The organism is Rhodothermales bacterium (genome assembly GCA_041391505.1).
Taxonomy (GTDB): Bacteria; Bacteroidota; Rhodothermia; order Rhodothermales; family JAHQVL01; genus JAWKNW01.
This window is the reverse complement of record JAWKNW010000005.1, coordinates 230,686-272,810: the sequence shown is the minus strand read 5'-3', so window position 1 is coordinate 272,810 and position 42,125 is coordinate 230,686. Positions and strand designations below refer to the sequence as shown.

Genomic DNA, 42,125 nt, shown 5'->3' with positions numbered 1-42,125 from the left:
ATGCACGCGAGCGACCGCTATCTGGAGGGCGGGACGCTCGACGACCTGCGCCGGCTTGAGGCCGACCCGCACACCGGCTATGCCGGCCTGCTCCAGCACGGCGTCATCGGGCAGGGGATGAACGACTACGACCGCATCTTCAGCATCCTCCGCGACGCGGGCTTCGGGGGCTGGATTTCGATCGAGGACGGGCAGGACCCCGTCGTGGGCATGGACCATCTGCGGGAGTCGGCGGCCTTCCTCCGCACGAAGATGCACGCGCACGGGCTGCGCTGAAACATAACCGGCGTATCGGATGCGCGAGGCGTTGCGGTTCAGCCGGAAATTTGGTAATAAGTAGCGCGCCGCCGTCGCCTCCGACGAAGGGCCCGATTACAAGGACAGGACTTATGAAGCATTCACTACCCAACATCATCTCTTCCCAGGAATACGACGTCTGCATCGTCGGATCAGGCGCCGGCGGCGGCATGGCGGCCAAAGTGCTGGCGGAGGCCGGCGCGAAAGTGGTCGTGCTCGAAGCCGGCCCGACCTGGTACTCGGAATCCGACGGCGCCATGTTCAAATGGAACTACGAGTCGATGCGCCGCGGCGCCGCGACGCCGGAGCGCCACTTCGGCGAGTTCGACGCCTGCCTCGGCGGGTGGTCGCTCGACGGCGAACCCTATACCCACGCCCCCGGCACGGAATGGAAGTGGTTTCGCGGCCGCATGCTCGGCGGCCGGACGCACCACTGGGGCCGCATCTCCCTGCGCTTCGGGCCCAACGACTTCAAGGGCCGCAGCATCGACGGCGAGGGCGACGACTGGCCGATCGGCTACGACGACATCAAGCCCTACTACGACAAGGTCGACCAGCTCGTCGGGCTCTTCGGCACCAACGAGGGCCTCTACAACGAGCCGGACGGCATCTTCCTGCCCCCGCCGAAGCCGCGCTGTTACGAGTTGCTCGTCAAGAAGACCTGCGACACCATCAACATCCCGGTCATCCCGTCGCGCCTGTCGATTCTTACGCGGCCCCACAACGGCCGCGCGGCCTGCCACTACTGCTCGCAGTGCGGTCGCGGTTGCGCCACGAACTCCAACTTCTCCTCGCCCTCCGTGCTCCTGCGGCCGGCGCTGGCCTCCGGCAACCTCGAGATCATCCCGCACGCGATGGCGCGCGAGGTGACGACGAACGGCGAAGGCCTGGCGACCGGCGTCTCCTACGTGAATACACAGGACATGCAGGAATACCAGGTCAAGGCCCGCGTGGTGGTCCTCGCCGCGAGCGCGTGCGAGTCCGCCCGCCTGCTGCTCAACTCGAAATCCCCGCAGCACCCGAACGGGCTCTCGAACTCCAGCGATGCCGTCGGGCGGTACATCACCGACTCCACCGGCACGAGCATCGCGGGCATCATCCCGCAGCTGATCAACCAGAAGCCCCACAACGAAGACGGCGTGGGCGGTATGCACGTGTACATCCCGTGGTGGCTGGACAACAAGAAGCTCGACTTCCAGCGCGGCTACCACTTCGAGATCTGGGGGGGCCGGCGGATGCCCGGCGCCGGCTTCATGGGGGGCATCGACCACTATAACGGCGTCGACTACGCGCTCGGCATGCGCCGGCCGCGCGGCGGCGGCGGCTACGGCGAACAGCTCAAGAACGACTACCGCAGCCTCTACGGCGCGATCGTCGGCTTCTCGGGACGCGGCGAGATGATAGCCCGGAAGGAAAACCGCTGCACCATCGATCCGCAGGTCGTCGACAAATTCGGCATCCCCGTGCTCAAGTTTGACGTCCGGTTCAGCGACCAGGAATACCTGCAGGTCAAGCACATGCAGGAGACCGCCCGCGAGATCATCCATGCGATGGGTGGCACGCCGATCACCCCGATGCCGACGAAGGAAGAAGGCTACGGCATCCTGGCGCCGGGGCAGATCATCCACGAGGTAGGCGCCACCCGCATGGGCAGCGACCCGCGCAGCTCGGTGCTGAACGCGCATTGCCAGGCTCACGAGGCGAAAAACGTCTTCGTCGCGGACGCCGGCCCCTTCACGTCTCAGGCGCACAAGAATACGACCTGGACGATCCTCGCGCTCGCCTGGCGCACGGCGGATTACATCGTCGATCAACGGAAAAAAGGAAATCTGTAACGGTACGCCCTATGAATCGCAGAGAATCGCTCAAACTCCTGGCGGCGGCGCCCGTCACTGCAGGATTTTCCTGGACCGAACACGATGCCTCCGTCGCCTCCGAAAAGGTGGGCCAGATCAAGGATCGGTCGGCCTTCGCGCCGGCGTTCTTCACCGAACACGAATGGCGCACGGTCAAACTCCTGGCCGACCTCATCATCCCGAAAGACGACCGCTCCGGCAGCGCGACGGACGCCGGCGTGCCGGAGTACATGGATTTCATGATGATCGACAGCCCGAACCGCCAGACGCCGATGCGCGGCGGCCTCGCCTGGATCGATGTCCAGTGCCGGAAACGGTACGGCGCGCCGTTCGCCGACTGCACCGCCGCGCAGCAGACCGCGCTGCTGGACGACATCGCCTACCCCGAGTCCGCGCCGGAAGGCGTCGAACACGGCGTCGCGTTTTTCACCAGCTTCCGGGACCTCACGGCGTCCGGGTTCTGGTCGAGCAAGATGGGCGTCGAGGACCTGCAGTACATGGGCAACACGTTCGTGCCCGAGTGGACGGGCTGCCCCTCCGAAGTGCTCAACGATCTGGGGGTGCGCTATGAGGATTAAACGTGCGATGCTCCTGCTGATCGGCCTGGTTACGATCAACCTGGGTTGCGCCGGCCAGGCCGCGCTGTTCAACGGCAAGGACCTGACGGGCTGGACGATCTACGGCACCGAGCGATGGTATGTCGAAAACGGCGAACTGATCTGCGAAAGCGGGCCCGATGCGCAGTACGGATACCTCGCGACGGACGATTTCTACAAGGACTTCGACCTGACGCTGGAATTCCGCCAGGAGGCGGACGGCAACAGCGGGGTCTTTTTCCGATCGACGATCGAGGGCACAAAAATCACCGGATGGCAGGTGGAAGTCGCCCCGCCCGGGCACGACACCGGCGGCGTCTACGAATCGTACGGACGAGGCTGGCTGATCAAGCCCGATCCCGCCAAGGACAGCGCGCTCAAGATGGGCGAGTGGAATCAGATGCGGATCCGGGTCGTGGGCGATCACGTCCAGAGCTGGCTCAACGGGACCCCGATGGTCGATTTCTCCGATGAAAAGATCGGCCAGGCCAACGGATCGATCGCGCTGCAGATCCACGACGGCGGCGGCATCAAGGTGCGCTGGCGCAACCTCAAGGTCGAGCGCATCGGCTGACGGGATCCAGGCGCACGACTGCCGCAGTTGCGGTTGAGCGGGCGGTTCAGCATCTTACGATGCCGCCCACCGCGTGCGCGTCACCATGCATCCGACCGAAGCACCCATCTTTCCCGGCGACACGACGCCGGCCCTCAAGGCCGTGCGCTCGCGTCATGCGCAGGCCCACGGCACGTACATCGATCGCGAGCCGCCGCCGGATGCCGCCCCGCTGACCCTCGTAGCCACCTGCTCGCGGGATGCCGAACGGCGCTGGCGCCGGCTTTCCCGGATGCTGGATCGGCTCGCCCGTCCCTACATGCGCTTCGGACGCCGGAGGCTGTCGAGTTATAACGCGATGGGGTATGCCGGCATCGCCAGCGGGACCGTCCTCGCCGGCGCGCTGGGTGTCACCCGCGGGTTGCCTCCAGGCATGCTGTTCGCCGTCTGGCTGGCCATCGTCGCCGCCTCCGCCTCCCAGATCGTCGCCACCGCCCTGCTCACCGGGCGGGACCGGCTCGTCTTCCTCCGTTTTCTGCTCGGCGGCCTCGCCGCCACCCTGATCGTCGCCGGCCTGCGCGGCGCGCCGGCGCTTCCCTATCTCGACATCGTCATCGTCGGTTTCGGCATCCTGCAGGCCATGGGCCGGGTGGGCTGTTTCATGGCCGGCTGCTGCCACGGGCGCGCCGCCTCCTGGGGGGTAGCGTATGGCGCCCGCCACCGGGCATCCGGGCTGCCGGCGGCGCTCCGGGGGATCCGTTTCCTGCCGACGCAACTCATCGAGAGCGCCTGGATCGCGGGATGGACCCTCGTCGCCGCCTCGCTCGTCTACGCCGGCGCGCCGGCGGGGTATGCGACCGCCGTCTACATCGCCTTTTACGCGTTGGGACGTTTTGGGGTGGAGTATATCCGGGGGGATGCGTACCGGCTGGCGCACGCGGGCATCACGGAGGCGCAAGGAATCCTGCTGGCGCTGACGGTATCGGTCGGCGGCGCGATCCTTGCCGGCTGGATGCCGGCCCCGCGCGGCCTGCTGGCGGTCCTTGCGCTGCCCGCCCTGCTGCTCGCACTGCAGGCGCTGCGCCCGCGGCATGCCCTCGCCGCGCCGCGCGACCTGCTCGACATCGCCCGCGCACTCGATACGCTCGAAGCCGGAGCGGCCATCCCCCCGCGCAACCCCGGCGCCGTACATGTCGCGCGCACGGCGGCGGGGCTTTTGATCTCCCGCGAAGCCCTGGCTGACGGGTTTTCCGTGCTGTACACGCTATCTCATTCGGATGGCGCACTTACCGACCGCACCGCGGCGCGACGCTGCGACACCATTTTTCGCCTGCGGCCGGGCTTTGATCACGCCATGCTTTATAAAGCGGGCGCGAACCTGTATCATATGGCATGCGCCCCGGCCGCTGCCCCATCCTCACCCTCTCCCCACTCGAATCATCGCCTAGGAGACCCCAATGAATCATGATCTGGAAGCCTGTCGCGCGACACTCAAACGCCGGTGCGACGACCTGTTGGCCCATCCGAACGTGGTCGCGGCCGGCGTCGGCTACAAGGTTACGAACGGCCAGCGCACCGGCACCCTGAGCATCGTCTGCTCGGTATCGAAAAAGGTCGACGCCAGCTCGCTCGCCCCGGAAGATCGCATCCCGAGAGCGGTGGACGACATCCCCACCGACGTGATCGAAACCGGCATCATCCGGGCACTGGCCGACCGCACGACGCGGTATCGCCCCGCGCCCGGCGGATCCAGCATCGGCCATATCGACATCACCGCCGGCACGCTCGGCTGCCTGGTGCGCAAGAACGGCCAGACGTTCATCCTGTCGAACAACCACGTGCTGGCGAACAGCAACGCCGCCGTCGTCGGCGACCCCATCCTGCAGCCCGGCCCGTTCGATGGCGGCCGGTTCCCGCAGGACCAGATCGCCACGCTGGCGGAGTTCATCCCGATCTCGTTCCCCGGCGCCCCTCCGCCCGACCCCGGCAATGGCGGCGGCGGTGGAGGCGGCAATGGCGGCGGCTCGTGTAATGGAGGATCGTGCATCGGCGGCGCCGCGTCCGTCGTCAACGGGTTCTCCAAGATGTTCGGCAGCCGCAACCGCGTCCAGGTAGTGCGGGGATCCGGCGCCGGCGCCACCGTGCATGCGGCCGGCGACAACCTCGTCGACTGCGCGCTGGCCCGCCCGCTGAACGCGGCGGACGTGACCAACGACATCCTCGACATCGGCGCCATCCAGGGCCAGGCGTCCGGCACGCTCGGCATGGCCGTCAAGAAAAGCGGCCGGACCACCGAGTTCACGAACGGCGAAATCATCCAGATCGACGTCGTCTCCAGCGTCTCCTACGGCGCCGGCCTCGTGGCCCGGTTTGTCGACCAGCTCATGGCCGGCGCGATGAGCCAGGGCGGCGACAGCGGCTCGGCCGTCCTCGACGCCAACAACCGCATCGTGGGGCTGCTCTTCGCCGGCAGCTCGACCACGACCATCATCAACCGGATCGAGAACGTCTTCTCGGCGCTGGGTGTGACGCTCTGATCCGCGCTCCTCATCACCATGCTCCCGCAGGATCATGTCCATTCAAGATGCGAAACGCAAACACCAGGACGCCTTGATGGCCATACCGGGCGTCGTGACCCTGGGCATCGGCCTGACGACCGACCACGTGCCGGCCATCATGGTTGGCGTAACCGACCTGAGTGCGCCGGCCGTGAAACAGGTGCCCAAAAAGCTCGAAGGCCACCCGGTGTTCATCTTTGAAGCCGGCCGGGTGCAGGCGCAATAGGCGGTTCAAGGATAAAGGATCGAGGTTTAAGGAATGTACGCCACTGTCCCTTGAACATTGATCCTTGATCCTTAAACTTCGCACCCTACCGCTCGCCCGAGGTCGAATCCGGGGGCGGGCCGTGGCGGCCGTCGGTGTCGCCGGGGCGTTTGGGACCGCGCCGGCGGGGGCCGTCGGGCGCGTAGGGGGGTGGCATGTCCCCTTTGCCACGGCGCCGGCGGAATTCTTCGCGCTCGCGGGCCATCATGTCGCGGAGCTGGCTTTTCTGCTCATCCGTCAGAATCGTATCCAGCTCGGCCCGGAGCGAGTCGAACAGCACCCGGTGCTGCTGAAACATGTCGCGGCGCAGGACCATCTGGCGGAATTCCACGTGTTCGATCGCCTGCCGGATACGCTCCCGCTGCGCATCGTCGGTCGGCTGGATGCCTCGTTCCAGGAACGCCTGCACCCCCCCTTCCATGCGCAGCGCCTCCAGCTCGTCGAGCCGGTTGTTCATGATCGCGCTGGTGGCCAGCGCGCCGATCGCCATCCCGACCACGAGCGTGCCGAGGATGATGAGGATCGAGGTGGTGCGAGTCGTCATGGCGTGACAGCGGTTTGGGCGGCATAGACGGTTTGGGCGGCATAGACGTCCAGGTCGTACACCGAGGCGGCCGAGACGGGCGGCAGGGCCAGTACGGCCTCGGCCGTCGAGCTCTCCGTCGCAAACGACTGCGAGAGCCGGACATTGTAGCCGGCGAGCAGCACGGCGATGAGCACGCCGGCTAGGGCCACGGGGCGAAACACCTGCCCCAGCCAGAGCGCGAGGTCATCCGCGAGTGCGGGACGCGCGCCGGGCTGTAGACGGGCCAGGACCCGGTCCGCGAGATAGGGGTTGCCGGCCGCCTGCGCCTCGGCCTCCATCGCCTGCCGCATATCCTGCCGCATGACGTGCAACGCCTCGACCTCCGCGCGGAGCGTGCCGGACTGATTCAGCGCGTCCTCGAAGCCCCGCCGTTCGGACTCGGAAAGCCGGCCGTCGAGCCAGCGCAGGGTGATATCCAGTTGCCGTTTATCCATCGTCATCGTGCATCGTGCAGGAGTCCCTGCAACGCATGCTTTAATGTAGAAGTGGCGCGGCTCAATCGCGAGAGCACCGTGCCATACGCTATCTGCAGCATGTCCGCCGTCTCCTCGGTGGAATAGCCTTCGAGCAGCCGGAGAACGACCACCGCCTTGTGCTTGTCCGGCAGCGTCGCGATGGCGCGGTGGACCAGCGCGGCTCGTTCGGTGTGTTCGATCCCCCGGGCGTCCTCCGAAACCGGTTCGGGCAGGGGGTGTCGTTCGTCGTCGCGGCTGGTGAAGCGGAGCTGCCAGCGCTTGCGCCGGCGCAAGGCATCCAGCGAGCGGTTCACGGCGATCCGTTTCAGGTACGTCGTCAGGCTCGCGTCGCCGCGATACCGATCCAGCGACTCGTAGAACCGGACAAACACGTCCTGCACCACGTCGTCGACTTCCTCCGTCCGGCCGATCATCGAGACCACCGTGAACGTCACGTGGTCCTGGTGGCGCCCGATGAGGTCGCGAAACGCGCGTCGGTCGCCGGCTCGCAGCCGGTCGATCAACTCCTGTTCAGGCACGTCCGCCTGGGGACGACGTGGCGTTTCTGCTTGCAAACCGGTATATGTTGATTCAACGGTGGTCATCGGACGGCCGGCAAGGCCGGCGACCGGGTCGCGCGCCGAATCGCGCGACCCGGCCACCTTGAGCTCGGGGATCAAACGGAACACCCACACCTCGTGATCCGCCGCGCTCGATTCGTTCAGCGGCCCTTGCCACGCCGGTGGGCCGCACGGGGCCCGGCGTCGGGGCGAGCCTCGAAAAGGAGGGCGCGATGGAGGGCGATCGTTTCGCGCTGGGCGTCGGTGTAGATCCCGTCCACCGCGGTGCGATGGCGGTCGCGCAGCGCATCGAAGGCTTCCCTCGCCGCGTCGCGGTCGCCGGCGGCGTGCGAGGCCCGGAGCGCCTCCATCTCTTTCCGTTGCGTCTCGCGCAGGGCAGCGAGCTGTTCCTGCTGTTCAGGGGTCAGCCCCAGCGCCTCCACCATGGCGGCCGTCGCCTCCTCGCGCATCGCCGGGTCCAATCGGGGTCCGTCGCCCGATCGGGCGCCTCGCGGCCCTTCCGGGCGCATCGCGCCGGCGGGGGGACGCATGCCTTCGGGCAGGATCGGCGCGAGCGTCGCGCTCAGCGCATCGCGGAGCACCCGGGCCTGTTCGCGGAAGGCGGCTTCATCGATATCGCCGGCCTTGCGCTGTTGCATCAAGGTCTGCATCGCCGTGTGGTGCGCCTCCATGGCTTCGCGCACGGCCGCGCGCTGCTCATCCGTCAGGGCGGACAGCGCCGAGGAATCGCGCAGGCCCCCGCGCTGTCTGCGGCCGGTCATGGGCCGGTCGCCGGCGCCGGGCCGTTGCGCCCGAGCCAGCAGCTGTTCCTTTTGATCGGCGTTCAAGGTTTGCTGCAGTGCCGCCGCCGCACGCCACAGCGCGCCCGGCTCGCGATCGTCGACCCGGCTCAGCGCCGGCGCGAGCGCCTCGACCTGCCGCGCAGCGAGGCGCAGTTCGCCGGCCAGACGGTTCGCTGTGGCGCCCTGCACCTCCGGCGACGCCTGGTCCATCGTGTTCGACACCGAATCGCATGCGGCGACGCCGATGCCCAGGGCCAGAACGAGCATCAGCCGGATGCCCGGGATGGATGGTATGCCAGCACGTTTCATAACAGTCACCTCACAGTCAGGGATACAAGCGGATGTTGCCATCCTGGAATTACACCCATAGACGACCGCATCGCCGCCGCATTCCATCGCACCGGTTTTTTCGATTTCCTGCGCTGGCCCGTATTAAATGGCGGAAAGCGAGTATCTTCCGCTCACCTTCCTGGAACCCTCCGCAGCGGAACCGACCTTCCCACCGAGATGCACCGCCTCGCCCTGCTCAGTATCGTCCTCGCCGCCTGCGCGCACCCCGCCGACCCGCCGGCTCCACCGCTCCGTTTCCTCGACCTCAGCGGCGACACGGCGCGGCAGACTGTCGTGGATCGGGACCCGGATCACTATCTGGGACACCCCACGACCGTACTCCTCGAAGACGGCCGCACGATGCTGGCCGTGTTTCCGGAGGGGCACGGAAAAGGCGCCATCGCCCTGAAGCGCAGCGAGGATGGGGGCCGGACGTGGAGTGAGCGGCTCCCCGTGCCGGCGAACTGGGCGACATCGCAGGAGACGCCGACCATCCATCGCGTCGTCGATGCCGCCGGCGTCCGGCGTCTGATCGTCTTCTCCGGGCTCTATCCCATCCGGATGGCCGTGTCCGACGACGACGGTCGCAGCTGGACCCCTCTCGAGCCCATCGGCGACTTCGGGGGCATCGTCGCCATGTCCTCACTCGAACGACTCGCCGACGGCCGCTACATGGCGCTTTTCCACGATGACGGCCGTTTCATCGCCGGCGGCGGCGTAGCCGATACGTTCGTCGTCTATAAAACCCTCTCCTCGGACGGTGGGCTCACGTGGAGCCGGCCGGAAGCCATCGTGAGCGACTCGCGCGCTCATCTGTGCGAGCCCGGGCTCATCCGTTCGCCGGACGGCCGCGAAATCGCGGTGCTGCTGCGCGAGAACAGCCGGCAGTTTCGCTCCTTCATCACCTTTTCCCGGGACGAGGGCGCGACCTGGACGCCGCCCGTCGAGCTGCCGGCGTCCCTCACCGGCGACCGGCATGTGGCGCGGTACGCGACGGACGGGCGCCTCGTGATCACCTTCCGCGACCAACTCAAAAAGGGCCCCACCTGGGGCGACTGGGTCGCGTGGGTCGGCACCTACGACGACCTGGCCGCCGGCCGCGACGGGCAGTACCGCGTCCGCCTGATGGACAATCACCGCGATGCCGACTGCTGCTACCCGGGGCTCGAACGCCTCGGCGACGGCACCTTCGTCACCACCACGTACGGACACTGGACGCCCGACGCCCCGCCCTACGTGGTAAGCATCCACCTAACCCTCGACGAACTCGATGAACTGGCCCAACGGCTTTAAGCGACTCATCCCCGCCGCGTACACCCCCTTTCACGACGACGGAACGCTCCACCTCGACGCCATCCCCGCGCTGGCCGACCTCTACCGCGCCGGCGGCATCGATGCGACCTTCATCGGCGGGACGACGGGCGAATTCGCCTCGATGACGACCGAAGAGCGGCTCCTGCTCGCCGAAGGCTGGATGGCGGCGGCCCGGGACGACATCCAGGTGCTGGTCCATGCCGGCCACACCTGCCAGCAGGACGCCGTCCGGATCGCGGCCCACGCCCGGGAGATCGGCGCCGCCGGCGTATCGGCCCTGGCGCCCTACTACTTTGTCGCGCAGGGACCCGAGGCGCTTGCGGCGTTTCTCGAACCCGTCGCCCGCGCGGCCGACCCGGTGCCCTTCTATTATTACGAGATCCCGTCGATGACCGGCTTCCGCCACGCGCCGGACCGCGTTTTCGAGCTGCTGCTCGAACGCATCCCGAACTTCGCGGGGTTGAAGTATTCGAGCCCGGATCTCGTCCGTTTCCAGCGCTGCCGGCCGGCAGCCGGCGCAGACCTCGACCGCTATTTCGGATCCGACGAGATGCTGCTGGCGGCCGTCGCCGTCGGCGCCACCGGCGCTATCGGCAGCACCTACAACTACAGCGCCCCCCTGTATGCGCGGATGCTGTCCGCCTATGCCGCGGGCGAAACGAATGAAGCAAGACGACTTCAACGCACGTCGGTGGACCTCGTCGACGTCCTCGTGCGCTTCGGCGGCCTGTCCGCCGGCAAGGCGCTGATGGCGTTACTGGGCGCCCCGTGCGGCCCCGTGCGCCCCCCACTTCGACCGCTGGCGCACGCAGAGACGCGCGCGCTCTACGAAGCCCTGTCCGGCTTCGAAGGATTCATCCGCCCCCTCCAGTTTCCAGCCGGATACCTTCCATGACACCCGCGCATCGCCAACAGCTTTACGAAACCTATCAACGTGGACTCCTCGATGACACGCTGCCGTTCTGGATCCGGCACGGCGTCGACCGGGAAGCCGGCGGTTTCCTGATCGCACTGGATCGGGACGGCACGGTGCTCGACACCGACAAGGGGATGTGGCCCCAGGGACGGTTTACCTGGCTGCTGTCCACCCTCTACCATACCGTCGAGCAACGCAGCGAATGGCTGGATCTCGCCGCGCATGGCGTCGACTTCATCCGGCGGCACGGCTTCGATACCGACGGGCGCATGTTTTTTCAGGTGACGCGCGACGGCCGGCCCCTGCGCAAGCGGCGGTACGTCTTCACCGAGGCGTTCGCGAGCATGGCGATGGCGGCGTACGGACGCGCCGCCGGCGACGGACGCGCCGCCGACGACGCCGTCGCGCTGTTCGAACGATTCATCCATTACGCCAACACCCCCGGCGCCCTGCCGCCCAAAGGGTATCCCGAAACCCGGCAGGCGAAAAGCATCGGCATCCCGATGATCACGATCAACCTCGCGCAAACGCTGCGGGACACGATCGACGCCCCGGGCTGCGACGCCCACATCGATCGGTGCATCGAAGAGATCCGGCGCGACTTCATGAAGCCCGATCAGCGGGTCGTGCTGGAGACGGTCGGGCCGCAGGGTGAATTCATCGACCACTTCGACGGACGTACGCTCAACCCCGGTCATGCCATCGAAGCCGCCTGGTTTATCCTCCACGAGGCCCGGCATCGCGGGGGCGACGCCGCACTCACCCGCATCGGGCTCGATATCCTCGACTGGATGTGGGAACGCGGCTGGGACGCCGAATACGGTGGCATCCTGTATTTCCGCGATCTGAATGACGGCCCCGTTCAGGAGTACTGGCACGACATGAAGTTCTGGTGGCCGCACAACGAAGCCATCATCGCCACGTTGCTCGCCTACGAGATGACCGGCGACGAGCGGTATGCCCGCTGGCACCGCCTGGTGCACGACTGGTCGTACACCCACTTCCCCGACCCCGAGCACGGCGAATGGTACGGGTATCTGCACCGCGACGGAAGGCTCTCGGTGCGCCTGAAGGGCAATCTGTGGAAAGGCCCCTTCCATCTGCCCCGGATGCAATGGTATTGCGCCCAGTTGTTGAAGCCAATTTCATGATGAGCGGCCGGAACAAGCCGTCACCATTTTAATACATGTCATTACATGTAACCAACCTGCACCATAAACCTCATGATCGAACTGCTTTCGCAGCCCTGGCCCTGGTATGTGGCCGGCCCCATCATCGGCCTGATGGTGCCGACGCTCCTGCTGTTGACCGGCAAGTCGTTCGGCGTATCGTCGAGTCTGCGCCACCTGTGCGCCGCGATCGCGCCCGGAAAAAATGCCTACCTGCGGTACGACTGGAAGAAAGACGGCCTCTGGAATCTCCTCTTCGTCGCCGGCATCGCGCTGGGCGGTTTGCTGGCCGGATTATGGCTGGCCAACCCGAACCCCATCGCCATCTCCGAGGCGACGCACGCCGACCTGCAGGCGCTGGGCATTCGCGATTTTAACGGCATGGCGCCGGCGGACCTGTTTTCGTGGGACGCGCTGGGTACCCTGCCGGGGTTTGTCATCCTGGTGATCGGCGGCTTTCTGGTGGGTTTTGGCGCCCGCTATGCCGGCGGGTGCACGTCCGGCCACGCGATCATGGGCATTGCCTCGATGCAAAAAGCCTCGATCTACGCCACGATCGGGTTTTTTATCGGCGGCATCGTCGTGACCTACCTCGTCTATCCCCTCCTCTTTAGCTAACGCTCCTTTTCCAGCCTTTACATCCAGCTTCCATGACCACCACTACAGCACCACTGGCCAGGGAAACCCGAACCTTCTACGGTCACCGTCCCGTCGATGTCATCCTCTATCTGATTCTGGGCGTGGCGTTTGGCGTCATTCTGACCAAATCAGAGGTGATTTCCTGGTTCAGGATCCAAGAAATGTTTCGGTTTCAGGGCTTCCACATGTATGGCGTGATCGGGAGCGCGCTGGTCGTCGCCTCGATCTCCCTTGCCTTGATAAAGCGGGGGCGTTTTAAGACGATACTTGGTGACGACATCCAGATCGAACAGAAACCCTACGACCGAGGCATCAATCAGTGGGCCGGCGGGATCCTCTTCGGGTTCGGCTGGGCGCTCACCGGCGCATGCCCGGGTCCGTTGTATGCGCTCGTCGGCAACGGGTTGACCGTAATCGCCATCCCCCTGCTGGCCGCCGCGGCCGGCGCGTGGGCCTATGGCGCCCTGCGTCCCTACTTGCCGCACTAGGGATGGCGGGATGTTGGATGTTGATTATGGGATGCAGGATGTTGGATGCAAGATGTTGGATGCAGGATGTTGGATGCAGGATGTTGGATGCAAGATGTTGGATGCAGGATGTTGATTATGAGATGCAAGATGTTGGATGCAGGATCTAACTGATCGTTCAGTAAGCATCACCAGTTGTCCCGCATCCCACATCTAGCATCCCGCATCCTGCATCCCGCATCCTGCATCCTGCATCCCGCATCCTGCATCTAGCATCCCGCATCCCGCATCTAGCCCCCCCATCCCCCAGCCTAGCCTGCAGGCCTAACACCATGCCGAATGTACGCACGCTCATGCCGGCCCTTGCCTGGATGCCCGCCTACCGACGGGAAGACCTGGGTGGCGACCTGGCGGCCGGCGTCACGGTCGGGGTCATGCTCATTCCCCAGGGGATGGCCTATGCCCTGATCGCGGGGCTCCCGCCGATTTACGGACTGTATGCGGCGCTGGTGCCGCTGGTGGTGTATGCGCTGTTCGGCACGTCCCGTCAGCTGGCGGTGGGTCCGGTGGCGATGGTGTCGCTGCTGGTGGCGGCCGGCGTGTCGCCCCTGGCCGACGGCGATCCGGCGCGACATGTAGCGCTTGCGCTGATGCTCGCCTTCATGGTCGGCGCGTTCCAGTTCACGCTGGGGGTGGCGCGGTTCGGGTTCCTGTCCGACTTCCTCTCCCATTCCGTCCTCACCGGCTTTACGGGCGCCGCGGCGCTCATCATCGGACTGAGCCAGCTCAAGCATTTGCTCGGTGTTAGCCTGCCGAAGTCCAGCAACATCTTTTTCATCCTCGGCGCGGCGTGGCAGCAGGCGGGAGCGATTCATCCAGCGACGCTCGCGATCGGGTTGAGCGGCATCGCGCTGGTCTACACCCTGAAGCGCCTCAAACCGCGCTGGCCGGCCGGGTTGCTCGCCGTGTTGTTCAGTACGGTCGCCGTGTGGGCGCTGAAACTGGCGCCGGCCGGCGTCCGCATCGTGGGTGAGATTCCGGGTGGATTGCCCGGATTCGCGCTGCCCGTGTTTTCTGCCGCGACCTTCGAGGCGCTGCTGCCCACGGCGCTGACCATCACCCTGATCGGGTTTACGGAATCGATCGCCGTCGCCAAGGTCTACGCCGCGAAAAACCGGTACCAGGTCGACGCCAACCAGGAGCTTGTGGGCCTGGGACTGGCCAATCTCGTCGGGAGCCTGTTCATGGCCTATCCGACGACCGGTGGGTTTTCGCGCACCGCCGTCAATGCGCAGGCCGGCGCGCGCACGAACCTCGCCGCCCTCATCAGCGCCGGCGTCATCGGCCTGACGCTGCTCTTCCTGACGCCGCTCTTTTACTACATGCCCCAGGCCATCCTGGCGGCCATCGTCATGGTTGCCGTGTTCGGCCTGATCGACGTCAAAGAGGCTCGTTTTCTATGGCGGAGCGACCGCAGGGATTTTGTCCTGATGGCGATCACGTTTGCCGCCACGCTCTGGCTCGGGATCGAGGAAGGCATCCTGGTGGGCGTCGTCAGCTCGCTGGCGATGGTGCTGCAGCAAAGCAGCAAACCGCATGTCGCCGTGATGGGCCGGATCCCCAACACCGACGTGTTCAGAAATGTCCTGCGCCATCCCAACGCCATCGTGCACCGCGGGGTGCTCATCTTCAGAATGGATGCGAGCCTGTATTTCCTGAACGCCGGCTATCTCCGGGAGCGGGTCAACGCCCTGGTCGCCGCCGACCAGGCGCTCCACACGCTCATCCTGGATGCGTATCCGGTCAACAAGATCGACGCGAGCGGTTTGCATGTGCTCCGGGAGGTCCTGGAGAGCCTCCGGCACCGCAAGGTCCGGCTCGTCATGAGCGGCGTGAAGGGGCCGGTCATGGACAAGCTCAAGGCGTCCGGCCTCGCGGAGGAAATCGGCGCCGAGAACTTTTTCATGGAGTTGCCCGAGGCCGTCGGCACGATCTGCCCCGAAACCCAACCGGCCGCCCAGGCCCTGTCCCAGTTCGTCAACTGACATGAAGATTCGTCTGCTCGACGATAGCATCCGGCTGCGGCTTCGCCAGGGCGAGCTGGACCGCCTGCAACGCCAGGGCCGCATCGAAGGCGCCACCCGGTTCGGGCCGGCGCCGGACGCCGCCTGGCGATGCCTCCTCGTGCGCGATGCCGGCGCCTCGCCGCTGTCCGTCTCCTTCGAGGCCGGCCTCCTCACGATCGGACTCGATCCCTCCGTGCTGGATGCACTCGCCACCACCGATCGCGTGGGCGTGGAGCATGCCGTGGCGCTCGGCGAGGCCGGCGTGCTCACGGTCTGCGTGGAAAAGGATTTCAAGTGCCTGTCGCCGCGCGAGGAAGACGCCGATGCATACCCCCACCCCGATTCGACTACCGGTCATCAGTGCTAGCTCCCGGCCCCTATCGCCCCTGGAACCATTTTTCTGGCCACTTGTTATGACAGGTATGCTCCAATAAACCAGGCAAGACACGTCCGGTGCGTCGGACGGCGTTGCGCCCACTACAAGAAGAAGCGTATGTTCTTTCGACAGATCTTCGAACCCAATCTGGCCCAGTACAGCTACCTGATCGGATGCCAGCGCACCGGTGAAGCCATCGTGATCGACCCGATGCGCGACATCGACCGATACATCGACGTGGCCGCCTCCGAGGACCTTCGCATCGTCGCCATCGCGGAGACGCATATTCACGCCGACTACCTGTCCGGCGCCCGCGAGTTCGCGGAGCGTCTTGGCGTGGCGCTGTACCTCTCGGACGAGGGCGACGCCAACTGGAAATATGTCTGGGCCCGGGAGGGTTCGTACGATTTCCGGCCGATGAAGCACAAGGACCGGTTCAAGATCGGCAACATCCAGTTCGAGGTGGTGCACACCGCCGGCCATACGCCGGAGCATATCAGCTTCCTGATCACGGATCTCGGCGGCGGCGCCAACGAGCCGATGGGCATGGCGACGGGCGACTTTGTTTTTGTGGGCGACCTCGGCCGTCCCGACCTGCTCGAATCGGCCGCCGGCCAGGCCGGCGCCATGGAGCCTTCCGCGCGGCGGCTCTACGCCTCGGTCCAGGAATTCCTCGACCTTCCCGACTACCTCCAGATCTGGCCGGGTCACGGCGCCGGCAGCGCCTGCGGCAAGGCCCTCGGCGCCGTACCGGAATCGACGGTAGGCTACGAACGCCGTTTCAACGCCTCCATCCTGGCGGCGCAGGAGGGCGAGAACGTGTTCGTGGAGCGTATCCTCGACGGCCAGCCCGAACCGCCGATGTATTTCGCGCGGATGAAACACGAAAACAAGACCGGCCCCCGCGTGCTGGGCGCCCTTCCGCACCCGAAGCCCGTTTCCGCCGGCGACCTCGCGGCGCTGTCGGGCCGGGACGACGTCGTCGTGCTCGATACCCGCGCCGACTCGAACGCCTTCATGAAAGGCCATCTCGCCGGTTCGCTGTATGCGCCGATGGGCAAGACGCTGAACACGATCGCCGGCTCGTACGTCCAACCCGAGCAGGCCATCTATCTGATCGTCGATGCGGTGGACGATGTGCGCGAAGCCGTACTGAACCTGATCCGCATCGGGCTCGACCACATCGTCGGCTATGCGCCGGCGTCCGAGCTCGCGGCGCTCGACCTGGCGTCGACGCCGATCATCGACACGCGGTCCCTCGAAACGGCGCGGCAGCGCCCGGGGGCGAAAGTGCTCGACGTTCGCCGGCTGGCGGAGTTCGAGGAGGGCCACGTGCCCGGCGCGATCAATATCGCACATACGCGCCTGCTCCTCCGCAGCGGGGAGTTGGAAAATACCGGCACCTACCTCGTGCACTGCCGCAGCGGCGCGCGCGCCGCAGCCGCGACATCGCTGCTCGACCGGCTCGGCTACGATGTCGTCTATGTCGACGGCATGTATGCGGACTGGGCCTCGCACCACAAGGAAGAAAAAGGCAAACCGGTCGAGGTGCTTTAACCATGCGGGTGGAGGCCTCGTCGCCATGCCACCCTCTTTTTTTAGATCCCCGGTTCAGGCCGGGGACGGCCCCTAACTCGCGATCCCGCCATGCGCCTCCCTGACCTGGAGTCACATCGTATCCTGCGCGGCATGGCGACCTATGCGAGGCGGAATCTGTCCGGCGACCTCACGGCGGGGCTGACGGTGGGCATCATGCTGATCCCGCAGGGGATGGCGTATGCGCTGCTCGGGGGGATGCCGCCTATTTACGGGCTCTACGCCTCACTCGTCCCGCTCTTCGTTTACGCCCTCGCCGGCAGCTCGCGCCACCTCGCGGCGGGCACCGTGGCCATCGACAGCCTCATCATGGTCTTCGCCCTGAGCGCGATGGCGGAGACCGGGACGGACCGGTATGTGGAACTGGCGCTGATGTTCGCCTTCATGGTCGGCGTCATCCACCTCATCCTGGCGGCGGGGCGGCTCGGGTTTCTGATCAACCTGCTGTCGCGGCCGGCTATCCTCGGGTTTATCTCCGCGGCCGCCGCGATGATCGGCTTCAGCCAGCTGTCCAATATCCTGGGGCTCGAACTGAGGCGGAGCCAGTACATCTACGACATCCTGTACGACGCCGCGCGCCACATCCGGGAGACGCACATGCTGTCGCTCCTGATCGGGTTGTGCGGCGCCTTCCTGCTCATCATTCTGCACAGGTGGCGCAAGATCCCCACGGCGCTGCTGGTCGTGGTCGCCGCCACGATCCTGACCTGGGCGCTCCGGCTGGACCGCTACGGCGTGGCGATCGTCGGGTCGATCCCGGTCGGGCTGCCCCACTTCGCGCTGCCCGTCGTGGACTGGGTCGCCTTCAAGACGCTGGCGCCGACGGCTCTGATGCTGGCGCTGATCCAGTTTACCAACGTCGGATCGCTCGGCAAGGCCTTCGCGGCGCGGCACAACTACACGATCAAGCCGAACCAGGAATTGTTCGCGCTGGGGCTGGCGAACATCGCCGGCAGCTTCTTCCAGAGTTACCCCATCTCGGGCAGCTTTAGCCGGACGGCGGTCAACGAGCAGTCTGGCGGCAAAACCCGGGCCTCGAACGCCGTGGCGGCTTCCCTCATCGTGCTGACGCTGCTGGTGCTGACCCCGCTCCTCTACTACCTGCCCATCCCCATCCTGGCGTCCATCATCATGGTGGCGGCCTTCGGGATGATCAACGTGAAGGAGCTTCGTCATCTCTACCGGATGAAGCGCACCGACGGGCACCTGGCAGTGATGACGTTTCTGGTGACGCTCGTTTTCGGGCTGGAGCCCGGCATCCTGGTGGGCATCGCGGCGTCAGTCGTCGCCATCATGTACCGCATCAGCCGGCCCAACTTCGCCATCCTCGGCCACCTCCCCGGCACGCGTTCGTTCCGCGACGTGGACCTCTATCCGGAGGCGACCGAGATCGAGGGCATCCTCATCCTCCGCGTCGACGCCTCGTTTTCGTATGCGAACGCCGACTTCCTGAAAGATCTCATCCTCTCCAAGTGCGATCCCGCGTCGCACCGGATCCGGGCCGTCGTGATCGACGCAAGCTCGGTCAACGACCTCGACACGACCGCCGTTTCGGCGCTCTTCAGCATCCTGGAAAACCTGAGCCGGCACGAGATCGAGATGTACTTCACGGGACTCCACGGATCGGTGGAAGGCGTGCTCCAGCGCTCCGGACTGGCCGATCGCATCGGTCGGGATCATATCCTCCTCAGCCCCTATCGGGCCGTGCGCCGCATCCAGGGTTTACCGGAAAACGAGCCGTACGGGATCGGGGCGGAGGAGCCGGCGGCGACGTTGACCGACTGATCGCCGCAAGATGGCGAGGCGCCACATTGAGGCCCGCGTCGACGGACGATCGTGCCGGCTACCCCCCCTGCTCCAGTTGCCGCGCGCCCGAGGCCAGCGCATCGATGAGCCGGGAGGTGCCGCGGAGGCGTTCGACCCACGGCGTGACGGCGTCGGCAACGCCCTGCGTCGGGTAGGCTTCCGAGATGGCTTCCAGCGCGAAGCGCTGGCTGTCGACCAGATACCGGAGCGCATCGAGCAGCGCGTTCAGCCGGTCGTAGGAAACGGCCGAACGAAACAGGTTGGTCATGATCTGGCCGCGATCGCCGAACCCGATCGGGGCGCCCAGCGTGCGGCCCAGCCGGCCGATGTCGTCCCGCGCCACAAAAAGGCCGGACCAGACCGGGCGGGTGACATAGACCGCGATGTCCTTGAGGGTGGTTTCGGGACGCGCCATGAGGTCCGGCGCCTCGGGCCGGGCCTGCGCCGCCGGGGAGACGGGCGGCAGCGCGGCATGATGATCCAGCACCACCTCCAGCAGCATGTCGGCCAGCACGGCGTAGCGGTCGTCTTCCTGCCGGCGCAGCGAGAGGAGAAAGATGGGCATCCAGTGGAGGACGTGGTCGGTCATAAACGCCTGCAGACGCTCGCCCCAGCGGTCCGCCGCCGGCTGGGCCCCGGCCTTCAGCGCTTCGGCCCTGAAGGCGCTGAGGCGGCTCATGAACGCCAGCTCGACGGCCACATGGTCGGGCGCCGGCGCATCGGCGGGCGGCGTGAACCCCGACGCGGCGTAGTGATCGAGCGCCTCCGTCGAGACGCGGCCGCCGAGCTGCCCCTCGGCCTCGAGGTACACACTCGCGAAGGGCAGCACATTGAAGCCGATAAAACGCTGGTACCGCGCGGCCTCCTCGTCTTCGTTGAACGCCGCGTCGGCGTCCTGCCAGAAGAGCCCGCGCATATCCTGCCAGAGGGCCTCGTCAACGGCACCGGACAGCCATCGCCCCAGGACGTCGTACGCCAGGCTCCTCGCCCGTTCCATCGCATCTGCATTCATGAAACCTCACCGGATGGATCCACCGGACGGGGATCCGTCCCCGTCGGGAGAAAAGGCCGGCAGCCCGACGCGCGCCGGGCTGCCGTCCCCTCGGCGTCAATCTAACGAATAGATGGACGTGATGACAGTCTCACGGCAGGTCAGTAGCGGTTGCCGGCGGCGACGCCCCGCGGGGCGATGGCTTCCAGCGCGGCCAGGTCGGCCGCCGTCAGCGTGACGGACAGCGCCCCGATGTTCTGTTCGAGATACGTCCGCCTCTTGGTGCCGGGAATCGGCACGATATCGTCGCCCTGCGCGAGTACCCAGGCGATCGCCAGCTGGGCCGGCGTGCATCCCTTGCCGGCGGCCATCGCCGTGATCGCCTCGGAGAGCGCCTGGTTCTTCCGGAAGTTTTCGTCCTGGAAACGGGGGTTCAGCCGGCGCCAGTCGCCTTCCGGGAGGTCGTCCGCCGTGGCAAAACGGCCGGTGAGAAAACCGCGGCCGAGCGGACTGTAGGCCACGAACGTGATCCCCAGTTCACGCACGGTATCGAGCACCGGACCTTCCGTCACGTCGCGGCTCCAGAGCGAGTACTCCGTTTGCAGCGCCGAGATGGGATGCACCGCATGCGCGCGACGGATGGTGTCCGGATCCGCCTCGGAGAGCCCGAGGTAGCGGACCTTGCCGGCGCGGACGAGGTCCGCCATGGCGCCGACGGTATCCTCGATCGGCGTATTCCGGTCCACCCGGTGCTGATAGTAGAGGTCGATATGGTCGGTGCCCAGTCGTTTCAGCGAGGCATCGCAGCACATCCGCACGTAATCGGGCCGGCCGCTGATGCCCAGCCATTCGCCTTTCGGGCCGCGAATATTGCCGAACTTGGTGGCCACGAAGGCGTCGTCGCGCCGGCCGGCGATGGCGCGGCCCAGCAGCTCCTCGTTGACGAACGGCCCGTACATGTCGGCCGTGTCGAGCAGGTTGACGCCCAGGTCGAGCGCCCGGTGGATGGTCGCGACGGACTCGGCCTCATCCCGCCCCTCGTAAAACTCCGACATGCCCATGCAGCCGAGGCCGAGGGCGGAGATGTCCGCGTGGCTATGCCCGAGCCGGCGTCGCGGCACGGGGATCTGATCCTGTTTCATGGTGCAGGTGGTCTTCGGTTGATACAATGCGATGGCATGCATAATACCGGATTCAACCGTGGAACTACAGATCTATTTCTCCATATATCTTGCCTGATTCTACACCATGCCGGACAATCAAAACGCACACCGGACTGACCGGAGAGGCATCACACGATGGAACGAGCCGCCGAACTGGCCGGCCTGATCGCCCGCCGGGTATCCCGCGACGGCAGGACGGCATCGCCCATCCAGGGCGTATCGCTCTACCGGGCCAGCCGGCCGACCTCCATCGAGGCCGCGGTGTACGAGCCGGCGCTCATCCTGGTGGCGCAGGGCCGGAAGCAATCTTACCTGGCAGGCAAGGAATACACGTACGACGCCCAGCGCTACCTCATTCTCTCCGCGACGCTTCCGGTGCACTCGCAGGTCCGCCTCGCCTCCCCCGAATCGCCGTTTCTTTCGCTGGCCGTGGCGCTCGAGCCGGCGGCGCTGGGGCGGCTGCTCCTCGAGATGGACGAGCGCGCCGAGGCGCCGGGGCCGCTCCAGACCGGCATCTGCGCCTCCACGGCGCCGGATGTGCTGTTCGATGCCGCCATCCGACTGGTCCGCGCCATGGAGCAACCGACGGACAGCCGAATCCTGGGGCCATTGTGTATCCAGGAGATCCTGTACCATGTGCTGAACGGGCCGCAGGGCTCGTTCCTTCGCACCATCGCCCACCGCCAGGGGCCCAGGCACCGCATCACGCACGTGCTCAACCTGATCCACACCTCCTATGCCGACGCGCTGGATGTGCCGTCGCTGGCCGAAGCCGCCGGCATGAGCGTCTCGTCGTTCCACAACGCCTTCAAGGAGGTGACCTCGCACGCGCCGCTGCAATATGTGAAGGCCATCCGCCTTCACCGGGCGCGCACGCTTATGGTGCACGAAGGCGCCGGCGTGGGAGAGGCGGCGTACCATGTCGGTTATGCGAGCGTATCCCAATTCAGCCGCGAGTTTCGCCGCTTCTTCGGGCGTCCCCCGTCGGAAGAGCTGGCCCGGCTGCGGGCCGAAAGCGAAGCCTACGCCACGGAGGCCTGACGTTCGACGCCCGCGCCACCCCGGTGTGCGGAGCGCTACGGGGTCGTATCTTGGGGGGTCGTATCTTGGGGGATCGTATCTTGGAGCGTCGTATCCTGGGCATGGCCATCGGCCCCCAACCCTCCTTCCTACCGTCAACCCCATAGAATCCCGCATGCGCACCGCCATCCGTCTCGTCCTCGCGTCCGTCGCCCTGTGTGCGGCCGTCATGCCGGCGCCCGCCCAGCTGCGCGGCCCCGGCAGCCAGCCCGTCGAGCCCTTTCGTGTGATCGGCAACATCTACTACGTAGGAGCCGCCGGCATCTCGGCGCATATCATCGACACGCCGGACGGCCTGATCCTCCTGGACACGGGGTCGAAGGAGATGCAGGCCGGCCTCCGCGCCAACATCGAAAAACTGGGCTTCGCGCTGACCGACATCAAGATCATCCTTTCCAGCCACGCGCACTGGGACCATGTCGAAGGGCATGCGGACATGCAGCAACGGACCGGCGCCCGGGTCATGGCCCTCGGCGAAGACGCGGCGGCGATTTCCAGCGGCATCGACAATTCGGCGCTCGGCGGCGACGGCTGGACGCCCGTCAAGGTCGACCGCCTGCTCGAAGACGGCGACACCGTGAGCCTCGGCGGCGTCGTGATGACGGCGCACTGGACCCCCGGCCACACCAAAGGCTGCACGACCTGGACGATGCCGGTGCTGGAAGACGGCAAAACCTACACGGTGGTGTTCGTGGGCGGCACCAGCATCAATCCCGGGGTCCAACTCCTCGGCAACACGCGCTACCCGAAAATCGCCGAGGGCTACGCCCGCACGTTCACCACGCTGAAGTCGATCGACGCCGACGTCTTCCTGGCGCAGCACCCCGAGATGTACGACATGGCCGGCAAGCGGCAACGGCAGCAGGCCGGCGCCACCGAAAACCCGTTCATCGACCGGGTCGGATTTCAGCGCTTCGTGGCCGGGCAGGAAAAGCTGTACCTGGATCAGCTGGCGGAGGAACAGGGCCGGCAGTGAGGGTGGCACCGCCCTGCCCCGCCGTCGATGGCTCGACGTCAGGCCACGCCCCTCATCCTCCATGTCACGACCGATCCTGGACCACTACCGGCCCAACCTGCAACCTGCCAACCTGAAACCTGCCGACCTGAAACCTGCCAACCCGCCCGTCACGCGCGGCCTTTCAGCATGCCGTGCCAGTAGATCTGGGGTAAGCCGTAGGCTTTGAGCGCATACATGCTGTAGCGTTCCTTCGACTGATCGAAAGCGAAGGTTTCGGTCGGCTTCTTGTCGTAGTCGAACTCGGCCAGGATGAGGCTCCCGTAGCCGGTCACGAGCGGGCAGGACGTATACCCGTCGTACAGGTGCGAGGGCGTGCGGTGGTGCATGACGGCGAGGAGGTTGTCCGCCAGCGCCGGCGCCTGTTTGCGGATCGCCGCGCCGGTCTTGGACGTCGGCAGGCTGCTGCAATCCCCCAGTGAAAACACGTTGGGATACGCGACGTGCTGCATCGTCCCCTTGTCGACGTTCACCCAGCCGCCCTCGTTGCCGAGGCCGCTTGTCTTGAGGACGTCGGGAGCGCTCATCGGCGGGGTGACGTGGAGCATCTCGTAGCCCATCGTCACGAGTTCGCCGGTGTCCATCCGCTTGAAGACGGCCTGCTTCTGATCGGGTTTGATCTCGACGAGGTCGTGTTTGTAGCGTGCGCTGATGTGCCGGCGTGCGATGACCGCGTTGAGCGCCGGCACGTAATGCGGGACATGGAAGATGCCGTCGGCGGCGCTGGCGAACACGACATCGACCTTGTCGCGCACGCCCTGGCGCTGGAAGTAGTCCTCCGCCAGATAACAGATTTTCTGCGGAGCGCCGCCGCACTTGATCGGGGTGGATGGCTGGGTGAAGATGGCCGTTCCCTTCTTCATCGCCTGCATGGTCGCCCAGGTGGAGCCGACGGTCTGATAGGAGTAGTTGCTGCAGACGCCGGTGCCCGGCTTGCCGATGGACTCGGCCAGACCGGGAATCTTGTTCCAGTCGAGCTGGATGCCCAGGGCCACGATCAGATAGTCGTACGTGAGGGCGCCGGCCTGTTCGAGCTGTACCGTGTTGTGCTCCGCATCGAAGCCGGCGATCCGATCCTGGATCCATGTAGCGCCGGGAGGGATGACATCCGCCTGATCCCGCTCGGAGACCTCTTTCTGGAAAACGCCCCCTCCGACCAGCGTCCAGATCGGCTGGTAGTAGTGTTTGGAAGACGGCTCGACGATCGCGATGTCCAGCCCGGGTTGTTTGGTCAACAGGTGGGCGGCCACCGTGATGCCGGCGGTGCCGCCGCCGGCGATGACGATCTGGTGGTGTTTCATGATGCCTGATCCTCGGTTCGATTGACTATGCGGAGTGGTTGTATCGTGGATGGCGATGTCCGTAACAAGGCTTGCGGGGCGCCGTCAATCCCCCAGTTCCCGGCCGAAGCGGCCGGCGAAGGCGAGCAGGAAGCCCATCGCGCGCTGCACGTCGGGATCCTTCATGCGGCGCAGCGCGGCCATGAGCCCGACGCGCTCGGCCGGCGCCTGCTGACTCGCGACGAGCGACTTGCCCAGGGCTCCAACGACCCGAAGCGCTTCCGGCGACAGCACGTCTTCGAGCGCCGCCGTGGCGGCGGGATCGGATAGCCGTTTCCCCAGCGTCAACAGGCTCCCGATACGCTCCGGCAAGTCCACCCCCTCGATGGACGCGTGCTGGATGCGCTCGTCGGCGATATCGGTCACCATCGCGACCATGCCGGGGACCTGGCCGGCGAGGCCGAGCATCTCTTCCAGCATCCGGACGACATCCGGGCGGGAAAGCAGTTCGGCGAGATGCAGGGCGTTGCGGAGCCGTTCGTCGAGATCGACGCCGCCATCGGCCGCCTTTCGGATGGCGTCATCCGCCATATCGGTCACCATCGCCGTCATGGCCGGGGCCTGCCGGACGAGGTCGCTCAGGGTTGCGACCGTTGCCTCGAGCGCATCGATCCGATCCAGCAGCCGGTTCATGGCGGCGAGGACGACCGGCTCATCGAAGCGCTTTTGCAGCGCCTCGGCGCCATGCTGTGGGTGTAGCTCCATCATGGTTCTCGGATTACGTTGAGCGGTTCAGGCTTTCTCGAGCGCGTCGATGCGGGCCTCGAGCCGCGCGAGCTGATCGCGCATGTCGAGCAACAGGCTCAGGATGTAAATGTGCGTCTTCTTAGCGTCGATGCCGACGACGCTTTCCTCGCTGCCGATTTGCGACGCAATGCGGTTGTAGCGATCACTGGATACGCGGATATCGTCCATGGTAGTGGTCATCTGGTGGTCGAGACGGTGGAGGGCGCCGATGCGCCGTTGCCGTGGGACGCCGGCGGATGGGCGGGCAACACGTAAGCCTCCCGCACCGGCTTGAGCGGACGGTTCAGCCAGTACGGCCGGCGCAACCCGTCGGGGCTGTGATCCATGGCGGATCGGGTCATCGCGACCCATTCGCGGTAGACCTGCATCGAGCGCTGGGTGTCGACGAACACGTCGCCGTGCCGGTCGCCGGCGTCGGCCTTGCGCACGTTCACGGCCTTTTGATGCCAGCAGTGCGCGCCGCTGATCGGGTCGGGATGGACGCCATGCGTGAGGTTCTGGTGCACGCCCACATCTTCCCACCAGATGCGGCTCGTGTCGGGATCGAACGACCGCCACGCCGTCGCGCCGTGCAGCACGTGCAGCGACTGACCGCCCTGCCCGTCGGCCCCCAGCTCGACGAGGTTGGAGGCCCCTCGGCTGACGCCCTCCGCTTCCTTGAGACGCCAGCGACCCAGGTGGTGGCTCATCGCGATGATGCCCGGCTTGATGCCCTCGGTGATCCACACGCGATCGACGAAATACCCGATCTCGGTTTCGACGCGGACCAGTTCGTTGGTGGCGACGCCGAGCCGGCGGGCGTCCTCCGGATGCATCCACACCGGATTTTTGTGGCTCAGTTCATAGAGCCACTTGGCGTTGGCGCTGCGGGTATGGATGAGGGTGGGAAGGCGGAACGTGGGCAGCAGCAGCATCTCCCCTTTCGCGCGGTCGATGTTTTCCGGGTGGACGTGGCTTTTGATCGACCAGGGCAGGGTGTACTCTTTTTCCGGCCATCCCCACGCATGCAGCGTCGGGCTGAAAAATTCGAGCTTGCGGCTCGGCGTGTTGAAGCCCGCCCGCGCCACGCCGTCCACATCCACCCCGACGACGCCGCCATCCTTCACCACGCGGCCGGCGTCGTCCGTGCGGGCGCCGGCGGCGTCGACGGACTTCTCGTAGGGGACGTAGTTTTCCTTCTTGACCTCGAAGGCCCCGAAACGCCGCATGTATTCGAGCGGCGTCAACCCTTCGGCGGCGGCGGCCTCGGGAAGACCCGGCACGCTGTTCTCGAACATCCACTGGTAGTACTCGTCCACCGTGATGATCTGCCCCGGCCGGTACGGGCTCTCGAAGTAGGGCCGGATGCCCAGCGCGCCGTCGGCGTCCATGTGCGCGGAGAGCTGGATCCAGAACTCGTTTTCCTCCCAGACTTCTCCGGGGTTGGCCTCGTAGGTGAACTGCACCTTTTTGCCGAGGCGTTCCATCGCCACGCGCTGCACGGGCTGCCGGAAGGAGAGCCACTGGCCGGCATGCGTCTCCTGGCTGACGAGGTCGTGCCGCTCGCCGGCGTGGCCCATGGGCAGCACGTAGTCGGCAAACCAGGCGGACTCGTTCCAGGTCGGCGTCAGCGCGACGTGGCATTTCATCTTCTGCTCGTCCTTCAACGCCTTCATCCACATAAACCCGTCGGGGTTGATCCACATCGGGTTGTAGACGCGGGTGAAGTAGACGTCGATCTCACCGCGCTCCTCCTCGAGAAAATGCGGCAGCAGGAAGCTCATTTCGTAGAACGCCAGCGGCCATTCCACGGGCAGATGCAGTTCGTTCCACGCGTTGTTCGGCGGAGCTGATTTGAAGGGTTTGGGGACGAACTTATTCCAGGTGTTGAGGGCGGTCCCGCCTTTCGTGCCGACGCTGCCCGTGAGCACGTTGAGAAAGAAGAGCGTCCGCGCCACCTGCCACCCGCCGAGGTTGCCGATGGCGGCGCTTCGCCAGACGTGCGCGGCCAGCCGGCCCTGGCAGTCGGCGACGTAGGCGGCCGTCTGCCGGATGCGGTCTTCCGGCACCTGCGACTCGGCAGCGGCGCGCTCGAAGGTGAACTCGGCGTAGAGCGCCTTCAGAAGCCGGTCAAATGAAGCGAAGGTCGGCGTCTCGTCAGGCTGCCAATCCAGGCCGGGCTCGGGGTGGGCGGTGAAATGCGCGAGCGTCTCTTCCCAGTTGACCCAGCGCCGCACGAATTCGCGATCGTACAGATCGTTCTGGATCAGGTGATTGGCGATGGCGAGGAGGATGGACGCCTCGCTGCCCGGCCACGAAGGCAGCCAGACATCGCTTTTCGACGCCGTGTTGCTGAGCCGCGGGTCGAAGGTGATCAGCTTCGCGCCGTTCTCCTTCCCTTCGATGATGCGCTGCGCGTGCGGGTTGAAATAGTGCCCGGTCTCCAGGTGGCTCGAGATGAGGAGGATGACCCGCGCGTGGGCGTAGTCCGGGCTGGGCCGGTCGCCGGCGGACCAGAAGAAGTAGCCGGCGCGCGCACCCGCCGAGCAGATGTTCGTGTGGCTGTTGTGCCCGTCCACCCCCCAGGCCTGGATGCACCGGTTGGTGTACCCGTCTTCGCCCGGCCGGCCGACGTGGTACATGATGCCGTCGCGCCGCTTGAGCCGGCTCTCCCGCATCTTGTCGCCGATCTCCTGGAGCGCCTGCTCCCACGAGATCCGTTTCCACTTGCCTTCCCCGCGCTCCCCGACACGCTTGAGCGGATAGAGAATCCGCTCGGGGTCGTAGGTTTGATTCAGCGTGGCCGGCCCTTTCGCGCAGTTGCGGCCCCGGCTGCCCGGGTGCCGGGGATTCCCCTCGAACTTGCGGATGCCCAGCGTCTCCCGGTCCACATACGCAAGCAGACCGCACCCGCTCTCGCAGTTGAAACACGTCGTCGGCACCAGCATGTACCGGCGCGCCACTTTCTCCGGCCAGTATTTGCCGTCCCATTCGACCCAGTCGTCCCACCGTTCCACCGGGGGATACTGGCTCATCCGGCCGTCCGGATGGAGGACCGTGGTCATCTCCGCCGGCGGGATGGAAACGGGCCGGGCGGTGGTCGGACTGAACGCCGGAAGTCCGAACCCATCCTCGCGGGGCGGGTCAACCGGATTCCGCTCGCGGTTGAGCAGGCGCGAGAAGAAGGTTTCGAGACGATTCGAGCGGTTTGTCATAAATAATCACACAGCTTGTCAGCCAGACCGAACGCCCGCGCACGCGGGCGGTGGCGGAACGGCCTCCCCGAGCCCGGCTCGGCATCATGCATAGCGCGGTCTCTCCTCGATGGCACAACCCAGCAGGCCAGCGGATCGAGCGGACATCGCGTCAACTATTCGGCACCTCCTGCGGGGCCATCACAAAAGCATATTCATATAGATACAGCCCGACCAGCGCGGCGAGGCCGGCGATGGCGGCGGGTACAGCGGCGCCGGTGGCGAGGAGGGCCAGCGGGAGCCCATGCCCCAGCGCGAGGCTGCCCCACCGGAAGTGGGTCTTGTAGCGGCCGCTGTGGATGGCGTGCGCGGCCCGGGCCGCGGCTTCGGAGGCGTGCGACATCGCCATCTCACCCAGCCCGATCACCAGCAGATCGGCGATGAGGGCGACGGCAAACGCCATGCGGCTCAGCGCGATCAGATCGCCGGGCAGCCCGGCCACGAGATCCAGGGCGAGGAGCGCGCCGGCGCCGGCGAAGACGGCCTGCACGATCAGGTGTATCGGGAGCAGCGCGCTCTGCCACAGGTCACGGCCCTCGGCCTGACCAAAGAGAAACGCGGTGTAGACGGCCGCCCCCACCGCCAGCGCGGCCACCGGCCACAGGACGATCCCCCGCATGACCGCGACGGCATCCGCCGGCAGCCATCCCAGCCAGACCGCCGTCTCGGCCATCCACCACGCGCCGGTCAGCGTCGAAAATCCGATCAGCAGAAAGGCGCCGCGGGTAAGCCAGCTGCGCCACTGCGGCCGGAAAAGGATCCGAAGAAACCGCTCGGGCCGCTCCAGGTCGAGCACGAGAAAACCCGTCGTGATCATGGTAAAGACCAGCGCGGCGAGACCACTCCAGACAAACGCCGGCGCATCGAAGGTCAGCCAGCCGAGCCCGAGCCCGACCGTAAGCAGCAGCATGATCCCGCTCGCGATGCCCTTCGTCACCAGATAGGCCGGCACGGGCCAGTGCCAGGGAATCTTGTGCTGGGCGTTGTAGGCCACCTGAACCATCTGCTCGGCCATCCGGCCGTCGCCGATGAGGATGGGGCCGGCGTCCGGAAGCCCCTGGGGCTGCGGGCTGCGCAGCGTCTCGCCGGGGTGCCCGGCGGAAGCCGGACGTGAAGGGGCGACGCGGGGCGCGGCGTGTGCGGCGCCGTCGCCTTCGTGCAGCGGAAGGACATCGGCCCAGGCGAACGTGGCCGGCGTGCGGTCGACCGCCGTGGGGGTCAGGTTGACCTCGTCGCCGTTCACATAAAACAATTTGGGCGAGGTGCCCTGCTCGGGTTTGCGGACCGTCACCTGGTATTCGGCGAGCATCCGGCTGATTTCGGAGGACGGCTCATCCATGTCGCCGGCGATGATCGCGTGTTCGGGGCACACGACAACGCACGCCGGCTCGAGCCCGACGTCGACCCGATGGCCGCAATAATGGCACTTGGCGGCGGTGCCGGACGACGGGTCGATGTGGATCGCATCGTACGGGCAGGCCTGCAGACAGGCCTTGCACCCGATGCACTGGTTGGCGTCGAATTCGACGATGCCGTCCTCGCGCTGATACATCGCCCCCACCGGGCAAATGCGGGCGCAGGGCGGATTCGCACAATGGTTGCAGCGCGTGACCTGGAAATGCCGGCGGACGTTCGGAAATTGCCCCTTCTCCACGCTCTTCACCCACGTCCGGCTCACGCCGACGGGGACGTCGTTCTCGCTCTTGCAGGCCGTCGAGCACGCATGACATCCGATACAGCGGTCGTTGCGAATCAAAAACCCGTAGTTCATGCGGCGTGGTGAAACGAATGAATGGATCGGCACATGGCGGACGACGAATATACATGTAATAACAAGTGGTGTCAAGCCGGGTTCCTGGGGGGATCGGGTGCCTGTTTTAAAAGATCCCCGCCTCTCGACCAAGTCCAGATCTCGCCCTATCTTGCCCGCCGCATCCCGTATCCCGCATCCCGTACCCTGCATCCCGTATCCCGCATCCTGCATCCTGTATCCTGCATCCTGTATCCTGCATCCCGCATCCCGTATCCCGAATCCCGCATCCAACCCCCAACATCCCATGAGCCGCTTCCACGTCCAGATCGCCAATGCCCCCTGCTCCTGGGGCGTCATCGAAAACACCGCCGGCGAGCGCTCCGGCTACCGGGCCGTCATCGAGGAGATGCACGAGACGGGGTATGCCGGCACGGAGCTGGGCGACTGGGGCTTCATGCCCACCGATCCGGCGCGGCTCGCCGCCGAGTTGCAGGCGTTGTCGCTGGACCTGCTCGGCTCGTGGGTGAGCGTGCGCCTCTACGACGCCGCCTACCACGCCCGGGGCGTCGAGCAGGCGGTGATGACCGCGAAATTGCTCGCGGCCGTGGGCGGGCCGAACGCGTTTATCATCGTGGGCGACGACCACAGCACGGTGCCGGTGCGCACCCAGCAAGCGGGACGGATTCGCCCGCAGGATGCCCTCGACGAGCGCGGCTGGGATGTTTATACCGCTGGTATCGAGCGCGTCGCGCGGGCCGTGCGCGAGGAGACCGGGCTGCGGACCATCATCCACCACCACGGCGCCACCTACGTCGAGACCCCGGATGAAATCGTCACCTTCCTGGACCGGACGGACCCCTCCCTCGTCGGCCTCTGCTTCGACACCGGCCACTACGCGCTGGGCGGGGGCGACCCCGTCGAGGGCCTGCGCCGGCATGCGGATCGCATCCTCCACGTCCATTTCAAGGACTTCGACCCGGACGTCGTCTCCGCCGCCGCGGTGAAGGGATGGGACTACCAGGCCATGATCGGCCAGGGCGTCTTCCCGGAACTCGGCCAGGGATCGGTGGATTTCTCCGCCGTCCTGCGCATGCTGGAGGCGCTGGAGTACAGCGGCTGGATCGTGGTCGAGCAAGACGTCCTCCCCGGCATGGGCACCCCCAAGGAAAGCGCGGCGCGAAACCGCGATTACCTGCACGCGCTGGGGATCTGAGGCTGGGTTCAAGGTCTTAGGTTCAAGATTCAAGGGCGGATGTCCGCCCTGAACGACTGAGCCAGACCGTGCCATCGACGGAGCGCCATCCAGCGATTCCTCTCAACATTACGCATTCCTTAAACCTTAACCATCAGACCTTACACCGTGAGCCATCCCCTACGCATCGGCCTCATCGGCGCCGGCCGCATCGGCCGGATACATGCTGAAACGATTGTCAACCGGATCCCGGGCGCCCGGCTGGTGTCCGTGGCGGATCTTCATGTGGAAGCCGCCGCGGAGCTGGCGGCGCATTACGGGGTCGAGGCCGTGCATGCCAATGCGCATGCGGTGATCGACGACCCGAATGTCGACGCCGTGGCGATCTGCTCGTCGAGCGATACGCACGCCGCCTACATCGAGGCGGCGGCGGAAGCCGGCAAGCACATCTTCTGCGAAAAGCCCATCGCGATCGACATCGCGAGCATCGACCGCGCGCTGGCCACCGTCGCCCGCTGCGGCGTCAAGCTTCAGATCGGTTTTCAGCGGCGGTTCGACCCGAGCTTCGGGCATGCCCGGCGGCTGATCGCGAGCGGCGCCTACGGCGAACCCCGCGTGCTGCGCATCACCAGCCGCGACCCGGGCCCTCCCCCGATCGCCTATCTCGCGGCCTCCGGCGGCATCTTCTTCGACATGACGATCCACGACTTCGACATGGCGCGTTTCCTGATCGGGTCCGAGGTGGTGGATGTCTTCGCCGTAGGCGGCGTGATGGTCGATCCCGCGATCGGCGAGCTGGCCGGCGACATCGATACGGCCGTCGTTACGCTCCGGTTTGCGAACGGTGCGATCTGCACGATCGACAACTGCCGGCAATCGGCCTACGGCTACGATCAGCGAGTCGAGTGGTTCGGTTCGAAGGGCCGCGTCGCCGTCGAGAACCATACGCCGGACGCCGTCGTCCATGCCGACGCCGACGGCGTACACGCCGCGAAGCCGCTCCATTTCTTCCTGGAACGCTACATGGAAGCCTACCGGGTCGAGATGGAAGCGTTCGTCGAAGCCATCCTCAACGACGCCCCCGTGCCGGTGTCCGGCCACGACGGCCGCATGCCGGCGGTGATCGGCAAGGCTGCCTGGCTCTCGTACCGGGAAGGACGCGTCGTGCGGATCGCCGAAGTCGACCCGGCATGAGTTAGCGGACCACGATGAGCTTGCGCACCAGGCTCCCCCGTTCGGCCGTGACGCGGACGACGTACAGGCCGCTGCGCCAGCCGGCCACATCGACGCCGACCCGCTGGACGCCGGCGGCGCGGCGTTCGTCCAGCACCACGGCCTGCCGACGCCCCAGGGCATCGTATACCTCGACCCGCACGTCGGATTCGGACGGCAGCCCGAACGTCAACTCGGCGCGGCCGGATGCCGGGTTGGGATATGGCGGATCGAAGACAAACGCCGCCGGAACCGGCTCCTCGACGAGGATGACCCGCTCCGCCGTCGCGGCCAGCCCCTGCGCGTCCGTGACGGACAGCCGCGCGGTGTACGTGCCGGCCTGCCCGTACGTGTAAGTCGCCGTCTCACCGACGGCATCGGTGCCGGGCTGTCCGTCCAGGTCCCAGGCATAGGACAGGTCGCCGGCGAAATCCGGGTCGAACGATCCGGCCGCCAGGAAGGTGACGGTCAGCGGCGCCGGCCCCGTCGCGCCGGTCGCGGTGAGCCGGGCGATGGGCGGACGGTTTCCGAGCGCGTTGTATTCCAGGCGGGAGAGCGTGGCGTCCGGGCCACCGCCCCAGAAGATGTTGCCCCACTCGAGGAGATATAGCGCGCCGTCGGGGCCGATCTCGAGGTCGATCGGGCTCGATACGGGCACGTTGTCCGCGAAGGGCAGGATGGCGAGGATGTCGCCGGCGGCATCCATCCGCACTTCCTTGATCCAGTTGCGCGACCATTCATAGATCAGCAGCGCACCGTCGTAATACCGCGGCAGAGCCAGGTTCGAGCGCTCGCCGTTTCCATTTCCAATAACGGGCCCCGCCATGGCGGTCCGCCCTCCTCCTTCCCCGCTGACGGACGCAAATGCGGCATCCGGACCGTACGGGTACCAGATCCACGCCGGCTGCGCCGGCGGCAGCGTCCGCGCGCCGGTGTTGTTGGGAGACAGGTTGCCCGGCGCCGCGCAATCGAACGGCCCGCCCAGTGCGCCGGTCTCGAAGTCGTAGTCGCTGTAAGGCCGGTTGTCGGCGATGCAGAACGGCCACCCGAAGTTGCCGGCCCCTCGCGCCTGGTTCCACTCGTCGTACCCCTGAGGTCCGCGCGCGGGGTTCGGCTCGCCGGCGTCCGGACCGACATCGCCCCAGTAGAGCCAGCCCGTATCGGCATCCACCGAAATCCGGAACGGGTTGCGCATGCCCATCGCGTAGATCTCCGGCCGGCCGGTCGTGTCGTCGGGTGCGAAGAGGTTGCCGTCCGGGATCGTGTAGCCGCCGTCGGGCGTCGGGCGGATGCGCAGCACCTTGCCCCGGAGGTCGTTCGTATTGCCGGCCGATCGGCGCGCGTCCCAGGCGGCCCGGTCCGGGCGCCCGTCGAGGGGAGCGAAGCCGTTGGATGCGAACGGATTGGTGTTGTCGCCCACCGAGATGTACAGCGAGCCATCGGGACCGAACGTCAGGGAACCGGCCGAGTGGCAGCATTCGGCACGCTGTGTCGGGATGGTCAGCAGGATGCGCTCCGAGCCGGCGTCGAAGGCCGTGCCGGTCCACGTAAACCGCGACACGCGCTGGATTTCGTCCGGGCCCGCCGGCGAATAGAACAGATAGATCCAGCCGTTCTCGGCGAAAGCAGGATCCAGCGTGATCCCGAGCAGCCCATCCTCCTGCACGGTCGACACGTCCAGCTGAGCGACGACCGATGTCGATGCCGCCACGGGATCGTACCGTTTGAGCCGGCCGGGCCGTTCGATAAAAAAGACCGCGCCGTCAGGCGCCACGGCCAGCTCCATCGGGGAATCGACCGAGGCATCCAGCACGCGCTTGATCATCCGGCCCCGCTGGGTCGGCCCGCAGTCGCCCCCGACGACGCCGGCGGCATACTGGAGTCCGCCGCGGAGGTGCTCCAGAAACGCCGGCTCGGCAAACGCCTCGGGCGTGTGCCCGCCGCCCGTGTACCAGGATCGCCCGCCCTGAAACGTCTGGCACCACGCGATGGGGTGATCGTAGCCCATCGACCCGCCGGCGTACGAATCTTCCTGGAGCATGGCCAGCACATGGACGTCGCCGCGGGGATTGATCTGATAGTTGTACCATTCGTCGGTGCGGCTCCATCGGTCCGGCAGGCCGCTCGTCGACGGATGGGTGCGGTCCGCGACGACGATTTCGCCGGCCTGGATGTCCGGATGGCTCGCGAAATAGGCCCCCACGAGCGCGCCGTACCAGGGCCAGTCGTACTCCGTATCCGCTGCCGCATGGATGCCGGCGAAGCCGCCGCCGGCGCGGATATACCGCTCGAAGGCCTCCTGCTGCGCTGCGTCCAGCACGTCCCCGGTCGTATTCAGAAACACGACCGCGTCGAACGTGGCCAGGCTGTCGTCGATAAAGTATCCGGGATCTTCCGTCGCCGTCATCGACCACGCCTGCGCGTCCGCCATGCTCTGCAACGCCGCCAGCCCGGCAGGAATGGACTCATGCCTGAAGCCCGTGGTGCGGGAGAAGACCAGGTAACGGGTCTGCGCCGGCGCAGCCTGGGTCAGGGCGAGGCCGACGAGCAGAAGCAGGGGGATGTGCGCACGCGGCATGGGCAGGCCACAAAGAAGAGGGTTTACTGCGAGCTGCGAAACACCGGGGCGAATTCGCGTAGCGGCATGCCCGAGCCGCGGGCGGCCCCGCCGCGTCGGGCGACCTCGATCTCGTAGGTCACGCGGTCCGTGCGGTAGTAGCGTCGCTGGACATAGACCGGCTTGTCTCCGGTCGTCATCGACAGGCGCTCGATCAGGAACACCGCCCGACCGACCGGCACGCCGAGCTGGCCGGCGACGATCTCGTCCGCATTCACCGCATCGAGCCGGTACCTGCCGCGCAGGACCGGGACCTCGTAGTCTTCCTCGAGGATGCGGTAGATCGTTTCGTGCTGCAGATCGTAGCCGTGGAGCAGCTGGCCGTAAAAAACCGGAAGCCACGTCTGGTCGAACGCGATGGGCAGGTCGTCGCCGAGGCGGAGGCGATCCAGCCGGCACACCTTGACGCGGGGCTCGACGTTCAGGGCGACCTGTACGAATCCGGGCGGCTCGACCTGGTCGAAGTGCACGACGCGGGACGAGGCCTCCAGGCCGGCCTGCGCCATGTCCTCCACGAAGTCCGTCAGCTTCACCATGCCCTGGAGCAAACGAGCGTCCTTTACGAAAGCGCCGAGACCCTGTCGCCGGTAGATGAGTCCCTCGCTCTCCAGCGTCTGCAGCGCGCGCCGTACCGTGATCCGGCTTACATCGAACTGCTGCCCCAGCTGGTTTTCGGATGGGAGTTGATCGTCAACGCCGAACTCCCCTTTTTCGATCTGCTGACGCAGCCAGTCGCTGATTTGCTCGTGCCGTGGACGTCCTGATTGAAGCATAATGTGCCGTACGAATGACCGCCAAATCGGGGTCGTGCGCCGGCGCGTTGCGGTCCATGCCGGCGTTCAACCTCGGGTTGAAGGTAAGATACGGCGTCTGGCCCTGACGGTTCACCCATTTTTATTTTCTTCGTATGCCGGGGCCTCGCTTCGTATATTGGGACTTCCGGTCCACGCTCACCCCGCACCCTGAAGCCATGGACGCTCTGGATCCGGATTTCACGCGCCACCGCGTCGAAATCCCCCCGATGTTCCACGCCTCTTCCACCGGCGCCCCCTTCCACGCCTGCGTCGTCTGCCATGCGCCGCTCCGCGCCTACGGCACGCATTACGTCATCGAAAAAGCCATCCGGCGCTACCCCGAGTTCGACATGGAGGATACCGTGTTCGAATACGCCATGTGCCTCGCGTGCTACGAGCAGATGCAGCAGGCCATGTCCGAGGAGTCGCTCCGCCGGGTGCAGGATTATTTCCTGAACCGGGTCGATCTCGACGCCCGCCGCCAGGCCCTGTTCGCCGGCGACTCCACCGATCCGGCCAACTGGATCTCGCACTGTCTCGTCACCGGCGCGCCCCGCGAGTCGTTCACCGAGTACCAGATCTTCTGCCAGTGCGACGGCGGGGACCTGCTCTTCACGCACCTCCCGTACCTGATCGGCGGCCCCACCATCGACGAGGTGGCCCAGCTCCTGTCGAACAAAACCCTCGGCGAAATCGACGGGTTCATGGATCGCCATTTCGGCCTGCCGCCGGAGCTGCGCAAAAAACTGATGGATCGCCCGCTGGTCATGGTGTGAGCGCGGATCCAGGAAGGGGTTGCTCGCCGTGACAAGATCTGCTATCCTGATTCCACCTGACGTTCACACCCACACCCCCATACTCCCACACCCGATACCCCCGCACCCTCCTATGCCCGAACCGCTCCGTTTCATAACCCGCGAAGATGTCCAGGTCGTGGACGAGGCCCGAGGATTGCATCACTGGCTGAGCCGGCCGGGGTTGACCGAGGCGAAGGAACTCCTGATGGTGCGCGTGGCGATGCCTCCGGGGCAGGCGCACAAATTCCACCGGCACCCCTCGATGGAGGAGATCATCTACATCGTCTCCGGCGTGGCGGAGCAGTGGGTGGAGGAGGAATTCCGGATCCTCGAAGCCGGCGAGATGGCGCACATCCCCGTCAATGTCGTCCACGCCACCTACAACGCCGGCGACGAACCCCTCGTCTTTCTCGCCATCCTCTCGCCGGCGATCGCCGAAGAACCGACGATGGTTGACGTCTGGCACGAAGAACCGTGGTGTTCGCTGAAGCCCCCCACCGCATGACGGATCCGCTGCATCGCCGCGCCTTCCTGAAACGGCTCGGGGTGACCGTCGGCCTTACGGGCCTCGCGCCACTCGGCCGGCTCTACAGCCGCGAGATGGCCGCGGAGGTCGCCGTGATCGGCGGCGGGACGGGAGGCTGCGCGGCCGCGCTGGCGGCGCTGCGAAGCGGGCGAACCGTGATCATGACCGAGGAGACCGACTGGATCGGCGGCCAGCTCACCCAGCAGGCCGTGCCGCCGGACGAGCATCCCTGGATCGAGCAATTCGGTCGCACCCGGGCCTATCAGACCTATCGGGACAACGTGCGGCGGTATTACCGCGACTTTTACCCGCTCTCGGGCGAGGCGTACGCCGCGGACACCCTCAACCCCGGCCGCTGCGCGGTATCCGCCCTGTGCCACGAACCCGCCGCCGCGGTGTCGGTCCTGGAAGGGATGCTTGCGCCGTATGTGAGCGCCGGCCGGCTCCGGCTCCTGCTGGATGTCGAACCCGTGCGCGCGGACGTCGATGGCGACCGCATCCGGTCCGTCACCGTGCTCCATCCGGCGACCGGCGTCGAAACCACGATCGTGGCCCCCTACTTCCTCGACGCCACCGAACGGGGAGACCTCCTCCCGCTCAGCGGAACCGACTATGTGACCGGCGCGGAGTCCCGCTCGCAAACCGGCGAGCCGCACGCACCGGCCGGGGCCCAACCCGGCAACATCCAGGCGATGACGTGGTGTTTCGCGCTCGACTACCGCGCCGGCGAAGATCACAGGATCGACCGTCCGGACACCTATGCCTTCTGGCGCGACTATGTGCCGGCGCTGACGCCGGCGTGGACCGGGCCGCTCCTCAGCCTGTCGTATTCAAACCCGATCACGCTCGAGCCGCGCACCCTGGGGTTCGACCCGCGACCCGGCGCCGAGACCCGCCTCTTTAATCTCTGGACCTACCGCCAGCTCCTCGCCCCCGAAACGCTGCGTCCCGGCGCCCTGGCCTCCGGGATCTCGCTCGTCAACTGGCCGCAGAACGATTACCTGCCCGGGCATCTCATCGACGTGACGCCCGAAGAAAAAGACCGCCACCTGGCCGGCGCGATGGCGCTGAGCCGCTCCCTCGTCTACTGGCTGCAAACCGAAGCGCCGCGCGAGGACGGGGGGATGGGATGGCCCGGACTCCGGCTCCGGGGCGACGTGTGCGGCACCGAGCACGGGCTCGCCAAACGCCCCTACATCCGTGAGTCGCGACGGATCGTGGCCGAGTTCACCGTGAAAGAGCAGCATGTGGGCCTGGAAGCCCGGATGGCCGAGACCGGTTTGCCGGCCGGCGAGGTGACGGCCGCCTCGTTCCCGGATTCGGTGGGCGTGGGCAGTTACCGGATCGACCTGCATCCCTCCACCGGAGGAGACAACTACATCGACATCAGCTCGCTGCCGTTCGAGATCCCGCTCGGCGCCCTGCTGCCGGTGCGGATGGAAAACCTGCTGCCGGCGTGCAAAAATCTGGGCGTCACCCACATCACGAACGGCTGCTATCGGCTGCACCCCGTCGAATGGAACATCGGCGAGTCCGCGGGGATGCTGGCGGCGTTCTGCCTGGATACCGGCGCCGCGCCGCGGCAGGTCCGCGCGGACGCCGGCCGGCTGGCCGACTTCCAGCGCCGGCTGATGGGTGACGGAGTCGCCATCCAGTGGCCGGCGCCGATGGCGGTGGCGCGGTGAATCACGCCATCTTTTTCAGATACGCCGCCGAGTCCGCCAGCACCTCGGGTGCCATCTCGACATAGACGTTTTTGAGTCCGCCCACTTTTGCGGCCTCGAAGAAATCCTTCCAGTCGACCATCCCGGATCCGATCGCGACCTGCGACTCCTTCGCCGGCGACCAGTCCGACAGGTGCGCCGAGACAAAGCGGCCCGGATGCTTCCGGAAATAGTCGGCCGCCTTGTACCCGATGTTGACGACGGCCACCTGGAACTGGAGCTTGACGAGGTCGGGGTCGAGGCGTTCGAGCAGCACATCGTAGATCAGCGTGCCGTCGATCTTCTCGAACTCGCCGTGGTGGTTGTGGAAGCCGAGCTGCAGGCCGGCCTGCTTCGTCTTCTCGCCGATCAGGTTCATGGTGTCGGCTGCCTTCTTCCAGTCGTCCATCGTTGCTTCTTTCGGCAGACCGAAGCTGGAGACGACCATCTGCGTGTAGCCCATGTCTTTCGCGAACGCGATCCGTTCCGGCAGGCTGTCGCGGAGCTCACGGAAGTTGTAGTGGCTGCTCTCGCAGTGGAACCCCTCCCCTTCCAGTATCGCTCGCAGCTCTTTTCCCGAGTATTTCAGCAGCGCGCCAAAGCCGGCCTTGTCATAACTCGGCGGCGAGCACAGCTCCAGCCCGTTATACCCCTGGGCCGCCATGGATTTCAGCATCCCCATGAAGTTGCTGCCGATCTGGTCGCGCACGACCCAGGTCTGAAAGGCAATCCGACCTCCGGGGATGGCCGAAGCGATCTGGGCGCGGAGCAGCTGGGGCGTAAAAAGTGAGGCGGCGGCGAGGCCGGCGGTGTGCTGAAGGAAGCGGCGTCGGGTAGTACGCATGATCGGGCCTGCGGTATGGGGTTGCGGTGGGTGGGCCCAAAAATATCACCAGAAAAGCGCTTACTAGCAAGGGGTAGGCGCACAACGCCCCAACATCTTTGCCCGAAGCGCGTACCAGCGGCACATCAACCAGCCAGCGATACGACTATGGATATCACCCAGGACCAGCGCGACGCCATCGCCACCGCCTGCCTCATGGCCGCTTTCGCCGACGGGCAGCAACACGACGCCGAGCGGACTCGAATCAAGGAGATCTTCGATAGCCTCGGCGCCGGCTTCTCGCCGTCCCTCTACACCCGCGTCGTCCTCGGCCAGGTGGATCTCGACGCGGCGGCCGCGACGCTCGACACGCCGGCGCTGCGAACCCTCGCCTACGAGATGGCCGTCGGCGTCTGTGACGCGGACGGCGCCACCACCGCCGGCGAAAAAGCCTTCCTCGAACGCCTCCGCGCGGCCCTGGGGCTCGACACCGCGTCCTCGCGCGCTATCCTCGCGCAGGGCGACGCCCTCGCGACCCTCCCGCTCGACGGCCCCGACCCGATCCCCGAATCGCCGGGTACCGAGGCGGCCGGCGCGCTCCAGGAGGACCCGATCCTCGATCCGCTCATCCTCAAATACGCCGTCATCAACGGGGGCCTCGAACTGCTCCCCCAGTCCCTCGCCTCCATGGCCATCATCCCGCTGCAGATGAAGCTCGTGTACAGCATCGGGCAGCACTACGGCTATACGCTCGACCAGGGACACATCCGCGAGCTGCTGGCGACGGTTGGGGTTGGCATGACGTCGCAGGTCGTCGAGAACTTCGCGCGGAAGATCGTGGGCGGCGTCCTGAAAGGCACGCTGGGGAAGATGGCGGGCCGCGTGGGCAGCGCGGCGACCGGCGCGGCAGTGACGTTTGCCTCGACCTATGCGGTGGGGCAGGCGGCCAAGTCCTACTACGCCGCCGGCCGCAAGCTGGAGCCGGAGACGCTGAAACGCCTCTTTGCCGAGCATGTCGAGCGCGGCAAGGCGCTGTTTGCGGCCAACCAGCCGGCGGTCGAAGCCAGCGCCCGCACGACGGACGTCGGGGCGCTGCTGGCCATGGTGCGAGGTTAGCCGATAAATTCGCCGGCATGCGCGTCTGCGACGAATTCAGGCCATAGACCGTCTCCCGCCGGCCGCGCCGGCATGTCGCTCACGACACAGACCCATGGGACTTCGCGCGCGCATCCTGCTCCCCAGACCGCTCACTGAAAAACATATCGAAATCCTCGAGCAGGGGCTCCGTAAAATTAGCACGGACTTCGAGCCCGGCCTGTTCGACGAAGAGGGATGGGACTTCTCCCTCGCCAACGGGTACCCGATCCGCATCCGGTACCGCGGACCGGCACGCCGGCTCTACATGAGCTTCTACACCAACGAAACGCTCATCGACGACCACGAGGCGGAGGTGATCGGGGCCTGCTTCGGCTGGAAGCCAACCTACGCCTTCACTGTCGGCAGCTATGAAACCGAGGCGAGCGACCACCACCTCATCGGCGGACTCACGCTCATCCTCGCCGAAAAACTGCGCGGCCTGGTCGATTACTGCGGCTTCCTGACGCCCGGCCGCCTGACGGAGTCCCAGCGCGAAAAGATCCAGAACCTGCAGCGCATGCGCGGCCGGCTCTGCACCGTCAACGGCTACTTCCAGTACCACGTCTCCGATCCCCTCTTCCTCCGATCCTGGCTCCAGCACCCTGGATTTATGATGATTTAACCTCCATCAATCATCCACCGCCTGCCCGACCAGGAGCTGAAACTTCCAGCCGGTTTCGTCGGTCGTCGGGCCCTGGGTCTGTTTCATCAGGATGCCGACGAGTTCCTCTTGCGGGTCGGCGAAATACTGGGTGTTGAAATACCCGCCCCAGGTAAACGTGCCGGCGCTCCCC

General features: G+C 66.2%; 40 protein-coding genes (1 of these 40 running past the window's edge). 25 read left to right on the top strand and 15 right to left on the bottom strand.

Annotated features, from left to right (window positions below; all coding sequences use genetic code 11):
- The 7 genes from R2834_07885 to R2834_07855 all read left to right on the top strand — a co-directional run.
- A partial coding sequence (locus R2834_07885; GenBank protein ID MEZ4700232.1) for a hypothetical protein occupies positions 1-276 on the top strand: 276 nt, incomplete at its 5' end.
- Between the two features lie 113 nt (positions 277-389).
- Positions 390-2,132 carry a GMC family oxidoreductase gene (locus R2834_07880; protein MEZ4700231.1) on the top strand — a complete coding sequence of 581 codons (1,743 nt, stop codon included), beginning with the start codon at positions 390-392 and terminating at the stop codon, positions 2,130-2,132.
- An 11-nt stretch (positions 2,133-2,143) separates the two neighbouring features.
- Positions 2,144-2,731: a gluconate 2-dehydrogenase subunit 3 family protein gene (locus R2834_07875; GenBank protein ID MEZ4700230.1), complete on the top strand. Its 588-nt coding sequence runs from the start codon at positions 2,144-2,146 to the stop codon at positions 2,729-2,731.
- Positions 2,721-3,323, top strand: coding sequence for a DUF1080 domain-containing protein (locus R2834_07870; protein MEZ4700229.1), 603 nt, complete (start codon positions 2,721-2,723; stop codon positions 3,321-3,323). Before R2834_07875 ends, R2834_07870 begins: the two co-directional genes overlap by 11 nt.
- Before the next feature lie 85 nt (positions 3,324-3,408).
- A complete protein-coding gene (locus R2834_07865) occupies positions 3,409-4,770 on the top strand; it encodes a prolipoprotein diacylglyceryl transferase (GenBank protein ID MEZ4700228.1) in 1,362 nt (453 codons plus the stop codon).
- Positions 4,760-5,839, top strand: a complete 1,080-nt coding sequence (locus tag R2834_07860) for a hypothetical protein (protein MEZ4700227.1) — start codon at positions 4,760-4,762, stop codon at positions 5,837-5,839. Before R2834_07865 ends, R2834_07860 begins: the two co-directional genes overlap by 11 nt.
- A gap of 34 nt (positions 5,840-5,873) precedes the next feature.
- Positions 5,874-6,086 carry a hypothetical protein gene (locus R2834_07855; protein MEZ4700226.1) on the top strand — a complete coding sequence of 71 codons (213 nt, stop codon included), beginning with the start codon at positions 5,874-5,876 and terminating at the stop codon, positions 6,084-6,086.
- A gap of 85 nt (positions 6,087-6,171) precedes the next feature.
- On the opposite strand, the gene R2834_07850 is transcribed toward R2834_07855, so the two are convergent.
- From R2834_07850 to R2834_07835, 4 genes are all read right to left on the bottom strand, one after another.
- Positions 6,172-6,669: a hypothetical protein gene (locus R2834_07850; protein ID MEZ4700225.1), complete on the bottom strand. Its 498-nt coding sequence runs from the start codon at positions 6,667-6,669 to the stop codon at positions 6,172-6,174.
- Complete coding sequence (locus tag R2834_07845) at positions 6,666-7,151, bottom strand: hypothetical protein (GenBank protein MEZ4700224.1); 486 nt, start codon at positions 7,149-7,151, stop codon at positions 6,666-6,668. Before R2834_07845 ends, R2834_07850 begins: the two co-directional genes overlap by 4 nt.
- Positions 7,148-7,741 (bottom strand): sigma-70 family RNA polymerase sigma factor, encoded by a 594-nt coding sequence (locus R2834_07840; protein MEZ4700223.1) that lies wholly within the window; start codon positions 7,739-7,741, stop codon positions 7,148-7,150. Before R2834_07840 ends, R2834_07845 begins: the two co-directional genes overlap by 4 nt.
- A 146-nt stretch (positions 7,742-7,887) precedes the next feature.
- Positions 7,888-8,838: a Spy/CpxP family protein refolding chaperone gene (locus R2834_07835; protein MEZ4700222.1), complete on the bottom strand. Its 951-nt coding sequence runs from the start codon at positions 8,836-8,838 to the stop codon at positions 7,888-7,890.
- Positions 8,839-9,036: 198 nt separating this feature from the next.
- Here R2834_07835 and R2834_07830 point away from each other — a divergent pair, with 198 nt between their 5' ends.
- From R2834_07830 to sulP, 9 genes are all read left to right on the top strand, one after another.
- A complete protein-coding gene (locus tag R2834_07830) occupies positions 9,037-10,152 on the top strand; it encodes a sialidase family protein (GenBank protein ID MEZ4700221.1) in 1,116 nt (371 codons plus the stop codon).
- Positions 10,130-11,068, top strand: coding sequence for a dihydrodipicolinate synthase family protein (locus R2834_07825; GenBank protein ID MEZ4700220.1), 939 nt, complete (start codon positions 10,130-10,132; stop codon positions 11,066-11,068). Before R2834_07830 ends, R2834_07825 begins: the two co-directional genes overlap by 23 nt.
- Positions 11,065-12,240: an AGE family epimerase/isomerase gene (locus tag R2834_07820; protein ID MEZ4700219.1), complete on the top strand. Its 1,176-nt coding sequence runs from the start codon at positions 11,065-11,067 to the stop codon at positions 12,238-12,240. Before R2834_07825 ends, R2834_07820 begins: the two co-directional genes overlap by 4 nt.
- Before the next feature lie 72 nt (positions 12,241-12,312).
- Positions 12,313-12,876, top strand: coding sequence for a YeeE/YedE thiosulfate transporter family protein (locus R2834_07815; GenBank protein MEZ4700218.1), 564 nt, complete (start codon positions 12,313-12,315; stop codon positions 12,874-12,876).
- A 32-nt stretch (positions 12,877-12,908) separates the two neighbouring features.
- On the top strand, positions 12,909-13,385 hold the full coding sequence (locus R2834_07810) for a DUF6691 family protein (GenBank protein MEZ4700217.1): 477 nt from the start codon (positions 12,909-12,911) through the stop codon (positions 13,383-13,385).
- Positions 13,386-13,696: 311 nt separating this feature from the next.
- Positions 13,697-15,409: a solute carrier family 26 protein gene (locus R2834_07805; GenBank protein ID MEZ4700216.1), complete on the top strand. Its 1,713-nt coding sequence runs from the start codon at positions 13,697-13,699 to the stop codon at positions 15,407-15,409.
- A 1-nt stretch (position 15,410) separates the two neighbouring features.
- A complete protein-coding gene (locus R2834_07800) occupies positions 15,411-15,797 on the top strand; it encodes a hypothetical protein (protein ID MEZ4700215.1) in 387 nt (128 codons plus the stop codon).
- Positions 15,798-15,923: 126 nt separating this feature from the next.
- Positions 15,924-17,363, top strand: a complete 1,440-nt coding sequence (locus R2834_07795) for an MBL fold metallo-hydrolase (protein ID MEZ4700214.1) — start codon at positions 15,924-15,926, stop codon at positions 17,361-17,363.
- A gap of 90 nt (positions 17,364-17,453) precedes the next feature.
- Positions 17,454-19,187, top strand: coding sequence for a sulfate permease (gene sulP, locus R2834_07790; GenBank protein MEZ4700213.1), 1,734 nt, complete (start codon positions 17,454-17,456; stop codon positions 19,185-19,187).
- A 58-nt stretch (positions 19,188-19,245) separates the two neighbouring features.
- Here the strand turns inward: sulP and R2834_07785 are convergent, their stop codons facing one another.
- Together R2834_07785 and R2834_07780 are read right to left on the bottom strand one after the other, a co-directional pair.
- Positions 19,246-20,220, bottom strand: a complete 975-nt coding sequence (locus tag R2834_07785; protein ID MEZ4700212.1) for a molecular chaperone TorD family protein — start codon at positions 20,218-20,220, stop codon at positions 19,246-19,248.
- Between the two features lie 140 nt (positions 20,221-20,360).
- Positions 20,361-21,341: an aldo/keto reductase gene (locus tag R2834_07780; protein MEZ4700211.1), complete on the bottom strand. Its 981-nt coding sequence runs from the start codon at positions 21,339-21,341 to the stop codon at positions 20,361-20,363.
- A gap of 156 nt (positions 21,342-21,497) precedes the next feature.
- On the opposite strand from R2834_07780, the gene R2834_07775 reads away from it, so the two are divergent.
- Positions 21,498-22,403 (top strand): AraC family transcriptional regulator, encoded by a 906-nt coding sequence (locus R2834_07775; GenBank protein MEZ4700210.1) that lies wholly within the window; start codon positions 21,498-21,500, stop codon positions 22,401-22,403.
- 154 nt (positions 22,404-22,557) lie between these two features.
- The gene (bla, locus tag R2834_07770; GenBank protein MEZ4700209.1) at positions 22,558-23,418 is read left to right on the top strand and encodes a subclass B3 metallo-beta-lactamase; all 861 of its coding nucleotides are present in this window, start codon (positions 22,558-22,560) and stop codon (positions 23,416-23,418) included.
- A gap of 149 nt (positions 23,419-23,567) precedes the next feature.
- Here bla and R2834_07765 read toward each other — a convergent pair whose 3' ends face one another.
- The 5 genes from R2834_07765 to R2834_07745 all read right to left on the bottom strand — a co-directional run bounded on the left by R2834_07765 (position 23,568) and on the right by R2834_07745 (position 30,548).
- The gene (locus R2834_07765) at positions 23,568-24,758 is read right to left on the bottom strand and encodes an FAD/NAD(P)-binding oxidoreductase (protein ID MEZ4700208.1); all 1,191 of its coding nucleotides are present in this window, start codon (positions 24,756-24,758) and stop codon (positions 23,568-23,570) included.
- A gap of 84 nt (positions 24,759-24,842) precedes the next feature.
- Positions 24,843-25,502, bottom strand: a complete 660-nt coding sequence (locus tag R2834_07760; protein ID MEZ4700207.1) for a DUF1641 domain-containing protein — start codon at positions 25,500-25,502, stop codon at positions 24,843-24,845.
- A 27-nt stretch (positions 25,503-25,529) separates the two neighbouring features.
- Positions 25,530-25,712, bottom strand: coding sequence for a hypothetical protein (locus R2834_07755; protein ID MEZ4700206.1), 183 nt, complete (start codon positions 25,710-25,712; stop codon positions 25,530-25,532).
- A gap of 8 nt (positions 25,713-25,720) precedes the next feature.
- On the bottom strand, positions 25,721-28,738 hold the full coding sequence (locus tag R2834_07750) for a molybdopterin-dependent oxidoreductase (protein ID MEZ4700205.1): 3,018 nt from the start codon (positions 28,736-28,738) through the stop codon (positions 25,721-25,723).
- Positions 28,739-28,889: 151 nt separating this feature from the next.
- A complete protein-coding gene (locus R2834_07745; protein ID MEZ4700204.1) occupies positions 28,890-30,548 on the bottom strand; it encodes a 4Fe-4S dicluster domain-containing protein in 1,659 nt (552 codons plus the stop codon).
- Positions 30,549-30,834: 286 nt separating this feature from the next.
- Here R2834_07745 and R2834_07740 point away from each other — a divergent pair, with 286 nt between their 5' ends.
- Both R2834_07740 and iolG read left to right on the top strand, forming a co-directional pair.
- A complete protein-coding gene (locus R2834_07740; protein ID MEZ4700203.1) occupies positions 30,835-31,743 on the top strand; it encodes a TIM barrel protein in 909 nt (302 codons plus the stop codon).
- 147 nt (positions 31,744-31,890) lie between these two features.
- A complete protein-coding gene (iolG, locus tag R2834_07735; GenBank protein ID MEZ4700202.1) occupies positions 31,891-32,916 on the top strand; it encodes an inositol 2-dehydrogenase in 1,026 nt (341 codons plus the stop codon).
- Between the two features lies 1 nt (position 32,917).
- Here iolG and R2834_07730 read toward each other — a convergent pair whose 3' ends face one another.
- Together R2834_07730 and R2834_07725 are read right to left on the bottom strand one after the other, a co-directional pair.
- The gene (locus tag R2834_07730; protein ID MEZ4700201.1) at positions 32,918-35,512 is read right to left on the bottom strand and encodes a ThuA domain-containing protein; all 2,595 of its coding nucleotides are present in this window, start codon (positions 35,510-35,512) and stop codon (positions 32,918-32,920) included.
- A gap of 23 nt (positions 35,513-35,535) precedes the next feature.
- On the bottom strand, positions 35,536-36,324 hold the full coding sequence (locus R2834_07725) for a GntR family transcriptional regulator (protein ID MEZ4700200.1): 789 nt from the start codon (positions 36,322-36,324) through the stop codon (positions 35,536-35,538).
- A 197-nt stretch (positions 36,325-36,521) separates the two neighbouring features.
- On the opposite strand from R2834_07725, the gene R2834_07720 reads away from it, so the two are divergent.
- The 3 genes from R2834_07720 to R2834_07710 all read left to right on the top strand — a co-directional run bounded on the left by R2834_07720 (position 36,522) and on the right by R2834_07710 (position 39,353).
- Positions 36,522-37,121, top strand: coding sequence for a hypothetical protein (locus R2834_07720; GenBank protein ID MEZ4700199.1), 600 nt, complete (start codon positions 36,522-36,524; stop codon positions 37,119-37,121).
- A gap of 112 nt (positions 37,122-37,233) precedes the next feature.
- The gene (locus R2834_07715; GenBank protein MEZ4700198.1) at positions 37,234-37,647 is read left to right on the top strand and encodes a cupin domain-containing protein; all 414 of its coding nucleotides are present in this window, start codon (positions 37,234-37,236) and stop codon (positions 37,645-37,647) included.
- A complete protein-coding gene (locus R2834_07710; protein MEZ4700197.1) occupies positions 37,644-39,353 on the top strand; it encodes an FAD-dependent oxidoreductase in 1,710 nt (569 codons plus the stop codon). Before R2834_07715 ends, R2834_07710 begins: the two co-directional genes overlap by 4 nt.
- A gap of 1 nt (position 39,354) precedes the next feature.
- Here R2834_07710 and R2834_07705 read toward each other — a convergent pair whose 3' ends face one another.
- Positions 39,355-40,215: a sugar phosphate isomerase/epimerase gene (locus R2834_07705; protein MEZ4700196.1), complete on the bottom strand. Its 861-nt coding sequence runs from the start codon at positions 40,213-40,215 to the stop codon at positions 39,355-39,357.
- 147 nt (positions 40,216-40,362) lie between these two features.
- Here R2834_07705 and R2834_07700 point away from each other — a divergent pair, with 147 nt between their 5' ends.
- Positions 40,363-41,310: a DUF533 domain-containing protein gene (locus R2834_07700; protein MEZ4700195.1), complete on the top strand. Its 948-nt coding sequence runs from the start codon at positions 40,363-40,365 to the stop codon at positions 41,308-41,310.
- 94 nt (positions 41,311-41,404) lie between these two features.
- Positions 41,405-41,953 (top strand): DUF6368 family protein, encoded by a 549-nt coding sequence (locus tag R2834_07695; protein MEZ4700194.1) that lies wholly within the window; start codon positions 41,405-41,407, stop codon positions 41,951-41,953.
- A gap of 6 nt (positions 41,954-41,959) precedes the next feature.
- Here R2834_07695 and R2834_07690 read toward each other — a convergent pair whose 3' ends face one another.
- Positions 41,960-42,125: the 3' portion of a serine hydrolase domain-containing protein gene (locus R2834_07690; GenBank protein MEZ4700193.1), read on the bottom strand. Its footprint extends 1,154 nt past the window's final position; 166 of the gene's 1,320 nt are visible here — the last part of the coding sequence; its start codon lies off the right edge, out of view; its stop codon occupies positions 41,960-41,962.

What these genes read in the sequence shown, in the direction of transcription:
- R2834_07795 (MEZ4700214.1), top strand. Translation starts at nt 15,924, where the DNA reads ATGTTCTTTCGACAGATCTTCGAACCCAATCTGGCCCAGTACAGCTAC.
- R2834_07880 (MEZ4700231.1), top strand. Translation starts at nt 390, where the DNA reads ATGAAGCATTCACTACCCAACATCATCTCTTCCCAGGAATACGACGTC.
- R2834_07725 (MEZ4700200.1), bottom strand. Translation starts at nt 36,324, where the DNA reads ATGCTTCAATCAGGACGTCCACGGCACGAGCAAATCAGCGACTGGCTG.
- R2834_07740 (MEZ4700203.1), top strand. Translation starts at nt 30,835, where the DNA reads ATGAGCCGCTTCCACGTCCAGATCGCCAATGCCCCCTGCTCCTGGGGC.
- R2834_07830 (MEZ4700221.1), top strand. Translation starts at nt 9,037, where the DNA reads ATGCACCGCCTCGCCCTGCTCAGTATCGTCCTCGCCGCCTGCGCGCAC.
- R2834_07775 (MEZ4700210.1), top strand. Translation starts at nt 21,498, where the DNA reads ATGGAACGAGCCGCCGAACTGGCCGGCCTGATCGCCCGCCGGGTATCC.
- R2834_07720 (MEZ4700199.1), top strand. Translation starts at nt 36,522, where the DNA reads ATGGACGCTCTGGATCCGGATTTCACGCGCCACCGCGTCGAAATCCCC.
- R2834_07750 (MEZ4700205.1), bottom strand. Translation starts at nt 28,738, where the DNA reads ATGACAAACCGCTCGAATCGTCTCGAAACCTTCTTCTCGCGCCTGCTC.
- R2834_07825 (MEZ4700220.1), top strand. Translation starts at nt 10,130, where the DNA reads ATGAACTGGCCCAACGGCTTTAAGCGACTCATCCCCGCCGCGTACACC.
- R2834_07755 (MEZ4700206.1), bottom strand. Translation starts at nt 25,712, where the DNA reads ATGGACGATATCCGCGTATCCAGTGATCGCTACAACCGCATTGCGTCG.
- R2834_07850 (MEZ4700225.1), bottom strand. Translation starts at nt 6,669, where the DNA reads ATGACGACTCGCACCACCTCGATCCTCATCATCCTCGGCACGCTCGTG.
- R2834_07875 (MEZ4700230.1), top strand. Translation starts at nt 2,144, where the DNA reads ATGAATCGCAGAGAATCGCTCAAACTCCTGGCGGCGGCGCCCGTCACT.
- R2834_07765 (MEZ4700208.1), bottom strand. Translation starts at nt 24,758, where the DNA reads ATGAAACACCACCAGATCGTCATCGCCGGCGGCGGCACCGCCGGCATC.
- R2834_07860 (MEZ4700227.1), top strand. Translation starts at nt 4,760, where the DNA reads ATGAATCATGATCTGGAAGCCTGTCGCGCGACACTCAAACGCCGGTGC.
- R2834_07695 (MEZ4700194.1), top strand. Translation starts at nt 41,405, where the DNA reads ATGGGACTTCGCGCGCGCATCCTGCTCCCCAGACCGCTCACTGAAAAA.
- R2834_07845 (MEZ4700224.1), bottom strand. Translation starts at nt 7,151, where the DNA reads ATGACGATGGATAAACGGCAACTGGATATCACCCTGCGCTGGCTCGAC.
- sulP (MEZ4700213.1), top strand. Translation starts at nt 17,454, where the DNA reads ATGCGCCTCCCTGACCTGGAGTCACATCGTATCCTGCGCGGCATGGCG.
- R2834_07730 (MEZ4700201.1), bottom strand. Translation starts at nt 35,512, where the DNA reads ATGCCGCGTGCGCACATCCCCCTGCTTCTGCTCGTCGGCCTCGCCCTG.
- R2834_07865 (MEZ4700228.1), top strand. Translation starts at nt 3,409, where the DNA reads ATGCATCCGACCGAAGCACCCATCTTTCCCGGCGACACGACGCCGGCC.
- R2834_07855 (MEZ4700226.1), top strand. Translation starts at nt 5,874, where the DNA reads ATGTCCATTCAAGATGCGAAACGCAAACACCAGGACGCCTTGATGGCC.
- R2834_07810 (MEZ4700217.1), top strand. Translation starts at nt 12,909, where the DNA reads ATGACCACCACTACAGCACCACTGGCCAGGGAAACCCGAACCTTCTAC.
- R2834_07805 (MEZ4700216.1), top strand. Translation starts at nt 13,697, where the DNA reads ATGCCGAATGTACGCACGCTCATGCCGGCCCTTGCCTGGATGCCCGCC.
- R2834_07745 (MEZ4700204.1), bottom strand. Translation starts at nt 30,548, where the DNA reads ATGAACTACGGGTTTTTGATTCGCAACGACCGCTGTATCGGATGTCAT.
- R2834_07700 (MEZ4700195.1), top strand. Translation starts at nt 40,363, where the DNA reads ATGGATATCACCCAGGACCAGCGCGACGCCATCGCCACCGCCTGCCTC.
- R2834_07780 (MEZ4700211.1), bottom strand. Translation starts at nt 21,341, where the DNA reads ATGAAACAGGATCAGATCCCCGTGCCGCGACGCCGGCTCGGGCATAGC.
- R2834_07785 (MEZ4700212.1), bottom strand. Translation starts at nt 20,220, where the DNA reads ATGAATGCAGATGCGATGGAACGGGCGAGGAGCCTGGCGTACGACGTC.
- R2834_07820 (MEZ4700219.1), top strand. Translation starts at nt 11,065, where the DNA reads ATGACACCCGCGCATCGCCAACAGCTTTACGAAACCTATCAACGTGGA.
- R2834_07870 (MEZ4700229.1), top strand. Translation starts at nt 2,721, where the DNA reads ATGAGGATTAAACGTGCGATGCTCCTGCTGATCGGCCTGGTTACGATC.
- R2834_07760 (MEZ4700207.1), bottom strand. Translation starts at nt 25,502, where the DNA reads ATGGAGCTACACCCACAGCATGGCGCCGAGGCGCTGCAAAAGCGCTTC.
- R2834_07815 (MEZ4700218.1), top strand. Translation starts at nt 12,313, where the DNA reads ATGATCGAACTGCTTTCGCAGCCCTGGCCCTGGTATGTGGCCGGCCCC.
- R2834_07800 (MEZ4700215.1), top strand. Translation starts at nt 15,411, where the DNA reads ATGAAGATTCGTCTGCTCGACGATAGCATCCGGCTGCGGCTTCGCCAG.
- bla (MEZ4700209.1), top strand. Translation starts at nt 22,558, where the DNA reads ATGCGCACCGCCATCCGTCTCGTCCTCGCGTCCGTCGCCCTGTGTGCG.
- R2834_07715 (MEZ4700198.1), top strand. Translation starts at nt 37,234, where the DNA reads ATGCCCGAACCGCTCCGTTTCATAACCCGCGAAGATGTCCAGGTCGTG.
- R2834_07710 (MEZ4700197.1), top strand. Translation starts at nt 37,644, where the DNA reads ATGACGGATCCGCTGCATCGCCGCGCCTTCCTGAAACGGCTCGGGGTG.
- R2834_07705 (MEZ4700196.1), bottom strand. Translation starts at nt 40,215, where the DNA reads ATGCGTACTACCCGACGCCGCTTCCTTCAGCACACCGCCGGCCTCGCC.
- R2834_07835 (MEZ4700222.1), bottom strand. Translation starts at nt 8,838, where the DNA reads ATGAAACGTGCTGGCATACCATCCATCCCGGGCATCCGGCTGATGCTC.